Source organism: Kitasatospora sp. NPDC127035, from assembly GCF_042726075.1.
GTDB lineage: Bacteria > Actinomycetota > Actinomycetes > Streptomycetales > Streptomycetaceae > Kitasatospora.
The window spans coordinates 1-55,063 of record NZ_JBHXDN010000010.1 but is presented as its reverse complement, the minus strand read 5'-3'; the positions used below and the strand labels follow the sequence as shown (position 1 = coordinate 55,063).

Genomic DNA, 55,063 nt, shown 5'->3' with positions numbered 1-55,063 from the left:
GGCCGATCGGCCTTCGGGTTATAGTGCCCACGTCAATCTCAGGGTGGGTCGGCGTCGAGCCATCCTGACGGTGGATCCCATCGGCCGCCCCGATCCCGACGTAGGAACCGACCACGGTGCCCAGAGCGCGAGTTGCCCGCCCGGCCACGGCCGAGGGACTGGATCCCCGTCGTCCGGGCACGGTGCGCGGAGCCGCGGGACACCGCCCCCGGCCCGCACCGGCGGGCCGGGCGCGCCGCCTCTCCCCTGCCGACCGGGCTCCCCTTCCTCCCCCGGACCCCGGCCCCGGTCGCCGCAGAACCACGCGCGGTCTCCCGCCCGCCTGAAAGCCCCGGCGGGATCCTCACCGGCCGAACGCCGCCGACCGCCCCGGCCGGAATGCTCACCGCCGAGCCGCTGTCGAGCCACCGCCGAGCCGCCGCCGTTCGAGCCCCCGTCACCCACGTCACCGTCACCCACGTCACCGTCACCCGAGCCGACGTCACCCGGCCCCCGTCACCCGAGCCCTGCCGCCCCGGCGCTCCCCGTGCACCCGCTTCCCGAGAGGACCGCCCCCGCCATGGTCGATCCCCGCTTCAGCATCCTGTCCGAGGAGTTCGCCGCCGCGCCCCACCGGCACTTCGCACGGCTGAGGGACCGGTCACCGGTGCACTACGAGCCGGCGGTCGACAGCTACTTCCTCTCCCGCCACCGGGACGTGAAGCGGGTGCTGACCGACCATGAGGCGTTCACCACCGAGACGCTGCAGGTCCGCGCCGAGCCGGTGATGCGCGGTCCGGTGCTCGCCCAGATGACCGGGGCGGAACACACCGCCAAACGAAAGATCGTCGTCCGGGGCTTCACCGGACAGGCCCTGCAGGACCAGGTGCGCACCATCCGCGCCAACGCCGCCGAGCTCGTCGCGCCCTTCCTCCGCCGGGGGCGGATGGACCTCGTCAACGACTTCGGCAAGCCCTTCGCCGTCCAGGTGACGCTGGAGATCCTCGGCCTGGACCGGAAGGACTGGCGAAAGGTCGCCGCCTGGCTCGGCGGGATAGGGGAGTTCGTCACCGCCGTCACCCTCACCGACGAACGCCGCCGGCACTGCCTGGACCGCGCCCTGGAGCTGGAGGCCTACCTCGTCCCGGTCATCGAGCAGCGCCGCCGTCACCCCGGCGAGGACCTGATATCGACGCTCTGCACGGCCGAGTTCGACGGCATCACCATGAGCACCCGCGACGTCACCGCGTTGATCATCAACGTTCTGGTGGCCGCCGTCGAGCCCGCCGACAAGACCCTCGGCTACCTCTTCAAGCACCTGATCGACCACCCCGAGCAGATGGCGCAGGTCCGCCGGGACCCGGCCCTGCTGCCCGCCGCGATCGCCGAGACCCTGCGCTACACCCCGCCCGTCCAGCTCGTCCCCCGCCAGGCGGAGCGGGACGCCGTGTTCGCCGGCACCGTCGTCCCGGCGGGCGCCACCGTCTTCTGCCTGATCGGCGCGGCCAACCGCGACCCCGAGGCGTTCGACGCCCCGGACACCTTCGACCTCCACCGCCCGGACCTGGGCACCGCCCGCTCCTTCACCGCCGCCGCCCAGCACCTGGCCTTCGGCACCGGGCTCCACCAGTGCGTCGGCGCGGCCTTCGCCCGCGCCGAGATCGAGACCGTGGCCGCGCTGCTGCTCCCGCTGCTCGACCGGGTCCGCCACAGCCCCGGTTCCCGCTACCGGGAGACCGGCCTGTACACCCGCGGCCCCGCCGCCCTGTCCCTGGACTTCACCCCCGTACACGAAGGCGCCGCCGTCCCCGGCCGAACGCCCCTCCCGCTCCCGGCTCCCCACCGGCCGGGGCCTTCCCGGACGACGACCACGAGGCCGTCCCGAACCACGACCACCACCCGCGGAGAGGAGCCGTCATGGCGTCCGTCGGAGAGCGACTGAGCAACGCACGCGTCCGGGCCTTCATCGGCCGGGACGAGGAACTCGGCCGCTTCGCCCAGGCCCTGGCCGGCGATCCGCCGGCGCCGTTCGCGTTCTACGTGTCCGGGCCGGGCGGCATCGGCAAGTCGACACTGCTGCGGTGCATGGCCGACCGCGCCCGTGCGGCGGCGCGGCCGGTGCTGGAACTCGACGGCCGTTTCGTGAGCCGGGACCCGGACCACTTCCGGCGCGCCGCCGCTCCCCTCCTGGAGGTCCCCGGCACGGTCCTCGTCGTCGACTCCTTCGAGCACTGCCAGTGGCTGGAGAGCTGGCTCTGGCAGCGGTTCCTGCCCGGGGCCGCCGACGACACCCTGGTGGTCCTGGCGGGCCGCCTCGCACCGCAGCCCCAGTGGACCGCCGATCCCGCCTGGGCCGGACTCCTGCACGTCTGCGAACTGGAGCCGTTCACCGAGGAGCAGGCCCTCGGCCTGCTGACCGCGGCGCAGGTCCTGCCCCAACTGCGGGAGCGGGTCCTCCGCTTCGCCGGAGGCAACCCACTGGCCCTGTCCCTCGCGGCTGCCGCGAGGGCCGCCGACTGGAGCCGGGAGGACGTCTGGGCGCCGTCGGCCGACGTCCTGCGCACCCTGCTGTCGGGCCTGATCGGCGAGGTGCCGACCGCGGCCCACCGCCGCGCGCTGGAGGTGGCGGCCCAGGCCTACTCGACCTCCGAGGAACTGCTCGCCGCCGTGCTGCCCGACGAGGACGCCCACCCGCTCTTCACCTGGCTCAGGGACCTGCCCTTCATGGAGTCCACCCACCGGGGGCTCCACCCGCACGACGCCGCGCGCGAGACCCTCGCCGCCGACCTGCGCTGGCGCGCCCCCAACGCCTTCGTGGCGATGCGCCGGCGACTGGCCGAGGAGTACCTGCGCCTGCTGCGCGAGGCGCCCGAGGAACGGGTCTGGACCGTCACCGACGAACTCTTCCACCTCTTCCGGGAGGGGGAGATCGTGGCACGGCTGCGCACCTGGTCCCGCGAGGACGAGGTGCACGACCGGCCCCTGCACCCGGACGACCTCGACGTCGTCCTGCGGATGGCCGAGCAGACCGAGGGCCCGGCCTCCGCCGAGCTGGTCCGCTACTGGGCGGAACGCCAGCCGCAGTCCTTCAGCGTCTACCGCCTGGTGAGCACGGGCCGCGTCGTGGCGTTCACCGCCCGCCTCGCCCTGCCCGCCCCCGCCGACCCCGAGGACCTGGCCACCGACCCCGTCGTGGCGGCGGCCTGGGAGTACACCGACGCCACCGCGCCGGTGCGGCCCGGCGAGCACATCGGCATCAGCCGCTTCTCGGTCTACCCGGAGCGGTACCAGGTCCCCTCGCGCGTCATCGACCTGAGCAGCTCCCGCGCCCAGGCGGAGTCGGCCCGTGCCCGCGGCCGCGCCTACGGCTTCGCCGTCTGGCGGGACGCCGAGACCTGGGCCGCGCGCGTCAAGGGCAGCCTCGCCGACACCGGCGCCCGGCCGCGGGTCGGCGAGCACACCTACGGCCTGTTCGGCGTCGACTGGCGCCAGGTGCCCGTCGAGATCTGGCTCCGCCACCTCATATCGGCCACGGCCGTGCCCACCCGGGCCGGGCCGTCGGGCGTCTCGCGCGGCGTGTTCGACCAGGACGTGCGCGAGGCCCTGGCGCACTGGCGCGACACCGACGCCTTCGCCGCCTGCGCCCTGCTGCGCGCCCGCCTGGCGGCCGACTCCGCCGACCCCGTCGGGGAGCTGCGCGCCCTGCTGCGCCGGACGGTGGACGACCTCGCCCGTGACCCGCGCGGCGTGCGCGCCCGCGAGGCCCTGACGGCGGGGTACTTCTCCGGCGCCCCCACCCAGGAGGCGGCCGCCCGGCGCCTGAGCCTCCCGTACGGCACCTACCGGCGCCACCTGCGCCAGGGCCTGGACCTGCTCTGCGACGCCCTGTGGCAGCAGGAGCTGCACGGCCCCCGCTGAGGACGCCCGCACCCCGCCCGGATCCGGTGGACAGGTGCGGACAGGAGTGGACAGTCCCCGCGCCCGCCGGGCCTGGAAGGTGGACGGCGACCGGCCCGAGTCTGTGCGTCATGAACGTTGCACGCACGCAGACGGAGCCGGCGACAGGCCGGTCCCCCCGGCCGGGAGCGGCGCTCGCGGCGCTCGCCGCGGCCCAGTTCACCGTCATGCTCGCCACCTCGATCGTGAACGTGGCGCTGCCGCAGATCCGCGCCGGGGTCGGCCTCTCGGACGGCGCGGTCACCTGGGTGGTCAACGCCTACGGTCTGGCGTTCGGGGCACTGCTGCTGGCGGGCGGCCGGGCGGCCGACCTGCTCGGCCGCCGCCGGGTCCTGCTCGCCGGGCTCGCGCTGTTCGCCGCGGCCTCGCTGGCGGCGGGACTGGCCGCCACCTCGGACGTGCTGATCGGCGCCCGCGCCGCCCAGGGCCTCGCCGCGGCGGCGATCGCCCCGGCCGCGCTCGCCCTGGCGATGGAGCAGTTCCCCTCCGGCCCCGGGCGCGGCCGGGTCCTGGGGGTGTGGGGCGCGGTCTCCGGCGCAGGCGGAGCGGGCGGCGTCCTGCTCGGGGGTGTGCTCACCCAGGCACGGGGCTGGCCCTGGATCTTCCACGCGGTCGCGCTCGGGTCGGCGCTGGTCCTGGCCGCCGTGGCGGCCCTCGTACCGCCGGCGCCCCGGCAGGCGAGCGGGCAGGTGAGCGGACAGGTGAGCGGGTCGGGGCGGAAGGACGGGCGGGAGGAGGCGCGGTTCGACCTGCTGGGCACCGCCACCGTCACCCTCGCCCTGACCTGCCTGGTCTGGGGCCTGACCACCGCACGCGGCGCCGGCTGGAGCGACGGCCGGGTCGTCGGCGCCCTGGGCGCCGCCGCCGTCCTGCTCCCGGTCTTCGCCGTGATCGAGCTCCGCCGGCCGAACGCACTGCTACCGCCCCGGCTGCTCGGCACCGGCCGGGTGGCCACCGGCAACCTGCTGATGGCGCTGCTGGGCTCCGTGTGGATCGCCCTGTTCTTCTTCCTTCCGCTCTACCAGCAACAGGTCCTCGGATCGGGTCCGCTGGCCACCGGAGCCGGCCAACTACCGCTCGCGGCAGCCAACATGCTCGGCGCCGCCCTGGCGCCGCGCATCTCCCGGCGCCTCGGCGCGGCCACCACCGTGATCGCCGCCCTGCTCACCGAAGCCGCCGGCCTGCTGTGGCTGTCGCGGATCGACGCCGACGGCAGCTACCTCACCGACGTCCTCGGGCCGAGCATCCTGATCGGCCTGGGCCTGAGCACCGCCTTCGTCCAGCTCACCGCTCTCGCCGTGGACGGCGTCCCGCCCCGGGACGCCGGACTGGCCGGCGGACTGGTCAACACCACCCGCCAGGTCGGCGGCGCGATCGGCCTCGCCGTCCTGACCACGCTGGCCGGATCCGTGACCGCCCACGCGGCCACCCACCGGCCCCACCTGGAGGCCCTCACCGCCGGGTACCGGACCGCCTTCGCCGTCTCCGCCTCCGTCGCGGCGGCCACCGCACTCCTCACGCTGCTCCTCACCCGGGCCGTCGGCCGGAGGGCCGTGACCGCCGCTCCCCTCCCGGCGCCCGACCCGCGAACCGCCTGATTCCCCCGGGGCCCGCGCCCGCCCAGCTCAGCCTCTCTCCCACCCAACTCCTCTCACAACTCCCCTCACACGCAACGCACTTCACCGGAAGGACTCCTGCCATGACCACAGCGAAGCCGTACCTGACCGGCCACTTCACCCCCGTCACCGACGAGGTCGCCGTCACCGGCCTCACCGTCGAGGGCACCCTGCCCACCGAGCTCACCGGCCGGCTCCTGCGCAACGGCCACAACCCCAAGCCCGGCGTCACCCCCACCCACTGGTTCAAGGGCAGCGGCATGGTCCACGGCATCAGGCTGCGCGAGGGCCGCGCCGAGTGGTACCGCAACCGCTGGGTCCGGACCCCCGCCCTGGACGGCGCGCCCTACATGACCGAACGCGGGCCCGACCTCACCGCCAGCGCCGCCGGCACCCACGTGATCGAGCACGCCGGACGGCTGCTCGCCCTCTGCGAGGCGAACCTGCCCTTCGAACTCACCCGGGAGCTCGACACCGTCGGCGCCTACGACTTCCGCGGCAAGCTGCGCACCGCGATGACCGCGCACCCCAAGGAGGACCCGGCGACGGGCGAGCTCCACTTCTTCGGGTCCTCGCCCCTCCCGCCGTTCCTGACGTACTACGTCGCCGACGCCAAGGGCGAGATCGTCCACAGCGCCGAGGTCCCCGGCGCGACCGGCGCGCTGAAGCACGACTTCGCCATCACCCGCCGGCACGTGGTCTTCGTCGAGGGCAACGTCACCTTCGACCCCACCGACCACTCCGGCATCCCCTACGGCTGGGACGACCAGCAGCCCGCCCGGATCGGCGTCATGCCGCGCGGAAACGACGGCGCCCGGCAGGTCCGCTGGTTCTCGGTCGAACCGGGCAACATGCTGCACGTCGCCAACGCCTACGAGGACGGCCGGGGCCGCATCGTCCTGGAGGGCCCCACCGTGGACCGGGACGGATTCCGGCTCTCCTGGAACTGGTGGATCGGCGCTCCCGGACGCGGCAGCGAGCCCGTCTCCCGTTCCTACACCCGCCGTTGGGTGATCGACCTGGCGGCCGGCAGCGTCGACGAGCGCATCGTCGACGACCTGCCCGTGGAGTTCCCGACCCTCAACGAGGCGTACCTGGGCGCCGAGAACCGCTACCAGTACGCCGTCGCCTTCCCCGACGAGAAGGGCTTCGGCGGCTACGGGGTGGTCAAGTACGACCGCGTCACCGGTGCCCGCCGCATCCGGCAGGTCGGCGACGCCCGGATGCCCGGCGAAGCCGTCTTCGTCCCCGCCGCCGGGGCGACCGGTGAGGACGACGGCTACCTGCTCACCGTGGTCTCCGATCTCAAGCAGGACGCCTCGCAGCTGCTGGTCCTCGACGCCGCCGGCCTCGAACGCATCGCCACCGTCCACCTGCCCCACCGGGTGAGCGCCGGACTCCACGGTTCCTGGATCCCCGACAGCGGCCCGGACGCCGACCGGGACTGACCCACGCGCCCCGGGCACCGCCGTGAACCGGCCTCGCCCGGCCCCTCACCCAGACCTCACCCGGCCCCCTCCGAAGAAGGACCCACCACGATGTCCCGTCTGCCCCGCGCCATGACCACCCTGATCGCCGCCGCGGCCCTGTCCGCCGCGCCCGCCACCACCGCCTTCGCCGCCCAGGACGCCCACGACGCCGGACGGCGACCGCCGAGGATCGTCGCCGACTGGGCCTGTGCCTGGAACGGCACCGACCCCCGGGCGCTCGGCGCCCTGTTCACCGCCGACGGCGTCTACACCGACCTCGGCGTGGGCGTCACCTTCCACGGCCGCCGGGAGATCGCCGGGTGGAAGGCCCGCGCGGACAGCCTCATCGACAACGTCCACGTCACCGTGCGCGCCGCCCACCGCGACGGCGGGCGCATCACCGTCGAGACCGTCTACGCCGGCCGTCTCAAGGGCGCGCCCAAGGCCTTCGCCGTGCCGATGACCACCCTGCTCGACGTCGACCGCCGCGGCCGGATCACCTCCGACCAGGACCACTACAGCCTCGCCGACGTCCTGACCCAGTCCGGCCTGCCCGCCGACTGGACCCCGCCGGGCCACTGACCGGCCGGCCACCGGCCGACCACCGGCCGACGGGCCGAAACGCCGACCGGCCCCGCTCCCTCGTTCGAAGGAGCGGGGCCGGTGTCACGGCTACCGGGGGCCGGTCGCGCGGGCGGTGTGGACGGTGACGGCGGTGAGGTAGAAGGCGTCCGGGCGGGTCAGGATGCCGGTGGGGGCCTCGGGGTCGAGCAGGGCGTCGAGGACCGCGCGGTCGTCGGCGTCCAGCTGCTCGGCCAGCTGGTCCCGGCGGCGGGCGAGACTGACGTGCAGGTACTCGCGGGCCGGCCCGTCCAGCGGGGCCGGACGGTCGGCCAGGAACGTCCGCGTCCCGCTCGGGACGAGGCCCGCCGCGGCCAGCATGGCCGGCCAGTCCTCCACCGTGGCGACCGAGCCGGGCAGTTCGGCCCGCATGCCGCTGAAGGTGTCCTCGTGGGCGGCGTCCAGCCGGGCCTGAGGTCCCGGGCGGCCGAGCCCGAGGTCGCGGGGGAGGAAGCGCGCGGGCAGACCGCGCCCTACCGGTCAGTGCTGTGTGTCGCTGGACAGCGGTGTCGTGTCTGTACTGAAGGGCAGTGTCGCAGCCTGGCGAGGTTCCGAACCGTCTTGACCGCCACGGGCCTGCCGACCCGGGAGTCGTAGGCCTCCCACACGACACCGAATCCGCCCCGGCCGAGCTCGCGGACCAACCGGTACCGCCCGTCGAGCACACCCCCCGCTCGCACCCAACCCCCCGCCGGTCCACCCTGGCCCAGGGCCCGCAGCATACGGGCCGGCGGCGCCCCTCCGGGAGGGATTCGGGCGACCCGCGGCCGCCCACCTGTGTGAGACGGGCGGAGAGCTCGCTTCGCCGGGCACGAGTGGACTACCGCACGGCAGAACGACGACTTCCGACCGGGCGAGGGGCGGTGGAGTTCCAGGACATGGTGCCGGTTCGGTTCAGGCCGGGGGAGTCGGGGCGCTGGTTGCCACCTGGCGCAGAAGTTCGGTGTTGGTGGTGGTCTGCTTGAGGCGGTTCAGGAGCAGTTCCGCGGCCGGCTGGAGGTCGAGGTTTCCCAGGACACGGCGCAGGGTCCGGGCGGCGGGGGTGCGGGTGTGGCCGAGGAGGAGTTCCTCGCGGCGGGTGCCGGAGGCCCGGACGTCGACGGCGGGGAAGAGGCGCTTGTCGGCGAGGCGGCGGTCGAGGCGCAGCTCCATGTTGCCGGTGCTCTTGAACTCCTCGAAGATCAGGTCGTCCATGCGGGAGCCGGTGTCGACGAGGGCGGTGGCCAGGATGGTCAGCGAGCCGCCGTTCTCGACGTTGCGGGCCGCGCCGAAGAGTTTCTTCGGGCGCTGGATGGCGGTGGCGTCCAGGCCGCCGCTGAGGGTTCGTCCGTGGGCGGGTGCGGCGGCGTTGTGGGCGCGGGTGATGCGGGTGACGGAGTCGAGCAGGACCACCACGTCGTGGCCGAGTTCGACGAGTCGCTTGGCGCGCTCGACGGCGAGTTCGGCGACGGCGATGTGCTCGCGGGCGGGCCGGTCGAAGGTGGAGGCGATGACTTCGCCCTTGACCGAGCGCCTCATGTCGGTGACCTCCTCCGGACGCTCGTCGACCAGGACGACCATCAGGTGCGTCTCGGGGTGGTTGTGGGCGATCGCCGCCGCGATCCTCTGCACGACCATCGTCTTGCCGGCCTTGGGCGGTGCCACGATCAGACCGCGCTGGCCCTTTCCGATCGGGGCCACCAGGTCGAGGACCCGGCCGATCAGTTCGCGCGGGCCGGTCTCCAGACGCAGGTGCTGCTGCGGGTACAGCGGCGTCAGGTCGTTGAACGCGGGCCGGGGCGGGAGGTCGTCGGCGGGGCGGCCGTTGACCGTGTCGATGCGCTCCAGGAGCGGGCGGCGGTCGCCGCTGTGCGGGCGTGCGGCGCCGGTCAGGACGTCGCCGGAGCGCAGGCCGAGAGCGCGCAGCTGGCGGGCGGGCACGTGCAGGTCGGTGGGGCCGGGGAGGTAGCCGGAGGTCCGCAGGACGGCGTTCCCGTCGTGGATGTCCAGCACTCCGGAGGCCGGGACGAGGCCGCTCCCCGCTGTGGTGGCGGGCTGCGCCGGCCGGCCGGCGCGGTCGCGGGTTCGCTGAGGCGGCAGTGCGGGGCGGGCCCCCGGGCTTTCGGTGTCGGCGGGCCTGGGACCGGGACCGGCCGTGGGCGGGGTCGGCCGGCCGGCGAGGCGCTTGGCGGTGATTGCCTCGACGAGTTCGCCCTTGCGCAGGCGGGAGGCGCCCGGGACGCTCAGGGCGGAGGCGAGTCGATGGAGGTCGGCCTTCAGCAGGCTGTCCAGCGGTGTGGTGGTCGAGGGTTCGGTGGTGGTCGTCACGAGATTGGTACTCCTGTTGAGTCAGAGGGTGTCTGGCGGCACTGGGCGGGCCGGACGTGGCGTGGAGCGGCGCGGTTGGTGGCGCTGCCGGCTGGGTGCGGAGCTCGGGAACGAGTTCGGCCGGAGCGTCCGGACCCTGGCGGTTGTGTCCGCGGGTGGCGGTCCGGCGCTCCAGCGCCCCGGTGTGGGCGAGGGAGGTGAGCACGCGGGGTTCACCGTCTGCCAGGAGCGCGGATCTTTCCCGGGAAGCGGCCACTGCGGGGCGGCGCTCATGTACTGCCGATGTGCCTGGCCGGGAGGGCGGGGAGCGTCGGTCTGCCTGCTATCCGGAGCGGCCGGCCGCGGACCGTGTCCGCTGTGCCATGGGGCCAGGTTCCCGCACCGTGAGGTGGGCGTCCAGTGGCTCCTGTGTGGATTGTAGCGTCTCGGGGCGCTGTGGGGCGAGGGGATATCGGCTTGGCCGCGCTCGGATCGATCCGAGCGGCGCTTCCGAACGGTGCCCCGGCCACGTGATCATGGACAGTCTCTCGACCCGCAACGACAGGAGGACCCGTCACTGGGCTCCGAACCACCCGGTTCAGGCCCGCGCGCTGCACGCCCACCGACGCTGGCACGACGCCGACGCCCGCCACCCCGACGTTCCGGCCGCCCAACGCCGCGAACGTGCGCGTATCCGTTTCCTTGATCACCCCACCCCCGCCTGAGAGCCTGAGCCGGCCCAGGCCGCCCCGCACCGCACCGCAGGGCCGAGGAGTCGGCCCACCGAGAACCGGAAGCCTCTCGGCGGCCCGCCGGTCAACCGGACTGGTGGTCCGGACCTGTCACCAAGGCCGGACGACTCCCCGATGGTGATCGCTGAGCCACCTCCGACAGGCCCACAGCAACTCGTGAACCCTTGTGGGTCGGTTCGTGGTCAGCGTCGGACGACCCCATCGCCGTCTACAACGAAACCGGGCCGGCGCCTGAGCCGCCGTTGTCGGAGCTGGAGAAGTCCCGGCTCAACCGACGCGCCAGGCCGTAGCTGCCGGCCGGAGGACGGTCACGTACGAAGCCGGATGACCAAGGCCGCTGCGGCCACGGCCCGGGGCGGGGATGGCCTGTTTCCGCGAGGGGGGGCGGCCGGGGCCGGGCCGGCCGGCGGCGGGTGTTTCGAGTGCCGGGTGGCGGTGGGGCGGTTCTCGGTCCCGGTGGTGATCGATCGGCGAGGTGACCACCCGTGACCGTCACCCAGATTCTCGCCGGGGCCGACTGTCGTCATTGGGGCGGGAGTTGGCCGAGTGACGGGGACGGTTCCCGGATGACCGAAACCGTCTGCCCAGGCGGGTCATCTGGCGCGTCTACGCGTTGACCGCGTCGCTCCGGCGCTTTTTGATGGTCGGTGGTTCTCCGAACGGGGAGCCGAAGCGGAAGCTGCGTGGGGGGATACATGCGAGGACGTACGAACCGGGTCACAACAGTCAGACGTGGACGGGTCGCCCTGAGCGCGGCGGCCGTGGTCTGTGCGATCGCGGCGGCCCTGCCCGGAGCGGCCTGGGCCGGGCCTGCCGGGGGCGTGGGCGGTGCCGGCGTCCGCTCGGCCGGTATCGAGAGGGTCAGCGTCGCGGCCGACGGCACCCAGGCCAACGATGATTCCGCCCGGGTGTCGATCACACCGGCCGGCGACCGCGCCGTGTTCACCTCGTACGCGAACAACCTCACCCCCGGCAATACGGGGAGGAACGACCGGGTGTTCGTCCGCGATCTGGCGACGGGGCAGAACCGGCAGTTCGACGGGTACGCGTCGGCGCCGCCCATGCTCAGTGGCGACGGGCAGGTCCTCGCCTATCTGGCACCCAGGTTCGCCAACACGGCCCTCTACCAGGAGCATCTGAGCCGGGGATGGACGTCCGCCTACACCTGCTCGCTCTTCACCTGCGAGGCGTCCATGGGCGCGAACGAAAACCACCAGGCCTTCAGTATCAGGTTCAGGCCGCCGGAGCCCAATCAGCGCGTCGAGGTCCGCAGGCCCGACACCGGGGCCCTGCAGACCGTCGACATCATCCACAACACCGCGGCGGTCCGGCCGTCCATCAGCGGCGACGGGACCCGTCTCGCCTACCAGGACGGCGGTGAGCACGACGTCTTCCTGTGGGACTGGGCCGGCAACACCGCCGCCGGTCCGATCGAGGGTCCCGGCAGGGCGGCCGAGCTCGTCCAGCTCAGTGACGACGGCAACAAGGTCGTCTACCTCTCGGGCCCCGACACGTACGTCCACGACGTCGCGTCCGGCACCGCTCTGGTGGTACCCGGCGTGAAGGGAGTCGCCGTCGACCCCACCGGCCGCTACCTCCTGCACACCCCGTCGGGTACGACCGGGCCGGCGCCGCTCACGCTGCGCGACCTGGAGACGGGCACCGACGAGACCGTGACCGACCGCCCCGCCACGGCCGGGATCGACACGGTCAGCGCCGGCGGGCGCCACGTGGTCTTCCAGTCCACGGCCGAGGACCTCGTCCCCGGCGACACCAACGGCAAGGCGGACATCTTCCTGCGCACCCTGCGCTGACCCGCTCACAGACCGGGTGCCGGCCCGGGATCCGCGCCGAAGGTGATCCCCGGCGCCGGGAGGACCGCTGCGTTCCGAAGCCCTCCGCCATGATCACTGCCCATGGCGGAGGGCTTCGGAACGCTGCGGCAGGACGGTGCCGTACCGAGGAACCCGCCCGAGTCCGCGCGGCACCACCTGCGTCGGCGGCCGAACGCCTCGGGTACGGGCGGTTTTCGGGTCCCGGTTGTGCCGGTGGACGCAGGGCACTGGACACCGATGTCGACGCCTGGCGCGCCGTCGTCCACCTACCACAGGCCGCAGGCGAACTACTTCCCTGGCTGCCCCGGCTCCTGGCCGACGCGGACCTCTCCCAGGGCTGGTCCTGGCCGGAAACCTGCGCGCTGGTTGCCGTCCTTCGCCAGCTCGGCGACCCGGCGGCCGTGCCCGCACTCGCCGAGGCCCTCACCACCTGCGTGCGCCAGGACCAGCAACGCGGCGCAACCGCGGCCCTCCACGCGTAGGCCGGTTTCTGAACCGATGCCGCCTGAGTCCTGGAGAGCGTCCGTCCGCTCGCCGACGCCCCCGCCCTGCCCCAGATCCACGCGGAACTCGCCCGGGCCCCGCCGCAGCGGCGGCATCTTCACCGGCATCTACGAGGACGAGGCACGGCAGGACACTGCTCGGACCCTCATCGACCGGCCGGCCTGAGCCGGGATCGGAGGTACGCCGGCCTGCGGCGCGCGCGGGAGTACGGGCCGGCCACTGTCGGGAGTGCCGCCTGTCCTGGTGACCGCTCCCCGGACACGGCGTCGATCGTCTTCCTCGCGCCGGACCCCGGGCGGGTTCTCATCCCCGGGAGGGCAGGCCGGTGTCGTTGTGGTGTCGGCCCCGCGGAGCGGACGCCCCGGTCGGGACAGCGGTCACCCGGCCGGTGGCAGCAGTGACACGCGCGGTCCGGCGCCGTCGTTCGGTCGGCTCGGGGACAGTGGTGAAGCGACCCCATGCCGAGGTATCAGTCGCCGATTCCCGTTCGCGCCCGCGCTTGTGTCGACCGTGGGGCATCCGGCGAGGCTGTCGAAATTACGTTCGGGAATGTCGGTGGTTCGTGAGAATCTTTCCCCTGTTCACCTCACCTGATGGAGAAATTGTGACGAGCCGTCGTTCCGCCCTGATCACCGTTGCCACGGTGCTCGCCCTGTCCGCCGTGGCCGCCTGCAACGACGGCGACGCGCAGTCCGCCCCGACGGCTGCCGGCGCCCCGGCCACGCCGAGCGGGACCACCAGCAGCGCGCCGACCGGGACAGCGAGCAGTGCTGCGACCGCGGACACGCCCACCGTCGCACCGACTCCGGCAGCGACCGCGATGCCGAGCCCCGCCGGTGCGCCGGTCGACGCCGCCGGCGCGTTCGACCCTGCGGTGGCCCTGGCGAATGCCGACCGGGCGCCCTACGCCGCCACCGAGACCATGAAGACCACCGCGACGGCGGGCGGCCAGGTGGGGTCCGTTCTCACGGGGACCGGTCGGGTCAACTACAACACGCCGACCCGTGAGGGCCGGACCGAGTCGAAGATGACGCTCGGGGGCGACGACGAGCCGATGCTGTGGATGGACACGGTCAGCACCGGCACGATGATCTTCACGCGTGACAGGACCAAGCCGGGAAGCACGTGGAGCGCCGAGGACGTCGTCAACGAGGCCCGGGGCGACGACTTCAACGCCTACGTCAAGGCGCTCGTCGATGCCGGCCCCGCCGCCCGCAAGGGCATGGAACAGAAGAACGGGGTCCCCGCCTACCATCTCGGTGCTGGTCTGACGGCCGCCCAGATCAAGGCCATCGACCCCAAGGAGTACCAGAAGATGCTCGACAAGGGCGTCGACGGCAAGCAGTTCGACGTCTGGATCGACCGGGCCGGCCGCGTCCTGGCCCAGACGCAGTCCATGAAGATGACCACCGGTGGTAAGACCGTCACCAGCACCATCACCTTGACCTACACCGACTTCGGGCCGCGAGAGACCTTCACCGCGCCGACCGCCACCGCCAGCTGACCCGCCACTGTCGTCGACTCCTCGCACGGAGCCAATAGCACCCGGCGAATACCGTGGCGTGGACCTGCGCGGGGAAGGGTGCAGCGGTTCCTGGTGGCGCCGGTCCTGACCCGGCCCCCCTCTCCGGTGCAGGCCGCTGACCTGCACCGAAGAGTTTCGCCCCCTGGGTGCGGTGAGTCTCCCCTCGGACCCGGCGAGCTTCGGGCGTCGTCGCAGGTCAGCGGCCGGTTGGAACGGACTGCGGTTCGCCGTCCGGGTGGTGGCGGGGCTCGGCGGGATGGCGGGGTGGGCAGAGCCTGCGCATGACGACACCCATGACCAGGCGCCGCCGTCCGGCCGCGCCCATCGCGCCCGCCCTTCCGGTCTGCGCCGGATGGCGCCGGCCCTGGCCCGGCCGGGCCAGGGCCGCGTGCTGCCGGGCCTGGTCGAGCGAGCACCTGACTCCGGGCGGAGTAGTCGTCCGCACCATCTGGCACGAGCCCGCCTGCCCGGTGACCATCGGCACGGGTGGCCGGTCCGGGCCGGGTGCGGGTGTGTGCGGTGCTGGTCCGTGCTTGGCCAGGTCCTCGAGGCGGGCGGCGCCTGCCGGAACGGCGGCCAGCAGGTCGGCGACGGCCGGGTTCTCCTCGGCCACCAGCAGCACGTCCTCCACCGCCGCGCCGGCGGCGGTGCCCGGGGTACCGACCAGGACGACCATCACGCTCGGGAACGCCCGTCAGCGCCGCTACCACTCCCGCCCCGTGCCGTCGGGGCCGGGCTGCTCCCAGAGCCGGGCGCAGCCCGCCAGCTGCGCCGCGGTGTGTTCGGTACCGGTGCCGGGGCGGTGGAGTTCGATGAAGGCACGCAGCCGTCGGCGGCGGCCGCCGGTGGGGGCGGTGTAGGCGAGTTCGCCGCCACGCCCGCTGAGAGGTGACCGTAGGGGCGCCGCCACCGGCGGCCGGCGTTCCGATCGCCGCCCGCGCGGCCGCCGACGGTGCCGATGGACGGCATCACCGCGAGTGCGTACACCGTCTGGAGCACGACCGGCACCAACGCCATCTCGTACCCGAGCAGGGCGAAGAACGACGGGACCATGTTGGGAAGCACCGCCACGAGCCCGCCCACATGACGGCCCTGCTGTGCCCGGGGTGACTGGACGAGTAGCAGAACGAGCGTTGGTACCGTCATCCAGATGACCAGGAAGCCGAGTTGGTCCAGATAATGCTCGGGCTTCGGCAGCGGGTAGCCGTACTCGTCCTCGCCGCCGGGTGCCCGCAGCGCCGCGACGACGTACAGCAGGAGGACGGGCGTCAGGCAGCAGAGCAGGTAGCGGCCCGCGGCGCGGCCGAGCCACCGCATCTCGGCCCGCCACCGGGCCATCGTCCTGCGGACCACCAGCCGGCTCGCCAGGAAGAGGACAACCACGGCCCCGGACCCCCACAGCGGCGCCAGAAACAGGGGGTCTGTCCGCTCCATCTGCCCCAGACACCAGACCACCACCGCGACCGGCTGCGCCGCCAGCAGCACAGCCATCGTCCAGGTGAACACCAGCCTGACCATCCCGCACCCTCCTGTGCTTGAAGGTGTTCAGTGCTTGAACGCGTTCAAAACTAGCACGGGGGATCTGCGGCACCGCCGCGGCCTGCTTCGCCTGACCGCCGAGAACCAAGGAGCCCCTTCGACCGAGAACTCCTCCTGGTCGTCCGGCCGCCGTTCGCTCTTCGCCGACCTGGTTCTCACCGTCCGGCACGGACGTCCCGGTCCCTCTTGGTGGAGATCGACCGGGAAGACGAGGCCGCCGAGCGCGAGCGGACCGGCCGTCGAAGCCGCGGCCGCCGAGGCGAGGCGCACCAGCTCCTGGTGGCGCCGGTACCGACCTGGTCCTGCCCTCGCTCACAGGCCGCCACAGGCCGCTGACCTGCACTGGGGAGCTTCGGCACCCCTGCTGGCCTGCGGTGGGGAGTTTCGCCTCGGACCCGGTGATTTTCGGGTGTCGTCGCAGGTCAGCGGCCAGTGAGAACGGACTGCGGTCCGCCGTCCGGGTGGCGGCGGGGTTCGGCGGGACGGCGTGGTGGGCACAGCCCGCGACATGACGACACCCATCACCAGGCGCCGCCGTCGCAGTCGCCCGGTCGCTCCCACCGCCTCCGCGCCCGCCTCCCCGGACCGTGCCGGATAGCCCCCGGCCCCGGTGAGGCCGAGCAGCGCCGGGTGCTGCCGGACCTGGTTCAGCGAGCACCTGACCCTGGGCGGGGTGGTCGTCCGCACCACTTGCACGAGCCCGCCTGCCCGCCTGCCCGCCTGCCCGGCCTGGGCCCGGCCGTGACCGCCGGCACGGCGGCCGGGCCGGTCCGGGGCCGGGTGTGCGCGGTGCTGGTCCGTGACGGCCGGGTGTGTCTGATCCGCCGCCAGCGCCCGGCCGGAGACCAGTTCTCCTTCCCCGGCGGCGTGGCCGAGGACGGCGAGGATTTCACCGAGGCGCTGCGACGGGACCTGCTTGAGGAACTCGGCCTCGATCTGGAGGTGCTGCCCAACCCGCCGGTGCTGTGCTTCGTCCAGGACCATGAGACCGAGCGTCCGGGGGAGAGTGCGCCGTTCCGGTGTCGGCACCTGGTTTCACCGCCCACCTGCCCCACAAGGACCGGGCCGAGAAGCTCGTCGAGGAGGAGATCGAGAAGGCGTACTTCGCCGACCTGCAGAACCGGTTGTCCGGGATCCAGCAGGTCGCTTCCCTCTACGTCGACCTCGCGAAGGAGGGCACCGACCTCGAACACATCAGGACGAACTGGACCGTCGCCCACGACGACATCCTCGCCGCCGACCCCTCCTTCCGCGACAGCCGGTACTCGGTCGCGTTGATCCCCATGTCCGCCCAGCTGACGAACATGCGGATGCTCCTGCTCGCCGACGTGGTCAAGCACGGCGAGAAGTGGGGCTTCGCGAGCTCGACCGTGCAGAGGTACAAGGACGAGCTGCTCAAGGAGATAGAACCCGACTCCAAGGACTCCTGCGCCTGGTGGATTCTGGACAGGTACAAGGCGGGCCAGGACCAGGTCATCAAGGAGTACGGCCGGGTGATGCGCGAGCGCCTGGAATACCAGCGGGAGATGACGGTCTCCGCCGTCGAGTACGTCAAGGAGATCTGGCCCTACCTCGACCCCGACAAGTACTCCCAGGGGCACAAGGTCTACCGCTCCATCCACGTCTACGGGGGTCGGTGGGGAAGCGTCCTGGACGGCGATGACTGGAACTTTCCTGCAGAAGTACGTCGCCTTCCCGAAGTCCCTCCTGCCCGAGCACATGGACCGGATCCCGGTCTGGTGCCACGACAAGTTCGACGCCTTCCAGTGCACCTTCGACGGCGTCGTAGCCGAGAAGTGCGGAGGCGGCGGTGGCAGCGCGGCCGGGCCCTGGGACTTCGACGACAAGACCTGGATCGAGCGGGTCTGGGCGACGAATACAGCGTCAACAACCGGACCGAATTCGGGGTCTACGGATTCTCCTTCCGCACCAACCCGGTGCGCCCGCGCCGCTCGTGTGCACTGTGCAGCGCGACCTGATCGGTGCGAGCCGCCCGCGCGCCGGGGGTGTCCCTTCCGCCTGTGCGGAAGGGACACCCGCGGCGCAGTGCGCCGAGGCATGACCCTCTCCGGGGCCGATGCGCCAAGGCCGGGAGTGCCGAGACCACGCCCGCCAGCCGTCGAACCCGACCGGGCCCGGCCATCGACCTCCTCGCGGTCGACCGCGTGGACGCCGAGCGATGCCTCGACGAAGATGCCGCCGAGGGCCGGGACAGTGCGGAGCGGCTGGAGGGCTGGAGGCGCGCGTCTGCCCGCCGCCCGCCCAGACCGGCCCGGCCACCGCCGGGGCCGGTGGCGTTCAGGGTGTCGGGCTCTGATCCTCCGGGCCGGGCGCGGCGGCCTGGCCGGCCTCGACGGCGGCGTCCGTGGTCTTGGCCAGCACGGTCAGCTCGCGCTCCGGATCGCCGAACACCGTGCGGGGCATTGCCGCGGCCAGCGCTCGGGCAGCCTGTCTGCGGGTCGGCTGCCGGTGACGACCCCGGCCGCCAGGTCGTACGTCGGCTCCTCAGTTTTCCGGTCTGTCGGTCTGACAGCCTGTTGGCACTGGTCGGGCCGGTGACGGGGTGGGGTAGTCCCCACCCCCGGTCCGGGGGATGGCCCTTGATCGTTTGGGGGGTGTGCCTCGTGTCGGTGGGCGGGCGGCGTGCCTAGCGTGGTGGGTACGAGATCGAGGCCGCGCGCCGCACCCTCCGTACTTTGGCTGGGTGGCGCCGTCGGGGCGGAGCCGCAAGGGTGCTCCGTGCCGGGTGCCTCGGCAACAGGGTGGGAGACAACCATGCGTTCGTTCGTCAGGACTCCGCTGCGCTGCGCGGCGGTCGCGGCTGTGTCGATGGCTCTGCTGGCGCCGGTGGCGGCGCAGGCCGACGCCGGGCCTGCTGGGGCCGCGGACCGGATCGCGGGGGTGGATCTGGACCGGGTGACGATTGCGGGTCTGCAGCAGGCGATGGAGCGCCACCGGCTGACCTCCGAGCAGCTGACCGGGCTCTACCTCGACCGGATCCGTCGGCTGAACCCGCGTCTGGGGGCGGTGGTGGCCGTCAACCCCGACGCGGCGGCCATCGCGCGTGCGAGCGACCGCGCGCGGCGCGTCCACGGTGCGCGCGGACCGCTGGAGGGCATCCCGGTCCTGCTCAAGGAGAACATGGACACCGCTGACCGGCAGCCGACCACGGCCGGTTCGACGGCGCTGTCGGGGGCGAAGCCCGCCAAGGACGCGGAACTGGTCCGGCGGCTGCGCGAGGCCGGGGCCGTCGTCCTGGGTAAGGCGAACATGACGGAGTGGGCCAACTTCCGCTCCCCGATGGCCGTCGCGGGCTGGAGCGCGGTCGGCGGGCAGACCCACAACCCGTACGTGCTCGACCGCAGTGCGAGCGGTTCGTCCAGCGGGTCGGCGGCGGCCGCGGCGGCGAGTCTGGCGGCGGTGACGATCGGCACCGACACGGGCGGCTCGATCGTGGACCCGGCGGCCACCACGTCGACGGTGGGCGTGCGCCCCACGCTGGGGCTGGTGAGCCGCAGCGGCATTGTGCCGATCACCAGCCGCCAGGACACCGCCGGTCCCATCGCCCGCAACGTCACCGACGCCGCGCTGACCCTGTGGGCGATCCAGGGGCCGGATCCCGCGGACCCGGACACCGCACCCGCCGCGGGCACGCTCCCGGCCGACTACCGCGCGGTGTTGGACCGGGGGGCGCTGCGCGGCAAGCGGATCGGCGTCTGGCGCGAGGGGCACACGGGCATCAGCCCCGACGCGGACCGGGTCTTCGACGCCACCGTCCGGCGGCTTAAGCAGCTGGGCGCCACCGTGGTCGAGGGCGCGGACGTGCCGCAGCCCGAGAAGCTCCACGAGCACCTGCTCCCGGCCCTGATGACCGAGTTCAAGCACGACGTCAACGCCTACCTCGCGGCCACGCCGGGTTCCCACCCGGCCGACCTGGCGGGCCTCATCGCGTACAACGAAGAGCACGCCGACATCGAGGACATGGCGAGGTTCGGACAGGAGTACTTCGAACTGGCGGAGCAGACCGACGGGAACGTGGACGATCCGCAGTACCGGGCCCACCGCGCCGCCGCGGTCGACCTGGCCCGGCGCGCCATCGACGACACCCTCGCGGTCCACAAGCTCGACGCGATCGTCACCCCCACCACGCTCCCCGCCACGCCGGTGGACTTCCAGCCCGACGCCCCCAGCCCGTTCGCCAGCACGACCGACAACTCGGTGGTGGCCGGCTACCCCCAGATCACCGTGCCGGCCGGCTACACCGACCAGGGACTGCCGCTCGGGGTCTCCTTCCTCGGGACGCGCTTCAGTGACGCCCGTCTGCTCGGCTATGCCTACGCCTTCGAGCAGGCCACCCACGCCCGCCACGCCCCGAACTACCTCCCCACCCTCCCGTAGCCCGCCCGCGGTCGAGGCCCACGGCCTTTCGGGGCGCCGGGCGCCGAGCCCCCGGACGGCCGCGTGGGTGGTGCGCCGGGCCTCGACGGCGGCATCCATCGTGGCGGCCAGGCCAGGCCAGGCCAGGCCAGGCGGCTCGCGCTCCGGCTTACCGAGCACCGCCGAAGTCATACCGCCCCCGCGACTTGCTCTCATGTCACCGGGCGGACGGATGCCAGGCGGTTGCGCCGGCGCGCACACGCCGGTGTTCGGCGTTGTTCTCCTCCTGGGCCCGGGCCGTGCAGAACGCGGCGGTGTGTCCGGCCGGGCCGGAGCCGATGATGATCACGCTATGGGCGTCTGTACAGGCGGCGGTGTCGGTCATGGGTCATCTCTCGTGGCCTGCGGTGGACTTGGCGTCGATCTCGGCGATCAGGTTCTCGATGAGGGTGCGGATGGCGTCACGGACGGGGCGGACGGCGTCGACACCCTGTCCGGCCGGGTCGTCGAGCTTCCAGTCGAGGTAGGTCTTTCCGGGGAGGTAGGGGCAGGCGTCGCCGCAGCCCATGGTGATGACGTAGTCGGAAGCCTGGAGGGCCTCGGCGGTGAGGACCTTCGGGGCCCGGTCGGAGAGGTCGATGCCGACCTCGGCCATGGCGGCGACAGCGGCCGGGTTGATCTCGTTGCCGGGCGCGGAGCCGGCGGAGCGGACCTCGATGCGGTCCCCGGCGAGGTGGGCGAGGAATCCGGCCGCCATCTGGGAGCGGCCGGCGTTGTGGACGCAGACGAACAGCACGGACGCGGCGGGCGCGGTAGCGGTCATCGGAGGTGTGTCCTTCATGGTCGGGCGCAGCGGCCGGCGGGGGCGGACGCGAAGCGCCGGCCGGTACGGGCTGGTATCAGTCGCGGATGATGTGACAATATCAGTCCATGATGATGTCAGTCGACGCTGATCTGATCCGGGTGCTGTCCGACCCGCTCAGGCTCCGGATCGTGACCCTGTTGGCTCGCGAGACCCTGTGCACCACCCATCTGGTGGAGGAGACCGGCGCCCGCCAGACCAACCTCTCCAACCACCTCAAGGTGTTGCGTGAGGCGGGCGTGGTGGACACCGAGCCCTGCGGCAGGTTCACGTACTACCGGCTGCGGCCGGAGGTGCTGGAGGCCTTGTCGGGGCAGTTCGCCGACCTCGCGGCCACTGCTCGCGCCAACGCCGACACCAAGAGGTCCTGCTGATGGCCCGCACCGGGCCTGCCCCGGCGCCCGGGTCGACCGACCGCCTGTCGGTCGCGGCCGAGCTGTCGTTCCTCGACCGCTACCTCGCGGTGTGGATCCTGGCCGCGATGGCGGCCGGCATCGGGCTCGGCCGGCTGGTCCCCGGACTGAACGGCGCGCTGGCGAAGGTCGAGATCGGCGGGATCTCCCTGCCGATCGCGGCCGGCCTGCTGGTCATGATGTACCCGGTGCTGGCGAAGGTGCGCTACGACCGGCTCGACGCCGTGACCGGTGACCGCAGGCTGATGACCTCGTCGCTGGTGATCAACTGGATCGTCGGCCCGGCGGTGATGTTCGCTCTCGCCTGGGTGTTCCTGCCGGACCTGCCGGAGTACCGCACCGGCCTGATCATCGTGGGCCTGGCGCGTTGCATCGCCATGGTGATCATCTGGAACGACCTCGCCTGTGGCGACCGGGAGGCCGCGGCCGTCCTGGTCGCCCTCAACTCGATGTTCCAGGTGATCGCGTTCGGGGTGCTCGGCTGGTTCTACCTCGACCTGCTGCCCGGCTGGCTGGGCCTGGGGGAGGGGCAGCGCCTGGACATCTCCATGTGGAAGATCGCTCTCAACGTCGTCGTCTTCCTCGGCGTTCCCCTCCTCGCAGGCTTCCTGACGCGCCGCCTCGGCGAGAAAAGGCTCGGTCGCGCACGCTACGAGGCGAACGTCCTGCCCCGGATCGGCCCCTGGGCGTTGTACGGGCTGCTGTTCACGATCGTCGTCCTGTTCGCTCTGCAGGGGAAGACCATCACCTCCCAGCCGCTGGACGTCGCCCGCATCGCACTGCCGCTGCTCGTCTACTTCGCGATCATGTGGTTCGGCACGTTCGCCCTCGGCAAGGCCATCGGTCTCGCCTACGATCGCACCGCCACCCTGGCCTTCACCGCCGCCGGCAACAACTTCGAGCTCGCCATCGCCGTCGCCATCGCCACCTTCGGCGTCACCTCCGGCCAAGCGCTCTCCGGCGTCGTCGGCCCCCTCATCGAGGTCCCCGTCCTGATCGCCCTGGTCTACGTCTCCCTCGCCTGGCGCAAGAAGTACACCGCCGCCGCCTGACCGCTGCGACCATGACGCCGTGACCCGGCGAGCCCGCCGGTGAATCCCGCGGGCTTGCCGGGCCGAGCGGCGAATCAGGCCTCCGACGTCGCTGGGCCACTCACCGGGCCGGCACGCTGAGAGCGCCGTTGCTCCAAGGCTTCGCGCTCGGGCAGCTCGGGCAGCTCGGGCAGGTTGGCCTCGTGGCTGCCGGGGTTGCGGATGGCGGCGAAGCAACTCTTCGCGAAGGCCGCGGCACTGCGGTGGCCACTGCGGTAGGTGTCGCCGCCGAGCTTCTCCCTCGCCTCCGCGTCCCGTCGCAGTACACGTCTCCGCGCGCCGGACCGCCGCCCGGTGCTGTCGCCGACGCCCGGCGCTGCCGGCCTGCACCTCGGTGCGCCACCCTCTTGACGTGGCAGTCACTGGCGGGCGCGGGGTGTCAGTCGATGGCCGGGCTGCGGCGCTCGATCAGCAGGACGTCGCGCCAGACGCCGTGGTGGCGGGCGACGCGCTCGCGGGTGCCGATCACGCGGAACCCTGCTCTGGAGTGGAGGGCGAGGCTGGCGGTGTTCTCCGGGAACACCCCGGACTGGATGGTCCAGATCCCGGCCGCCTCGGTGGAGGCGATCAGCGCCTCCAGGAGGGCGCCGGCAATGCCGAGGCCGCGGCAGCCGGGGTGTACGTAGACGGAGTGCTCGACGACCCCGGCGTAGGCAGGCCTGGCGGAGACCGCGCTGACCACGGCCCAGCCCAGCACCTCGTCGGACGGGCCGAGGGCGACGTGGCGGTGCTCCGTCAGGCGGGTGGCGTCGAAGGCGTCCCAAGCGGGGACGACGGTCTCGAAGGTGGCGTTGCCCTCCTCGATGCCCGCCCGGTAGATCGCCAGGACCTGCTCGGCGTGCTCGGGCCCCATCGGCCCGAGGGTGACGACGGCGTGCGGCAACGGGGCTCCTTCGGGCGGCGGGTCAGCGGTTGAGGTCGAGCAGGGCGGCCATACCCGCCACCACGGACGGCGCGACCCGGTAGTACACCCAAGTGCCCCTGCGCTCGCTGGTCAGCAGTCCGGCCTCGCGCAGCTTCTTCAGGTGGTGGGAGACGGTCGGCTGGGACACCCCGACGTCCTGGATGTCGCACACGCACGCCTCCCCGCCCGGGTGCGAGGCGATCTTCGAGAACAGCCGCAGCCTCACCGGGTCGGACAGCGCCTTGAACATCGCGGCCATCAGTACCGCGTCCTCGGCCGACAGCTCCGCCGCGGTGATCGGCGGGCAGCAGGGCACGGCCTTGGGCTCCAGGACCGCCAACTCGGAATTCGACATACGTCTATGTTGACATCTGTCGAACCCGAGTGGCAAGGTCGAGATCGCCAGAACATCGATATTCATCGAATCAGAGACGCGGTTCATCTCCACCGACCGCTCACCTCGAAGGAGACCATCGCCATGCCCGAAGGCCACGACCTGCCAGTCCTCGTCATCGGCGCCGGCCCGATCGGCCTGGCCGCCGCCGCCCACATCACCGCACGCGGTCTGACCCCGCTGGTGCTCGAAGCGGGACCCTGGGCCGGCGCCGCGGTGCGCGAGTGGGGCCACGTGCGGCTGTTCTCCACCTGGGCCGAGCTCGTTGACCCCGCTGCTGAGAAGATCCTCGCCCCCACCGGCTGGACCCGCCCGGACGGTGCGACCTACCCGACCGGCGCCGACTGGGCCGAGCTGTACCTGCAGCCGCTCGCCGACGCCCTCGCTGACAAGGTCCGCTACGACAGCCAGGTGACCGGCGTCGCCCGCAGCGGCCGCGACCGCGTGGTCGACTCCGGCCGTGAGGACCAGCCCTTCACCGTCCACGTCACCACCGCCGACGGCCGTGAGGAGCGGATCACCGCTGCCGCGGTCATCGACGCCTCCGGCACCTGGTCCACCCCCAGCCCCCTCGGCGCCGACGGCCTCCCGGCGATCGGCGAGAAGACGCACGCCGCCCGCATCTCCTATCGCGTCCCCGACCTGGGGGACCCCGCCGTGCGCACCCGGTACGCGGGCAGGCGGACCGCCGTCGTCGGCTCCGGCGCCTCCGCCTTCACGGCCCTCGCCGTGCTCGCCGACCTCGCCGAGGAGGAGACCGGCACTCACGCGGTGTGGATCCTGCGTCGCGGCATCACCGGCTCGACCTTCGGCGGCGGCAGCGCCGACCAGCTCCCGGCGCGCGGTGCACTGGGACAGGCAGCCAAGGCCGCCGTCCAGAACGGGCACGCCAGTGCACTCACAGGCTTTCGGGCCGCCGGCGTCGAACAGGCCGGCGACAGACTCGCCCTCGTCTCCGAGGACGGCCACCGCGCCGAGGATCTGGACGAGGTCATCGTCCTGACGGGCCTGCGCCCGGACCTGTCCTTTCTGGGCGAGCTGCGGCTCCACCTGGACGACCGCCTCCAGGCCCCCGCGGCGCTCGCCCCGCTGATCGACCCCAACCAGCACTCCTGCGGCACCGTCTACCCGCACGGCGTGAACGAGCTCTCCCACCCCGAGAAGGGCGTTCACCTGGTCGGTATGAAGTCCTACGGCAGGGCTCCGACGTTCCTCGCCATGACCGGCTACGAGCAGGTCCGTTCCGTCGCCGCCCACCTCGCCGGCGACCACGAGGCCGCTCGGCGGGTCGAGCTCACCCTCCCGGAGACCGGGGTGTGTGGCGGCGCAGGCCTGTTCGACGAGCCTGCCGCCGAACAGGGCGCCGACGGTGGCTGCTGCGCGGCCCCGGTCGCCGTGCCCGCCCCGGTCGCCGTCAGCATCGGTACCCCGCCCGAGCAGGCCCCGGCCGACGGTGGCTGCTGCGTAGCCCCCCGCCGCCGCACCGTCCAGGCCGTCCCCGACCAGGAATAGGCGAAGGCGGGCCCCGCCGGCCTCCAACTGGTCCGCAGGTTCGCCGGTACAGCCCCACGGCCGGGACCTGGACGGCTAGCGTCGACACCACAGGCCCGGCCCGGCGCCGGGGAGTGACGATCAGAGGTGAGGCTGTGGGGGTGAGCCCCCGGCCCGCCGGGCGGAACGGGGGCCACGGCCGCATCGGCCGGCCGCCGGTGGCGACCCTCCCCGAGCTGCGCGCCGCACTGTCCTCCGGCTGCGGCTACCCCGGCGACGCCGATCGCCTGGACGCCGAACCCGCCGAGCAACTGCTGCGCCGTGTGCCCCCGCGCCGCGTGGTAGAACCCGGGTCGCCGGTGCTCCGTCCGCTGAGCTGCTGCCGGTGCTCCCGGATCCATCGCACAATCCGGGCCATCGCCTGCGGGCGCTGAGCGGCCGCAGGGCTGGGACAAGGGTTGTCCTGGCCGGGTGCGGACGTCATGATCGCGGGATGGCTGAGGAGACGGTTGTCGAGAAGACCTGGCGGGGGATGGTGGAGAGACATCCCACGGCGCGACGGGGGGAGCCTGCGGTCATAGCGGCCGCTTACGCCGAACCGCGATTGACGATGGATTGCCTGCCAGGAATCTCGTGGACGGTCTGCCTGGTCGGGGTGGATGATCCGGTCATGCCGACGGAAGAAGAGCTCGTCTCCTGAGCCCGTTGGCCGCCGAGGCATGGTGGCGCGGACGCGTGCTGGAGGCATGGTGGCGTACGTAGCCGTCTGCTGGTGCTCTGAGCAAAACCTTCACCGGGCGAGGGCCCAGGGCGAGGTGATGCGGGCGCACGGAGGCCAGTTCGTGCCGGACCCGGTGGTCTGTCTGACCGGTGCCCTGGATCGGCCCGGCGACATCGCCTGTGGTGCCGACCACCCGAAGCGGGTGACCGGCACCGGTCGGACGGAGAGGCTGTGTCAAGCCCCTGGTGCAGGTTGCTGGATGTGAGCGGGGTCGCGCCCGCACGTTCCGGCGGGGTTCAGGCTCAGGAGCCGGTCGCGGGCTCAGTCGTTGGTGGGCGCGGTGACGGTCACGGGGTCGCCGAACTCGGTGAAGGTGATCTTGTTCACGTTAGCCTGGCCCCGGAGGGTCGTCCGCTGTTCGAAGCGGAGCGTGCGGCCCTGACTGTCGATCCACTGGTCGCACCCGGCTGAGCTGTGTCCTCCACCGGTGGTCGAGGGCTGGGACGGGGGAACGCACAGGGCCGAGCAGGCGGAAGTCCTGATCGTTGCACGCTCCGCTGCCGGCCGGATCGGGGGAAGGCTCCGCGACGATCACCGACGGCCTCCTGGACGATATGGCCACGGCCTGGCCGCACCGCAGCTGACCCGCCACAAGGCGGTCCCCCCTGACTCCTCTCCTCGCCGACCAGGAAGGCAGCACCCGTGATGACTGACAGCACCCGTCCTGACCTCGCCGCCGCGCCCATCCCGCTGCAACTGTCCGCCAACCGCAGCCGGTTGCTGCCCGCGCACCGGGACCTGGGCCGGGTGGTCCTCTACTCGGCGTTGGTGCGCGGTGCGATCCGGCTCCGAGGTCCCGTGCCGAGCCGGTCTTGGGGGCTGGCCTTGGGAGCGGGCTGGTCGGCATGAAAGCGGTCGGGGGGCCGGTGTTCGATGTTGCCGATGATCTCCCCGGAGTCGTTGATGCCGGTCGCGAAGCTGCGGATGGACCCGGGCGGCCGCTCCAGGAAGGTCGGCTTGCCGTCGCGGTCCCAGCCGACGGCCCAGCTGTCGCCGGCGCGGTCGGCCGCCGTCCCGGTCGCCACGTGCTGGTTGTTGACGTCCTCGCGCGGCTCTCCGGGTAGCCGTCGGGCTCCTGGAGGCGCCTGGGCGTGCCGGAGGCGTCCCTTGTCACCGCGTGCGTCCTGCCGTGCCCTTCAACCGGTTGGCTCCGCTGGGCCCGGGTGCTGCGCCGGCCTGTGCCCAGCCGTGAGGAGTTCGGTGCGGCGAACCCGGCCGGGTTGCGCTGCCGGGTTCTCGGGTGGCGACGGCCCGGCGGTGTCGGCGGCCGTCGCGGGGTTTCAGGACTTGGGTGCGGCGAAGCGTTTGAAGGCCTCCCGGGTGCTCGGTCCGGCGATGCCGTCGATCGGACCGTGGTAGCTCTCGTGCTCTTTCAGCCGGCGCTGCAGGGCCTGGACGGTCTCGGTGCCGGTGATGCCGTCGATCGCGCCGAGGTAGCCCCACTTCGCTCGGAGGAAGCGCTGGAGGGCTTTCCAGCTCTCGGTGTCCAGCAGGCCGTTGATCTCGCCGGGGTAGCCCCAGTAGAGCGCCAGCCAGTTCTGGAGGTACTCGGCCTCGGAGGTGTTCAGGCCGAGGTTCTCGACGGTTGTGAGCCCTGCGCCGGCCGGGGCGCCTGCCGCCTGCGGGGCGGCAGGCGCGGGCGTCGCGAAGGCCGCGCCTGCGGACCCGCCGACGGCTAGGGCGGTGGCGATGGTGAGCCTGACGAGGGGCCTCGTCATCGAGCTGGACCGCATGTGCTCCCCCTTCAAGATCGTGGGCGACGTCCGGGGACCCTGAAGGGCCGATCACCCACGTACCAGTGTCGCCTTCGCCGGTCGTGTCGAGAAGCCACCAATCGGGCTCTGCCCCACCGGATCACGCCAGCTCGGCACGGGCCGGAACACGTCCGCTGACGGTTCGTCAGCTCCAGAAGCCCTGTCTCGACCACAACGACAACAGGGCCTCCGTGTGAACCACTCGGAACGGGATCGCACCCCCGAGCTGCCTGGAGGCCCTGCTCTCGCGCGCGGAAACCGCCGCAGTCACCCGATCGAGACTCCCGTTCGATCGACCGCCTTCGAGGTCGGTACGGGCGTCAACCACTTACATGCCGGGATGCTCCGGCAGGGCGAGCCAGTCCGACCAGGAGATCTCGCGGCCGAGGAAGCGCGGCTGCTCGAACGGCCAGTCGGCGGCGATCCACTGCGGCACCAGCGCGTCGAGGGCCTGTTCGACCTTGCTGCCCACCAGCTCGTCCACTACCCACCAGGAGATGTCGCCGTCCGCGCCGGCCCTCTCCGGTGGGTCGATGTAGACACAGCCGAGCAGAGCTGTCTCGGTCGTGTCGAACAGCGCGTAGTTGAAGGACTGGTGTGCGGCGATCTCCTTCTCGTGCCGCAACAGGTCGGCCTGGTCGGCCTCGTAGGTCATGGTGGCCGCGGGCCAGCCCCAGGCCGGGCCGAAGATGGTCCACAGCCGCTCGCGCGAACTCATCACCGCCGGATAGTCGAGCGGGGTGTCCGCCTCCCGGATCGGTCGCAGGTGATGGCCACCGCCCGGCAGCGGTACCAGGACGGGGTGGACGAAGTCATCGGGAAGCCAGCTCATGGCGTCCGACCGTAGCAGCGCGCGGCCGCCCGCTCTCGGTCCCGGCGGTGCTCGATTGGTGAGGTGACCACCCGTGACCGCCACCCAGATTCTCGCCGGGGCCGATTGTCTTTATTGGGACGGGAGATGGCCGAGTGGCGGACACCGGGGCCCTGCAGACCGTCGACATCATCCACAACACCGCGGCGGTCCGGCCGTCCATCAGCGGCGACGGGACCCGTCTCGCCTACCAGGGCGGTGGTGAGCACGACGTCTTCCTGTGGGACTGGGCCGGCAACACCGCCGCCGGTCCGATCGAGGGTCCCGGCAGGGCGGCCGAGCTCGTCCAGCTCAGTGACGACGGCAACAAGGTCGTCTAAACGAGGATGCCCTGGTGTGGCTGCGGGTGCGGCTGCGGGTGCGCAGCAGGGTTCCGTCCAGTAGGACGACAACACCACCCTTTTGAGTTATGTTCTTCGGGGCGAAATCCAGGCGCGGTGAGCAGTTCGATCGCCTCCAGCAGCCATCGGCGGACGGTGGAGGCGGAGATGTCGTTGCCGCCCGCCATGTCGCAGAGCCGCTGGTCGTGGCACAGGACCGCGAGGACGATCAGGGCGATCTTCCCGGGCGCGGCCTGCGCCAGCGTGAGCCGATGTTCTTCTGATGGCGGCGGACCAGGTCGCAGACCGTGGTCGTGGTGGCGGTGGACTGCTCCGGGCGGCACTGGTAGACAGAGCTGTCGGGCCCTCGCCGGGACTGGTCTTCTTTCACACGGAATCCCCAACTTCCGTCGGGGGACAATTCGTTACGCCGAACTCCAGTCGGGACCGGTCATGCCGGTCGGCTCCAGCTGGTCACGAGAGAGGCCCCATCGTGCGAATGCTCCGCCGTATCGCCGGCTCCGCCGCCCTGGCCGGTGCCCTGGCGCTGGCGCTGGTCACGCCCGCCAACGCCGCCCCCGCGAACGCTCCCGCCCCCGCTCCCTCCGCCTTCGCCGAGCGATCCGTCGGCGCGGTGGGCCCGGTGCAGCTCTACTTTGGCGGAGTCGGGGGAGGCCCCTACAACATCGCGGAGGCGGCCGCCCACCGGACCGCGCTGGACCAGGCTGCCGCCAAGGGCTTCACCGCCGGACAGTGCCGGCTCACGGCCGGCCCCGCCGTCGTCACCTCGCTGCCCAACGGCTACGTGCAGGTCGCGGTCGAATACCTGTGCACCGGGGAGCCGATCGTCACCTCCCCGACCTTCGTCCTCTACCGGTACCACAAGAAGTCCGACACCCTGAGCACCACCTGGAACGCCCCGGTCTCCTACCAGCTGCAAGGGCCGCTCGGCACACTCCACACCTCCGAGGCCCCCGGAACCCAGCCGTTGTACCTGTGCCAGGTCCGCGGCGACCACTTCTCCACCACGGACGTCAACTGTGAGGGGCAGACCTACGTGACCCGCCTGGGCTGGCTCTACAGCTCCCCGCCGGCCGGCGTGGGCTCGCTGCCGCTGCTGCGTTGCCTGAGGAACGAGGACCGTCAGATCTTCGAGTCCCACCAGACCAACTGCGAGGGCCAGATCATCGGCGGCACCCTGGGTTACGTCCTGGCCTGAGGTCCCGTCCCGTCAGCCCTGACGCCCCCGAACGCGGGGGCACCGCTCCGGTCCCAGCCGCGGCCGGGGCGAGGGCCCGGCCACCCCCTGCCACTGCGCCTGCGCGCCGGCGTGGTCGAGGAACTGCGCCTGCCGGCGAACCTGCCCTTCGGCGTTCACGGCCAGGGCGCCTACCACGTCCGGGAACTCGACCTGCGCCCCGGCGACCGCCTCCTCCTGCACACCGACGGCATGCAGGAGCGCCAAGCGGAACAGGTAGACCTGTCCCAACTCCTCCTCGACACCTCCACCGACCACCCCCGCGAGGTCGTCGGCGCCCTGGTCGCCGCCGTCACCATCGCCTGTGCGGGCGACGTGAGGGACGACGCCACCGTCCTGTGCCTGGACTGGTACGGCCCCCGAACCGGCACCCACCCGGGACCTGACGTCACATGACGTCCCCGTTCGCGGGACGACCCGGCCGCCGGGCGACCAGAGGCGCCACGTTCCCTGGCACGGGCTGCCGGTGATGTCCGCCGGGCTACTGGCGGTGGTGCTGTCGGGCCGCGCCGTGGAGCGGCACTTGATCATGATGCTGGGCGGTGCTTCAGCCGGGAACGGGGTCCGCTCCCGCTGTGCGCGCCGGCGGGGACGGGCGACAGAGAACGGCGGCGGCAGTGTCGTTCGCCCTGCCCCGAAAGGCACCGGGCGCCGTGCCGGCCTCGGCCTCCCGTGTCGCGGCGATGATCCGGCCGGGCCCGGATTCGGACAGCTCGGCCATGAAACGCGGCCAGCTCCAGCCGTAGCGCTCGGGAAGGTGGGCAGCACCCTCGGACAGCACGGCGACCTGCTGAATCCGCGACAGTGGGATGCTCGCTGTCAGTGCGTGGTCTGCGGCCTCGGGTTTCGCACCGGCTACCCAGAAGCCTCCGGCGGCGTTGTTGCGGAAGCCGCTTACGGCCTTCTCCGTATACGAGTCGAGGTAGGCCGCCCGGTCGTCGACGATCACCTCGATCGCTCCGTTGCTCCGCTGCAGCGCCACGGGTGAGTGGCCGAGCACTAGGACGTCCAGGACGCCGTCCCGCTCGCGGACCACCGCGACGGTCGAGGACGGGCTGTCCGCGTTCGCCATGTCACAGCTTTGGCCATGCTCCTCGACCAATGAGGTCAGGGCGGTACGCAGGATCTCCCGCAGGCAGGGCGAGCCAGGTGAGAGCAGCCGCGCGCGTAGCAGGCCGGCCAATTGCCGCACGTACCAGGCGACGTCGTGGGCGCAGCCCGTCGCGGCTCCCGTGGCGGTGGCGCCGTCCAGGACCAGAACGAACGTCGGCCCCGTGACGACGACGGCCTCGGTGACACCGCCCGGCGCCGGGACGGTCGCGTGCGTGATCTCGAACGGCATCAGGAAGTTCCCTGCTCGGGTCGGTCGTACGGGGCGCGGGCATGAGCGGCTGCGGTTGTCAGGCGTGCCGCGCCGGGGGCTCAGCAGGTGAGGCACCGGCGGGTCGGCATCTGTCGGTCGTGGGCGATCGGCAGGCGTCTCTGGGGCGGGGAAGGGAAGCGCCGGATCCGGAGGTCAGAGCGCCGACAGAGCAATTGCCGGCGCCGACACCAGCGGCGTGGTGTTCTCCCGGCTCAGCGCGTGGACCCGGTGGCCGGTCGACATGCCGATCACCACCCGGACGAGACGAACCCGGAACGCGTAGGCGTGATGGGTGAGAACCCCGGCCGATCGACGCGCCAACAGGCTTCGCGCAGCAGGTGGTTGAGTGGTCGTCGGAGACCAGGAGAAGTTGGCGCGATCGCCGCGAAATCGGCGCGGGACGCTAGCGAGGACCAGCCCTGAGGCGGCGCGGCGGAGCGAGGAGAAGCGGGCAGGAACGGGAATGCGAAGAACCCTTCTCGGGCGGCACGTCCTCGGAACGTTCCACGCCACAGACGGCGCAGGGTTCAGGGGACGGGCCGGGAGGATCAAGCGGAGGCGACGGCAGGACGCCGGTCGTGTGCGGCGCAGGTGATCGGTGTCGCACGACGCCTCATGTGGGCGGAGGTGTGCGAACCGCGGCACGATTCAGATCGCTGTGACGCGCGCTGTGCGTCAGGCCGGCGGCAGGGGGACTCAAAGGCCAGGGGTGTGTCATGGCGTCATGTGGAGTCCCGCACCGCACGTGCATGCGGTGCGGGCCCCTCGCTGCCGGGCGGGTGCCGTGGCAGAAACTACAGCGGACGAATGTTCTCGGCCTGCGGGCCCTTCTGGCCCTGCGTGACGTCGAACTCGACCTTCTGGCCCTCGAGCAGCTCACGGAAGCCGTTGGCGTTGATGTTCGAGTAGTGGGCGAACACGTCAGGACCGCCGCCCTCCTGCTCGATGAAGCCGAAGCCCTTTTCCGCGTTGAACCACTTCACAGTGCCATTAGCCATAGAGAAATCTCCTTCAAGGGGCCGTCCGGAACCCGCACAGTGCGGACTCCGAGTCGCCGGGATGAGCACCCACCCGGGAAAGAGCCGGGAAACAAAAGGTGCGCCTGCGACACATCAGCAGGCGCACACAAAGTCCATGGGACCACAACTGCAACTCGAAAGAGACTAGCAGGCTCCGCAGCGCGATGAAAGCGGCCACAGCCGTCCGCGACCCTGACGCGCCCACCCGCCGCGGTGCACCGTCCATGACCTGCGCCACCTCGCCGTCACCATCGTCCACAACGCAGGCCGACCCGCGAGGTGCGCGCAGACCGGTGGCCGGTGGACCATCAGGTCCGTTAAGGAAACGTGGCGTGAACCCTCGCTGTGTGAAGGCCCGGGATGCGATCGGCCGAGGACCGCGTTGTCGGTCAGGTTGTGCGGCGAAGCAGGGGGAGTGGAGGCCGCAGGGACTCCGGAGCCTGAAGGCGTGTCATGCGGTGGTCAGCGCCGGCGGCCCTCGGTACTCGAACTGGGAGCCCGAACTTCGACCCGTACTTGCGAGCTGGGGAGCCACTGGGACACGGCGATCGCGGTACGCAGCGCAGGCTCTGCGCGGTTCGGGACGGGACCGCTCTGCCTGTTCAGCCCCCGAGACGAAGCCCCGGGAACCGGCCGCAGCCAGGCAGGCCCAGTGACGACTTCGGGCCGGCGTGGCCGTAGGGCGTCAGGTCCCGGCCCGCTCGCTCCGGTGCAACTGGGTGCGAACGGCCGCGCACCGCTGCCGCACCTCGGCGCTCAACACCTTGACGGGGTGGTCGTCGGTGAACGGGAGGTCGTTGAGGCTCCCCGCGCCGCCGTATGCGTTCAGGACGATATCCAGTCCTTGAGCGTCCCCCGCCGCGATCTTCGATCGTCCGCGCTCCATCCTGCGGGCCCAGCCTGGGTAGCCGCTTTCGTTGAGTGTTCGCGCGAAGGCGTCGAGTGCGGTTATCAGTTCCCCGGGGACGTCGATCATGGGGCAAGTATGTACCCCTGCGCGGTGGTGGGGAGATAGCGGTCGACCACAGCCCGACGCCATGCCGCACCGCCGATCCCGGCGCCCGAGGCCTCGGCGACCCCGACCTGGCCCGCTCGACGACGGCCTGGCCCACCTCACCCGGTCCGCCGACCCGGGACCAGGAGCTCCAGCGAGCCGGCCGCCCGGTCGGCTGGATCGAGGAGTACGACGTTCAGCGCGGCACCTGGACCGCCCTGATCGACAGCAGCATCGTCTCCGACGCTGCCGGCGGCGAACCCCTGCGCTGCCCCGGCGCCGACGCGGCCCTCGCCCTGTTGCGCCGGGCGCTGGGGGAGCACCTGGCCCGCTGGTAGACCGGGCCGGTCACGGGGCGGCCGCGCGCACCGCACCGCACCGCGCGGCCCGTGCCTGCACCGCGCGCCGTCACGCCTATCACGACCAAATACGCGCTAGGCGGCGGGGGTGGGGTAGTCGTCGTAGAAGCCGCGGCCGGTCTTCAGCCCGAGGTGCCCTGCGTCGACGTAGCTGCGGAGCAGCTTGCGCGGGCCCTCGGGCAGGTGCGGGTTCTCGGCGGCGTAGTGGTTCTCGATGTCGAGTACCACGTCGAGGCCGACCTGGTCCATCATCCGGAACGGGCCGGCCTTCAGGCCCATGTTGATCTGCCACATCCGGTCGACGTCCTGGGGGGTGGAGACGCCCTCGGCGACCACGGCCAGGGCCTCGCGCTTGATGGCGGCCCAGACGCGGTTGAAGATGAAGCCCGTGCTCTCCCTGTGGGCCTCGAACGGGAAGACCCCGTACTTCGGCAGTTCCTGCTTGAGGAAGGACAGCACGTCCGGGTCGGTCCGGCCGTCAGACATCAGGTCGACGGCGTTCTGCTGGGGCGGCATGTAGAAGTGCATGTTGACGACGCGTTCGACGTGGGTGACGCCGTCGATGAACTGGCTGGTCGGGTAGGACGAGGAGTTGCTGGCCAGGATCGCGTCGGAGGCGGCCTGCCGGTCGAGGTCGGCGAAGACCCGCTTCTTCAGGTCGAGGTGCTCGGGCACGGCCTCCACGACCAGCCAGGCGTCCGCCACGGCGTCGGCCTGGTCGTCGTGGGCCACGGCGGTGCCCGGCCGGCCGGCCCCGACGGTGGCGGCGACCTCGCCGACGTGCTCGGCGACGTAGGCGACGGCCTGTTCGGCGACGGCACGGTTGGGGTCGAAGATCCGGACCTCTCCGCCGCGGGTGGCGAACATCAGGGCGATGCGGCGGCCGAGGGTGCCCGCGCCGATCACGGTGACGGGGCGGGACTCGATGCGGTCGGGGAGGACGAAGGCCATGGCTCTGTGCTTCTTTCCGGAAACGGTGGGGGGCGGGGGCATGCGGCCGCGGTTACGGCAGGCACAGTCCGGTCAGCGGGGTGCCGAGGGCGGCCACCTCGCGCGGGGCGCGGCCCGCGGCGGGGCCGTCCGGGAGCGGGACCTCGCGGATGTGCCCGCCGAGGTCGGCTACGTAGGCGAGGCCGGCGGCGGTGTCGACGGCAAGGCCGATCGCCTCGGCGAAGCCGGACGCCAGGATCTGCGGTCGTTGCCCGGACCCGTCGGGGCCGGGCAGCGGGGCCCGGTTGAGGGTGTTGCCGTCGGGGGCTGCGCCGCGGTCGGTCCAGTACAGGGTGTCGCCGTCGAGGTGCAGATCGATCGGCTCGGGCAGGTGGTCCCAGAGCACCTCGATGTCGGTGCGGTGCTCGGCGCTCTGTCCGGCCGGGATATCCAGGCCGGCCCGCAGGATGCGGCCCCGGCCGCCCTTCGCGGGCCCCTTCTGGGTCCAGTACAGGTGGCCGCGGACGGAGTCGACGGCGATGCCGACGCACTCGCCCATGATCCCTTCGGCGGCGGGCGTCACCACGAGGTCGATCAGGCCGCTGCCGTCGGTGCGCACCCGGCTGATCCGGTGGCCCTCGCGGTCGCACCAGTACAGGGCGCCCGCGCCGTCGGAGGTGAGCTGCTTGCCGGTGGTCATCGCCCCGGCCTGGACCAGGTCGCGCCGCGGGCCGCCCGGGCTCCAGGCGTGGACGCCGCCGTTGCGGGGGGAGAAGTCGTAGCCGCCCTCGCCCGGCGTGCCGGGGTCGACGTCGGGCGCGCCCATCGTGGTCCAGTACACGGTGCCGTCCGCCGCGACAACGCCGTCCGGGGAGTTGCCGGCGTCCTCGACCAGGGTGCGCACCCGGCCGTCGGCGGTGTCCACCTCCAGCACCCGGCCCGGGACGAGCTGCAGCGCCAGCAGGCGCTTCGAGGCCGCTCCGGCCGCGGTCACTTCCGGCCTCCATCGGTGGCGCCGGTCGGGGGCTCGGGCCAGTCCAGCGGGGCGAGGGCTGCCCTGGTGCGCCGGTCGCGGAGTTCGGCGAGGCGCCGGTAGGCCTGCTCACCGGTGCCGTAGGCCGCTTCGACCGCGTCGAGGACCTCGCCCATGCCGGCCGGGTCGGGGCTGCCGATCTCGAAGGTCAGCTGGGACCCGACGTGCTCCACCAGGTGCCGCATGCCAGCCGGTCCGCCGCCGAGGGTGCCGCTCTCGAACGGCCCGATGGTGGCCCAGCGCAGTCCGAGGGAGGCGCGGACCAGGTCGTCGAGGTCCGACACGTCGATGACGCCCTGCTGCACCAGGTAGATGGCCTGGTCGTTGAAGACCTTCTGCAGGCGGTTGCCGACGAAGCCCGGGATCTCCTTCTTCAGCCGGATCGGCAGCTTGCCGAGCCCGCGGTACACCTCCACGGCCCGGTCCACCGTCGAGGCGGAGGTCTCCGGCCCGGGCACCACCTCCACCAGCGGCATCAGCTCGGGCGGGTTGAACGGGTGGCCGATCACGATCCGGTCCGCCGCCGGGTTGCCCCTCACGATCACGGAGGGCAGCAGCGAGGACGAGGACGAGGCCAGCACCACGCCGTCGGCCGTGCGCGCGGCCAGCGTGCCGAACATCTGCTCCTTGACGTCGGTGCGCTCGGGCCCCGCCTCCTGGACGAAGTCGGCGCCGGCCGCCGCGGCGGCCAGGTCGTCGGTCGCCGTCACCTCGAAGCCCGCCAGGTCGCGGGCCACCACCTCGGCCAGGTCGGGCCGCGGGTCGCTGATCCGGACCTCCCAGCCCGCCTTGCCGAACAGCCGTGCCCACGAGACGCCGATGACACCGGCCCCGACGATCGTCACGACCGCCATGAAGATCACCCCAGAGGAATCAGAAGGACAGGAGAGCCCGGCCCCGGTCCGTCCCCGGAACACATTCCAAGGGACGGGCCGCCCGATGGGGCGGCAAGCCGACAGGACCGAACAGGGTCGGACTGCGGCGGTGTCCCACGGGCCGTGCACGATCCACTCCACACCCGCCCGGCTAGGTCTGTCCAATATATGATTGCGGCATGAACGATAGGGCTGACGATATTGCACTGTCCCGGCGGCTGATGGAGCAGTTCCTCACCGTGGCCCGGGAAGGGCACTTCGGACGGGCCGCCGAGCTCCTCGGCATGAGCCAGCCACCGCTCAGCCAGTCGATCCAGCGCCTGGAGCGGATGCTCGGCGTCCGCCTGCTGGACCGCGGCCCCGGCGGGGCCCGGCCGACCGCCGCCGGGCGGGTGTTCGCCGCCGACGCGCAGCGGCTGCTCGACCTACAGGGCGCCGCGGTCGCCCGCGCCCGCCGGGTCGCCGACGGCGTCGAGGGCGACCTCCTGGTCGGCTACGTCAGCCTGCTCAGCCACCTCTACCTCCCGGCGGTGCTGCGCGCCGCCGCCGAGGAGCTCCCGGGGCTGCGCATCCACCTGCGGCACGGCTCCTCGGCGGCGGTGGCCGACCAGGTGCGGACGGGTGCGCTCGACCTCGGCTTCCTGCGCGACCCGGCCCGGCTCTCCGCCGACCTGGTCAGCGCCGTCGTGGCCACCGAGCGGATCGAGGCTGCCGTCCCCCGCGGCCACCGCCTCGCCGACACCGGCGGGATCTCACTGGACCGGCTCCGCGACGAGGACTTCGCACTGCCCGACCCCACCGCCCTGCCGGTGCTGGCCGAGCAGGTCCACCTGGCCTGCCACCGGGCCGGCTTCACCCCCCGGGGCACCGTCCTGGCCGACGACCTCAGCGGCCTGCTCAGCCACGTCGCCGCCGGGTGGTGCGTCAGCCTGCTGCCCGCGGGGGCCCGGCAGCTCACCGACGAGGTGGCGCTCCTTCCCTTGCTGGGCGACACCGGCGATCTGCGGACCACCGTCCGGGCCGTGCACCGCACCGACGCCGACGCGACCGTGAGCCGCCTGCTCCAGGTGATCGCGGGCCTGCGCCCCGGGCACGCCCAGGGTCCGGTGTAGTGACCACGGACGTCGGTGACAGGGTTCACGGGTCGGTGGTCTTGAAATGAGTGAGGGCCTTCTGGCCAGGTGTGGATTGCGACATCTACCCCGGTGCCAGAAAGGCCCTCATGCCACACCGTGACGCACCGCTGACCGAACCGCGGAGCCCGGCACCCCGACCCCCACCTCGAACTCCTGCACTTTGGCGTGCGGTACACCGAGGCTGACGTCACGGTGACCCTGTTCGTCCCCGACGCGATCGTGACCGGCACGGTCATCACCCTCGACACGTGGGAGCAACTGCTGCTCAGGCCGCCTGCGCAACGTTCGTCGGCGAGCAGGGTGAGCTCGCGCGGCAGGTCGCCGCGCACACGATCGCGAACCGGCTGCCGGAGTGGGGACTGCGCGGGGTCGCGGTGGACTGCACGACGGCTTCCAGCTGGGCGGCCGCCGCCGCGTTCAGGAGCGGGATCACCTCGTCCCACCGTCCGGCCTCGGCGTCGCCGAGCCGACAGTCGGTCATCCCCACCACCGGGGTCGCCCGCTGGGGCGGGGTGAGTCCGAGAACGCGGGCGATGCGGACGAAGTGCTTGTTGTGCCAGCGGTAGCAGCTGCTCACCTCCTTCACACCGCGCTGGCGGGCGACGCCGTGCGCAGCGTGGTGCGGAAGCGCCTGCAGGTTGTCCCGGTCGTTGGTGCTCCCGGCCCCCGTTCGCCGGCTGCGCTTGCCCGTTCCCGGATCCGGCTGCCGCCCGTTTGCGGGAAGGCACAGGGGGTCCGTCCGTTCTCCGGTCGTGCCGGCTCCGTGTCCGGGCCCGCCCCGCGTCCGCCACGCTACTGGCCGGACGGTCGTGCCGTCCGGCGCCACGAGGGGTGTCGGGCGGGCCGGTTCAGCGCAGTACCTCCAGCTCCGGCCAGTGGTCGCCGGGCCGGTCGAGGAAGCCGGTGGGCCGCCCTGTCAGGTACCGCGCGAAGAAGGCGGCGACGGCGGTGCGCTGGGCGGCCAGGGAGCGCCGGGGGTCGACGGTGCCGATGAGTCCGGCTGTGTCGGGGACCGGCAGGCGGCGGACGAGCTGGGGCAGGAGGACCTGGAGGTCGGTGTACGAGCCGTGGGCGGCGTTTCGCAGCCGCAGAGCGTGCCGGGGGCCGGTGGACGCCGCCCAGCAGGAGGCCCAGCTCGGTTCGGTGCGCAGGGTCTTCGTACCGGAGGCCATCAGCAGGAAGGGCTTGGCGAGGCCGCTGTCGGCGACGGGTCCGAGGAGGGCGCCGTCGAGGTCGGCCGCCGCGCGGACGCGGGGCTCGTCGTGGGCGAGCTGGGCGGCGACGGAGCCGCCGAGGGACTGCCCGAGCACGCCGGTCCTGGCCGGGTCGGCAGCTTTGGCGAGCCCGTCCGGGAGCGGGTCGGTGCCGGTGTCGGGGCGGTCCCCGCAGGCGAGTCGGTCGAGTGCGCCGAGGACGAAGCGGGCGTCGGCGAGGCGGGCCCGGGAGTGCCCGGCGAGAAGGGCGGCGATGACCTCCGGGGTGAGGTCGTCGGGGAGCGGGAGGGCGCGTTCGACCCGGCCGCCGGGGAACTCGACCTGTTCGGCCTCGTACGTGGAGTCGAGGGCGACGACGAGGTGGCCGCGGCTCGCCAGCTCCTCGACCAGGGTGGTGCCGAGGGCGCGCGAGCCGCCGTCGCCGGAGGAGACCAGCACCACGGGCAGCCGGCCGGCACGGCGGGCGACGGGCGCGCCGGTGCGGGCGTGGGTCCTGATCCCCCGCCAGTCGGCGGCGCCGGCGGGGACACCGAGGGCCGGTGCGGAGTGCGCGTCCCAGTCGGCCGCCGCGGCCGGGGGCAGCCAGGGGGCTGTCGGGTGGCTTGCCCCGGGTTCCGCCGGGTACCAGAGGCCGGCCATGAGCTCCCGGTAGGGCTTGGCGGGGAGGAAGGGATCGGGGCGGCTGTCGTCGACCAGGTGCAGCGCGACGGTGCCGACGGGCCAGGGCCCGGTGGGCGCGGGCAGCCGCAGCGGGACGGGGGTGCCGGGGGCGTGCGCGGGGCCGTGTCCCCCGGCCGGGGCGGCGGGGCGGTTTCCCGGGGCGGGGGCGGCGGCCACGGTGGCGAGCACGGCGGCGCCGAGCGTGCCGAGCAGGGCGCGGCGGGTCGGGGGCATGGGCAGGCTCCTCGGGCGGGTACGGCTGCGGGGTCGCCACCATGGTTTCGCCGCCGAGGGTGCGGGGCGCCCTGCCGGGGGACGATCCCGTTGGTGGGCGCGGGTCGCCCCAGGGCGCGACCGCTCCTCCGCGCGGAGGAGACCCCGGTGGCCCGGGGTCTCCCCGGTCTCCGCCGGTGGGCGGACGCCTTCGCGGGCGCGGGGGCCCTACCGTGGGGCTCCGGCGAGGACGCCGGACGACGCGGACGCGAGGACGGACACGATGACCGGGACCGGCGCGGTACGGACGGGCCCGCCGGGCGCCCTCGCCCGGCTGCCGGGGCGGGTGCCGCCCCTGGTGGCGGACGCCGCGCTCGCGGCGGCCCTGTTCCTGGTGACGCTCGGGCCGGGGCGGGTGGCGGACGGTACGGGCTTCGCGCTGCAGACCGCTCTGGTGCTGCCGTTGGTGTGGCGGCGGCGGGCGCCCCGGTCCGCGTTCGGCGTGATCGCCGCCGCGGCGCTCGTGCAGTGGCTGCTGGGTGTTCAGCTGCCGGCCGACGCGGCGTTGCTGGTCGCCCTCGGGACGGTGACCGCGCGGGCGCCGCACCGGTCGGCCTGGGCGGCGGGTCTGGTGGCGGTGGCCGGGGCGGTGCTGGCGGCGGCGCGCTGGGCGCCCGAGGGCCGGTTCCTCGCCTCGGCCGCCGCGATGACGGCGGCGGTCGCCGCGAGCGCGCTGCTCGGGGCGAACGCCCGGATCCGGCGGGCCGCGCGGGCGGAGCGGCTGGCTCGGCTGGAACGGGACCGCGACGAGCGGGAGCGTCGGGCGGTGGAGGAGGAACGCGCCCGGATCGCGCGGGAGTTGCACGACAGCGTGACGCACGGCCTGTCGGTGGTGGTGGCGCTGGCGGACGCGCTCGGGCACGCGCGGCCGGCCGACTCCTCCGCCGTGACGGCCCGGATCGCGGAGACCGGGCGGCAGGCGCTGACCGACATGCGGCGGGCGCTGGGCCTGCTCCAGGACGCCGGTACCGACGCGGGGGCCAGGGACGACCGGCGGTCGCCACCGGGGATCGCGCAGCTCGGGGCGCTGTGCGAGCGGATGGAGGCGGCGGGCCTCGTGACCCGGCTGCGGGTGGACGGCGAGGCCGCCGGGGTGCCGGCCGCGGCGCAGCTGACAGTGCACCGGCTCGTCCAGGAGTCGCTGACCAACACGCTGCGCCACGCGCCGGAGGGGGCGCGCGCCGAGGTGCGGGTGTCCTGCGCGCCGGGGACGGTCACGGTCGAGGTGACCGACGACGGGCGGGCCGGAGGGACCGGGCGGCCGGGATCCGCCGGGTCCGGGCGGGGTCTCACGGGGATGCGGGAGCGCGCCGCGGCCTTCGGCGGGGTGCTGGAGGCGGGCCCGCGGCCGGGCGACGGCTGGCGGGTCTTCGTACGGCTTGATCCCGGGGACGCGCCGTGAGCGTGCGGGTGCTGCTGGTGGACGACGAGGAACTGCTGCGGCTGGCGTTCGGCATGATCCTGCGCGCCGAGCCGGACATGGAGCCGGTCGGGGAGGCGGCCGATGGGGCGGCGGCGGTGGAGCTGGCGCGGCGGCTGCGGCCGGACGTGGTGCTGATGGACGTGCGGATGCCGGGCACCGACGGCATCGAGGCGACCCGGCGGCTGCTGCGCGAGGTGCCCGGGACGCGGGTGTTGGTGCTCACGACCTTCGACCTGGACGCCTACGCCTTCGAGGCGCTGCGTGCCGGGGCCTCCGGCTTCCTGCTGAAGAACATCCGGCCGGAGGAGCTGCTGGGGGCGATCCGCGACGTGGCCCGGGGGGACGCCGTGGTCTCCCCCCAGGTGACCCGGCGGCTGCTGGACCGCTTCGCGCACCGCCTCCCCGCCGCCGGGGACGACGGCGGCGGGGGCGACGCGAAGCGGCTGCGCGTGCTGACCGCGCGCGAGCGGGAGGTCCTGCTGGGGGTCGCCCGCGGCCTGACCAACACGGAACTCGCCGCCGCCCTCGGCCTCGCGGAGCCCACGGTGAAGAAGCATCTCGGCCGGGTCATGGCCAAGCTGGGTCTGCGGGACCGGGTGCAGGCGGTGATCTTCGCGTACGAGTGCGGGCTGGTCGGGCCGGGGTAGGCGCGGCCGGTCCGTGGGCGGGGGCTGCGTCCGGGTGTCCGCCCGTGTTCCGCGGTGCCTCGGGGGTCCGCCCGCGGACGCCTGCGGTTCCGGTGGTGCTGTTCCCGGTGGCCGGTGTCGCGTTCCTGGTGCGGATGCCGTGGGGCAGGTCCGGTGGGCATCCTCTTCGCCGCGGCGGGTGGGGGTGCTGCGCAGCGCCCGGGGGTCCCGGCTGGCGGCCCGGCTTCCCGCGCCCCGCCGCCGCGCTGCCCCGCTCCACCGGTGCCGCCGCAGGCGACACCCCCAGCCCCCTCGCTGAGGTGCCGCCAGGCCCCGGCCGCTCCCGTGCTTGGAGCCGGAGGTCGAGGACGGCGGTCTCGCAGGACTCCTCCCGTCCGACCTGACCGGCTTCCACGACGGGGCGAGCGCTCTGGCCCGGTTCTACAGCGCGGTCCAGCCGCACGCCCGCCCGTTCCGGCCGACCCCGCAGGCCAGGTCGATCCTGATCTCGTCCGGGCGGAACGGCATCCAGTCGATGCCGAGGTCGCGCAGTCAATCCGCCGTCAGCCGCGCCGGCTTCGGGCAGCGGGGGAGGCTCTCGTAGGAGAAGAGGGTGGCCCACTCGTCCGTCTGATCGGTCATGCCGCCCATCATGCCGCGAACCCGCTTCGGGGTGCCCGGCCAAGAAGCCGACGTGGTCTTTTCGGTCAGATCCTGTGCTCAGGACGGGGGATTCAGGACACCGTTCGTGCTCGCCCCTCCCCGTCGGGCGGGGTTTCGCATGCTGGACGGGTGCCCCGGTCCCGATCGGGCGGGGGTCTTTCCGCAGCTGTACACACGGAGGTGGACGGATGAGGTCGGGGATTCGTACGTGGGCGCGCGGGGCGGGCGTCGCCCTGCTGGCGGTCGCGGCGGCGGCGCCGGTGGCGGGCGCGACGCCCGCCGACACGTCGGCGCAGCCGGGGATGATCGACATCGCTGACCTGCCGCCGGACTCGCTGCCCTGGATGGGCGGGGCGTACGACGAGCCCGGGTGGAACATCACGGGCCCCTGTTTCTGGCAGTACAACACCAACGACATCCCGGTGGAGAGCGTCTGGAGCGCCGGGTTCAACACCTCGGAGACGGCCTCGGTCTACGAGCACGCCGTCGTCCTGCCGACCGAGGCCGAGGCGGTCGCCCTGGCCTGGTCGGTCCGGCAGCACTACGAGGGCTGTGTCGACCGTACGCGCGCCGGAAACACGGGTGACATCGTGACCGGGTACGACCACGGGTCGATCGCGGTCGAGGAGGGGGCGACCGCGGGCGGCGTGCACATCGCCTATGTCCCCTACTGGCAGGGCTACCGCAACTACCTCTACGGCGTGGGCCGGGACGGCAATACCGTGGTCCTCGTCGAGTGGGAGAGCAACTGGACCCAGCCCGACGTCCCCGCCTTCAAGGAGACGGTGAAGGCGGCGGTGAACAAGCTGTACTGATCGGGCCGTCGCCTGCCGGCCCGCGTCGGCCGGACCTGCGCCGGGCTGTCTCCTGGCCGGGGCTGCGCCGTGGTTCGGCTGGCCGGGCCGTCGTTGAGGTTGCTGTGCCGCCGTCTGGGCCGGGTTGCGGCCTCGCTGCGTCGCCGGCCTGACCGGCTCGTGGAGGCCCGGCTGCTGTGCTCCGGCGGCCCGGCTCGGCCCGCTCGGCGTCCGTCCTGCTTCGGTCTGGGTGTGCGCGGCAATCACCCGGGCCGCCCGGTCCTGGCCGCCGCCGGGCCGGCCGTCCCTGGTGGCCGTGCCCGCCGTGCTGCGCCCCCGTCCCGGGCTGTCGGGCGCCGCTGTCCTGGCTGGGTGGCTGTCAGGCCGCCCTGGAGGACGTCCAGGCGCCGCCCTGGACGGCCGGTGGGGCTTGGGCGGCGGGGTCGGCCAGTTCGCCGTGCAGCTCGCTGTGGCCGAAGGCGCACGGATCACCGTCGTCGCTTCCGAGGACGAGCCCTGGCAGCACCTGCCCGCCCTCGGGGCCGAGGTCGTCCACGACATCGACAGCCTGGACAACGGGATGTTCGACGTCGTCCTCGAATCCGTCGGAGGGCGGCTCGGCTCCGCCGCACTGCGGAAGCTGGCACCCGGCGGCCTCTTCCTCTGGTTCGGTCAGGCGTCCTCCCAGCCCCTGACCCTCGACTTCTTCGCCCTGTTCGACGGAGGGCGGCAACTCACCCTCCACCACTTCGTCTATCTCGCTGCCGACGACCACCAGGACGCCCGGGACCTGGCCGCCCTGCTCGACCCCGGCTGGCACCCGGCCCGGGGCTACCGCACGGTCGGCCCGGCCTGCGGCCATCCCGGGCGCCCATGCCAACGGTGTCGATCCTCGGCCGGCGCCGCACGCAGGGTCATCGCCTCGGCAACACCGGTATCCGCTCGGGCCGCGATCGCGGTGATCAGCTCGCCGATCCGCCGATCCGCCCGTCGTCGCCCGTGTGGACCACTTCGACGTCGGCCTTGCCGATCAGCCGCTGCACGGGCACGGGCGTGCGCGATGCCGTCCGCGCTATCCATCACCCGAACGGGAAGGACAGTGAGGCGGACGCATGACGTCGGGCCGCGACCGCGCTCACGTCAGACCGGACCGGGATCACCGGCGCCGAGATGCCGACGTGCCACCGCCACCGTCGCTATGCGGCCTGCGGCGGCGTCCGGGCGATGGACGGCCGGCAGAACCGAGGCCCGCCGGGGTGGCTTGACTGATAGACCCGCATGTTCATGTGTCGCCTCTTCGCCGCGAAGCCGGTGTGGGGTTCGCGCAGAGAGCTCAGCGCGAACCCGGCGGATCACTGGCTGGCACGGACATCGCGCGAAGACGCTCGACTCTGCCCGAAGGTACCAAGGCGGCTCCTGCTGTCAGGGGAGTTCGGGCACTCCTCGGCGAAGCCCTGCGAGACGGGCTGCCACACGCCGTGGTCCGTCTGGGCCGGCTCAGCCCGGAAGAGTACGAGGAGGAGTACTGCACCGGCCAGGCGATGGCCGAACCAGTGACCGTCGAACCGCCCGCACCCGCCCTGACCAGCTCATCAACCCCTCCCGCGCAGCGGGGGAGGCTCAGCTACCGTTCTGTTCGACCGGGCGCCGAAGCAGACCCGTCGGGCTGCGCTGCGTGAGCAGGGCCTGGTGCCACGCCCGCTGCCGCAGGTCCGCATCGTGCGCCGCCTGCACGTGCCCCGAGTACCACGTCTACAAGATGACGGGCGCTCTCGCCCGCCGAGCCGTCCGGAACGTCGGAACCGTCCCCTGTCGAGTGGGGGGCTGCGGACACTGATTTGGCGGTGCCCGACGGCCACCCCCGGGCGGGCGCGGAGGAGCGGCCGGGCGGCATCAGCCGCCCGGCCGCTTTGGGTGTGCTGTCGGGTACGGCCTACCGGTGCGGGTTGGCCGTAGGTGCGGGGTGGGTCGACCGGCTGGTCTTGGCCGTGTCGATGTGTAGCCCGTGGTTCAGCGCCGCGCGGCAGCCCGCCGGGATGGTGACGGTCTGCGAGGCGGTGTCCTGGTGGGTGGACCCGTAGCCGTTCGGCCAGGCCTTCCAGGAGCCGCCGTGGCTGGCCTGGTTCGGGTCGGCGTCGAGTACAGCGGGTGTTGCCGTCCAGGGCAGGGCTGCGCCGCTCTCGAAGCCGGCGTTGCCGATCAGCTTTGCCGAGGGGCAGGGGGCAGTACCGCGCCGACGTTGACGGCGCTCCAGGCGGCGGCGACGGCGGTGTACTCGCCGGAGTCGGCGCCGTACAGGTCCTCGGCCGCGTGCAGGGTCGCGGTCCGGGCGGCGGCGTAGTCGGTGGTGGAGGTCATGTAGGCGGTCAGTGCCAGGTACCAGATGGCGGTGGCCTTGTCCCGGCCGATTCCGGTGAGCGTGGAGTGGTCGAAGGTGGGGCTGTCGTACGCGACGCCGTTGACGGTCTTGGGGCCGCTGCCCTCGGAGAGCAGGTAGAAGAAGTGGTTGGCGACGCCGGAGGAGAAGTGGACGTTGATGCCGCCGATGCCCCGGCGCCAGTAGTCGGCGGAGCGGCCGTCCTTGGACGGCTTGTCCATGTAGCGCAGCGGGGTGCCGTTCCCGCGGAGGTCGAGCTCCTCGCCGATCAGGTAGTCGGGGGTGTCGGCGGGCAGGTTGGCGTAGAACTCCACCATGGTTGCGAGGATGTCGCTGGTTGCCTCGTTCAGGCCGCCGGACTCGCCCGAGTAGTTGAGGTTGGCGGTCGCGGCGGTGACGCCGTGGGTCATCTCGTGGCCTGCGACGTCGAGGGAGGTCAGCGGGTGGGTGTTGCCGTCGCCGTCGCCGAAGGTCATGCAGAAGCAGTCGTCGTCCCAGAACGCGTTGGCGTACCCGTTGCCGTGGTGGACCCGGCTGGACGCGCCGACCCCGTCGCCGCGGATGCCCTCCCTGCCGAAGGTGTTCTTGTAGAAGTCCCAGGTCGCCGCGACGCCGAAGTGGGCGTCCACGGCGGCGGACTCGCGGTTGGACGGCAGGCCGTCGCCCCAGGTGTCGGTCGCCCTGGCGAAGGGGGACCCGTCGCTGGGGGCGCCGTTGTGCATGTCGGTGGTGTAGGTCCCGCCGCGCGTTCCGTCCTTGAGCTGGTATCCGGAGTCGGTCGGTGTGGTGCCGATCGGGACTTCGCCGACGTGGACGCCGTGGCCCGTGCCGGTCTGCAGACCCTCGAAGGTCCGGATCACCTCGCCCTCGGCGGCGTCGGTGATCACGTGGAGCTTGCTCGGGCCGCCGTCGTCGCCCGTCCGTTCGATCACGGTCTCCCATGCCACGCGCGGGGCGCCGTCGGCCGCCCAGACGACGAGCCGGGGCGGCCGGGTGACCGCTGCCCCGGGCTGGGTGTCGAGCGAGGTGGCCTGGGCCCGTGCGGCGCTCAGTGCGGGGGAGGGGTCGAGGCCCGCCAGGGGTGCGTCGGACGCGCGGTCGACACCGCGCAGGGTTCCGTCCGGGGCCTGGTGCGCCACCAGATCGCCGCCCAGGACGGGGAGCCCGGAGTAGGTCCGTTCGTAGCGCAGGTGCCGGCCGCCGTCCGGGGAGAGAACGGCGTCCTTGGCGACGAGCTTCTCCTGGGGAGCGAGCCCGAGGTATCGGGCGATGGTTGCGCCCTGTCGGTCGGCCGCGGCCAGCGCGGAGCTTCGGCCGGAGACGAGCGCCGGCGTCGGGGAGGGGGGCGCCGCCTGCGCGGTGACTGCCGGGGCGCCGGTCACCAGCAGGGCGGTGGTGACGGCGAGTGCGGCGAGACTGTGGATGGAGGTCTTGCGCTTCACGAGCGCTCCTTTGCCTGCCGACCGCGTGTGCGGTCGGGCGTGGGTCCGCGTCGCAGGGTGCGGCGTGGCGGGCATCCGGCCGGTGATGCGTCAGGTGGGACGCGGGGCACGGCTGCTGCGGCTCTGGACGGTGCAGGGGGCGGCATGCAGAGCAGAACAGTCATGAGTCATGGACATGACATAAATGACGCGACAGGTCACCTTGGCGGCGGTGGCAAGGGTCCGATGTCGAAGCTGCACGCAGCACCGGCGCCCCCGGAGCGGGTACCGGGGGGCGGTGTTGGAATAGTAGCCATCAAGTTCGGGAATTTGTTGGAACGTGAGCTCTTGTTGAGCGGGATGGGTGGAATCCAGCCATCTGTCAGCCGCGTCCGAGGGCCTGACCGGCGTACGTCCCACGGGCCGGCGAAGCGGGCCGGACGGGTGTGCCGCGGACCGAGGCCGATCACATCATCCCGAGGAGCTCTGCTTCCGCTGCCGTGAGGTGGCGATCTACGCCGTCGAAACAGGCCGCTACGACCCCAGCCTTCCGCTCGAAGTGGGAGGTGACGATCGGGATGCCGTCCCGTGGCGTTGCGCATTCGTTGCCGCGAGGGTGTCTCCCCTGTCCTTCCGTCGCCCTGATCCGGCCGGGCCCGCGCGGCGCCGCTGCGCCGTCTCCGTCGGGACGGTGGTGAAGCCTCCGCGTGCGACTCGTGGTGTTGACGGGACAGGTATGACATAGCGAATTGATGACGGGTCTAGTCCCTTTATGGATGTCACCTTCCGTTCACAGGACCGAACTGAGCGTGTAACACGTGCGGGACACCGTTCCGGGCATGCGAGTCATAGTCATCGGTGCAGGCGTTCTGGGAACCATGCACGCCTGGCACGCGATCAAGCGCGGTCATCGGGTGGTCCACATCGAGCGCGAGGCCGAGGCCCGGGGTGCCTCGGTCCGCAACTTCGGCCTCATCTGGGTCAGCGGCAGGGCCGAGGGTGAGGAACTGGCGGTCGCCCAGCGCGCCAGGCAGCTCTGGGGGGAGATCGGCGCGGAGGTCCCGGAGCTGGGCTTCCGGGCGAACGGTTCGCTCACCCTGGTGCGGACCGAGGCGGAGCTGGCGGTCGCCGAGGAGGCGATCTGGGGTGTCGGGGCCGCGGCCCGCGGGTTCACCCTGCTGGATCCCGCCGGGGCACGGGCATTGAACCCGGCCCTGCGCGGGGAGTTCCTCGCGGCCCTGCACTGCGCGCGGGACGGCGCGGTGGAACCGCGCACCGCCCAGCTCGCGCTTCGCGCGGTCCTGCGGGCCAGCGGCCGGTACAGCTTCCTGCCGGGACGGGAGGTGCGCGAGCTGGTCGGCGCGAGAGCGGTGCGCGACGACCACGGCGAGGTGCACTACGGCGACGCGGTCGTCCTGTGCACCGGAGCCCACCTCGGCGGCCTGGTGCGCGAACTCGTCCCCGACCTGCCGGTCCGCCGGGTCAGGCTGCAGATGATGCAGACGGACCCGCTGGGGGAGCAGCTCACCACCTCGGTCGCGGACGGGGACAGCTTTCGCTACTACCCGGGCTACGGCGGCCCGGCGCTGGACGCCCTCGACCTCGGGCAGCCCCAGCACCCGACCGCCGCCCGGCACCGGATGCAACTGCTGATGGTCCAGCGACGCGACGGCGGGCTGACCATCGGTGACACGCACGCCTACGACCAGCCGTTCGACTTCGACGTCGTCGAGGACTCCTACGCCTACCTCACCGGCCTCGTCGAGTCCGTCCTGGGCCGCGCACTGCCGCCGATCCGGCGGCGCTGGGCAGGCGTGTACGCGCAGTGCGCGGACACCGCCCGGGTCGTCCACCGCCAGCAGGTGCGCGACGGCGTCTGGCTGGTGACCGGACCCGGCGGCCGCGGCATGACCTGCTCACCGGCCATCGCCGAGACCACCGCCGACCTGCTCGGCCTCTGACGCAGGCCCTGCCCCGCCCGCCGATCCCGCCCGCGGCTCCCGAAAGACGCCGCCATGGACAGGAATAATTGTCATGCGCGACTCATGCCGGCCCGTCCGCCCCTCCGCCCTCACCACAACTCCCTCGCGCACCACCCGGGACCGCATCCCGGCAGCCCCCGACCGGCGGTACATCACCGACCCGCCCGACATCCGGCCCGGCTGGAATCCCTACACACGGATTGGAAACACCGCACTCGTGGCCACTCGAACACCCCCGCGGTCGCCGGACCGGTCCGCCGCACCCCCTCCCGACCCCCGGCCGCACAGCCGGTCCGGCATCGACTTCCAGGAGATCACGGTCGCCTACCACGGCGCCGTGGTCCTGGACCGCTTCACGCTCTCCGTCGCCCCCGGCGAGGTGGTGGCACTGCTCGGCCCCAGCGGCTCCGGCAAGACCACCGCTCTGCGGACCGTCGCCGGCTTCACCACGCCAGCGGCCGGCCGGGTGTACATCGGCGGACGCGACGTCACGGCCCTGCCGCCGTACGAGCGCGGCATCGGCATGGTGGTGCAGCAGTACGCGCTCTTCCCGCACATGCGGGTCGACCAGAACGTCGCCTTCGGCCTGAAGGCCCGCAAGGTCACCCGGCGGGACATCCCGGGCCGCGTGTCCGAGGCGCTGGAACTGACCGGCATGGCCTCCCTCGCCGCGCGCTACCCGCGCGAGCTGTCCGGTGGCCAGCAGCAGCGGGTGGCCATCGCCCGGGCGCTCGCGATCCGCCCGGACGTGCTCCTGCTCGACGAACCGCTGTCCGCGCTCGACGCCCGGCTCCGCTCCGACATGCTGACCGAACTCGCGCGCCTGCACCGTGAACTGCCCGACCTCAGCGTGCTGTACGTGACGCACGACCAGATCGAGGCACTGACCCTGGCGGACCGCATCGCGGTCATGAAGGACGCCAGACTGGTGGACTGCGGCACCCCGCAGCAGCTCTACCGCCGCCCCGGCGACACCTTCACCGCCTCGTTCGTCGGCGACGCCAACCTGCTGCCGGTGACCGTCGAGGCGGGCGGCGGCCCGCACGACACGCCGGTCCGCCTGGACGGCACGCCGCTGCGCGCCACCGCACCGACCCCGCTGCCGACCGGCAGCACGGCCACCCTGTGCATCCGTCCGCACCTGCTGCGGATCGTCCGCGCGACCGACGCCGCCAATCTGCTCCGCGGAACCGTCGCCCACGTGCAGTGGCGCGGGGCGACCCACCGGCTGCTGGTCGACCTCCCGGTCGGCCGGCGGATCACCGCCGACCTCACCGAACCTCAGGTCCCCGTCGGCCCCGGCGACCCCGTCACGCTCGGCTTCGACACCGAGGACGCGATTCTGCTGCGCGCGCTGCCGGACGGTGCCGACCGCGTCCCAGCCCCGGGGGGCGCCGATGGCTAGCGCGGCGCTCGGCGCGATGCCCACCCGACCGCGCCGCACCCGGGTTCTTCGCCCAGGGGTGTGGATCCTCCCGCCCCTGGCCGCTCTGGGCTTCGCCTTCCTCTACCCGCTGGCGCTCGTCGCCCTGCAGTCCTTCTCACCGGACGACGGCGGTCACTCGGTGGAACCCTGGCGGGAGGTCCTGGCCTCGGCCGCCTTCCGCAACGCGCTGTGGAACACGGTCTGGATCGCCTCGGGCGCGACCGCGGGCTGCGTCGTACTCGGGTTCTTCCTGGCCCTGGTGATCGCCTTCGTTCCGTTCCCCGGGGCGCGCGCGCTCGGCCGCTTCATCGACACCTTCCTCGCGTTCCCGTCGTTCCTGATCGCGCTGGCCCTGGTGTTCATCTACGGCTCCACAGGAATGGCCAACAGCCTCCTGACGGGCCTGACGGGCAGTCACGGCACCCCGATAGCCTTCCTCGCGACCCCGTGGGGTGTCCTGCTCGCCGAGGTCACCTACTTCACGCCCTTCGTGATGCGACCGCTGCTCGCGGCGTTCTCCCAGGTGGAGACCGCCCAGATCGAGACCGCGTCCTCGTTGGGTGCCCGTCCGTGGCGGATCGTGCACCAGGTGATCCTGCCCGAGGCCCTGCCCTCGCTCGCGGCGGGCGGGAGCCTGGCCCTGGTGATGTGCCTCAACGAGTTCGGGATCGTCCTGTTCACCGGTGCCAAGGGCGTCACGACACTGCCGACACTCGTCTACAGCCGGGCCATCCTGCAGTCCGACTACCCGGCGGCCTGTGTCATCGCGATGGTCAACGTCCTGCTGTCGGTGGCGCTCTACGGCGTCTACCGGCTCTGCCTACGGGGCCGGCACAGGAGGGGCGGCAGCCGTGCTGGTGCATAGCCGGGCCGCCCGCGCCCTGGCCTGCGGCGCCTTCCTCCTCCTGGCCGTGCCGCTGTTCGCCCTGCCCTTCCTCACGGTCCTGACCGCCTCCTTCGCCCAGGGATGGAGCGGGGTCCTGCCGTCCGCCTTCACCACCGCGCACTACGCGGCCGCGGCGCACGGGGAATCCCGGGACGCGCTGTTCACCAGCCTCGCCACCGCCACGATCGCCAGTGCGGCGGCGCTGACGGTCGGCAGCTGGGCGGCACTGGCGGCCCGCAACGCGGGCCCGCGCCTGCGCCGGCTGACGGACGGCCTGTTCATGCTGCCGCTCGCGGTGCCCTCCGTGGTGGTGGGCCTCGGCCTGCTGGTCGCTTTCAGCCGCCCGCCGGTGCTGCTCAACGGCACCAGCACCATCGTCATCCTGGCCCACACCGTCCAGGTCACCGCCTTCGCCTACCAGTCCGTCGCGGCCGCCGCGACGCGGCTGCACCCGGCCCTCGAACAGGCCGCCACCGGGCTCGGCGCCCGGCCCGCCCGGGTGCTGTGGCGGATCACCGTCCCGCTCCTGCTGCCCTCGCTGAACGCCGCGCTCGGCCTCTGCTTCGCCCTCTCGATGGGCGAGCTCAGCGTCACGATGATGCTGTACCCGCCGGGCTGGCTCCCACTGCCGGTACGGATCTTCGCCGCCACCGACCGGGGCGCGGTCTTCACGGGCGCCGCCCTCGCCGTGGTCCTCCTCGCCAGCACGCTCGTGGTGCTGATCGGCTGCTCCCGGCTCCGGACGAGGGCCCTGTACCGCTGACGTCCTGTCCAGCTCGCCGCCCGGCCCCCTTCCCCGCTCCACCCGGCCCCTCTCCCCGCTCCGCCCGGCCCCCTTCCCCGCTCCGCCCTGCTCCCTCTTCCCCTGCTCCGACCCGTCGCGGCCCCGCGCCGCCGCATACCCCAAGGAGTCACGACCCATGAAGGAACTGCGCAGAACAACCCTCGCAGCCACGGTGGTGATGGCCCTCGCCGGATCACTGGCCGCGTGCGCCGGCAGCGGCCCGTCCGCCGGTCAGGGCTCCACGGTGGTCACGCTCTACAGCGCGGACGGCCTCAAGTCCGAAGACGGAAACGGCTTCTACGACAAGGTCTTCAAGGACTTCACCGCGAAGACCGGTGTCAGGGTCGAGTACGTCGAGGGCGGCTCGGGCGAGATCGTCCAGCGACTGCTGCGGGAGAAGTCCAACACCAAGGCGGACGTGATCGTCACGGTACCGCCGTTCATCCAGCAGGCCGTCGGCAAGGGCCTGATCACCCCCTACCGTCCGGCTGGGGCGGACGCCGTCCCCACGGCCGACAAGGACGCCGACGGCGCCTGGACCACCGTGGTCAACAACTACCTCTGCTTCATCCACAACACCAGGCGACTGCCCGAGCCCCCCGCGAGCTGGAACGACCTGCTGGACGCCGGGTTCCGCGGCAAGCTCCAGTACTCGACACCCGGCGTGGCGGGCGACGGAACCGCCGTGCTGATCAAGGCCATGCACGACTTCGGAGGCATCCAAGGAGCCGCCGACTTCCTGCGGAAGCTTCAGAAGAACAACGTGGGCCCCTCCAAGTCGACCGGCGCACTGGCCGCCAAGGTCGACAAGGGGGAACTGCTGGTCGCGAACGGCGACGTACAGATGAACTACGCCGGCATGAAGTCGATGCCGAACCAGGGAATCTTCTTCCTCGCAGGTCCCGGCGGGAAGCCCTCGACCTTCGCGCTGCCCTACGCGGGCGGCCTGGTGGAGTCGGCCCCGCACCCCGTCGCCGGCCGGATGCTACTCGACTTCCTGCTGACCGAGTCGGTGCAGGGGCAGGTGAGCGCGGTCGCCGGCGGCTTCCCGGCCCGCAGCGACGTTCCGGCGACCGGGGACGACGCCGCCAGGCTCGCCGCGCTGCTGAAGGGCGTCGACGTATTCGCGCCCGACTGGAAGGACATCGACGCCAACCTCAAGAGCTACACGGACGCCTGGAACCGGGCCACCGGGAGCTGATGCCCCCCGGGCGGTGGAACAGCGCTCGAAAGGGGCGGGGCCACACGGCCCCCCCTTCGCCCCCGTCCGAGCGGAGCCGGTACGCGGATCCGGCCGCTGACGGCGGCTGCGGCACGCCCTACTGCTGAATTTCTCAAGTTGCTCGTATAGAGCCTCTGTTGGGGTGAATCTGGTGCGGTAGGGGGTGGGGTGTGCGGGGGTTGTTGCGGGCCCGTGCCGCTGTGGGGGCGGACGAGGAGAGGGTGATCGCCAGGCTCGCCGGGGCACGGAAGGCGCCGGCGGATCTGGTGATGCGGGCGCGGATCGTCGCACTGAGCTGGTCCGGTCTGCGGGTGGCGGGGATCGCGGCGGAGCCGGGCTGTCATCCGAAGACGGTGCGGTGGTGGCTGCACCGCTTCAACGAGCTCGGCCCGGAGGGTCTGGAGGACCGCCCGATCACCGGTCGGCCGCGCCGGCTCACCGAGTTCGAGCGGTCGCGGATCATCGCGCTGGTCAAGCAGGCACCGCCCGGACGTCCGGTCCGGCAGGAGGACGGGGAACTCGCCCCTGCCGACGGGACGGGCCCGCCCGAATGGACGCTGGACGCGCTGGCGGCCGAGGCCGCGCGGCTGGGGATCGCGGTCGGGCGCTCCCAGGTGCGGCGAATCCTGCTCGCCGAGGGGGTGCGCTGGCGCCGCACCCGCTCGTGGACGCGCTCGAAGGATGTGGACTTCGAGGGAAAAGGACGCGGATCATCGGCCTGTACACCAGCCCGCCCGACGGCGCGACGGTCGTGTGCGCCGACGAGCTCGGACCGGTGATCCCGCGCACCTTCCCACCGGCACCGGGCTGGTCGCCGGACGGACACCGCATCAAGACGGAACTGGACTACTCCCGCGGACCGGAGAAGACCTGGGTCTACGGCGGACTGCGGATCGCGGACGGATAGGAGGTCACCATGACCGCCCGATCCCGCAACAGCGCCTTCTACCAGCAGTTCCTCCACATGCTCGAGGACACGAATCCCACGGGCGACATCTACGTGG

50 protein-coding genes and 3 pseudogenes are annotated in these 55,063 nt (G+C 72.7%); 32 read left to right on the top strand and 21 right to left on the bottom strand.

Annotation, left to right across the window (positions count from 1 at the left end; translation table 11 throughout):
- The first annotated feature begins 559 nt into the window (after positions 1-559).
- The 5 genes from ACFWIC_RS08965 (at position 560) to ACFWIC_RS08945 (ending at position 7,603) form a co-directional block, all read left to right on the top strand.
- Positions 560-1,921: a cytochrome P450 gene (locus ACFWIC_RS08965; protein ID WP_380517178.1), complete on the top strand. Its 1,362-nt coding sequence runs from the start codon at positions 560-562 to the stop codon at positions 1,919-1,921.
- Entirely contained in the window at positions 1,897-3,897 is a 2,001-nt protein-coding gene (locus ACFWIC_RS08960; protein ID WP_380517175.1) for an ATP-binding protein, read from the top strand. The genes ACFWIC_RS08965 and ACFWIC_RS08960 overlap by 25 nt, the downstream gene beginning before the upstream one ends.
- A 110-nt stretch (positions 3,898-4,007) precedes the next feature.
- The gene (locus ACFWIC_RS08955; protein ID WP_380517172.1) at positions 4,008-5,534 is read left to right on the top strand and encodes an MFS transporter; all 1,527 of its coding nucleotides are present in this window, start codon (positions 4,008-4,010) and stop codon (positions 5,532-5,534) included.
- Between the two features lie 101 nt (positions 5,535-5,635).
- Positions 5,636-7,000 carry a carotenoid oxygenase family protein gene (locus ACFWIC_RS08950; protein WP_380517169.1) on the top strand — a complete coding sequence of 455 codons (1,365 nt, stop codon included), beginning with the start codon at positions 5,636-5,638 and terminating at the stop codon, positions 6,998-7,000.
- Between the two features lie 90 nt (positions 7,001-7,090).
- Positions 7,091-7,603, top strand: a complete 513-nt coding sequence (locus ACFWIC_RS08945) for a nuclear transport factor 2 family protein (RefSeq protein ID WP_380517166.1) — start codon at positions 7,091-7,093, stop codon at positions 7,601-7,603.
- A gap of 90 nt (positions 7,604-7,693) precedes the next feature.
- On the opposite strand, the gene ACFWIC_RS08940 is transcribed toward ACFWIC_RS08945, so the two are convergent.
- Together ACFWIC_RS08940 and rho are read right to left on the bottom strand one after the other, a co-directional pair.
- Complete coding sequence (locus tag ACFWIC_RS08940) at positions 7,694-8,014, bottom strand: hypothetical protein (RefSeq protein WP_380517164.1); 321 nt, start codon at positions 8,012-8,014, stop codon at positions 7,694-7,696.
- Between the two features lie 522 nt (positions 8,015-8,536).
- Positions 8,537-9,949 carry a transcription termination factor Rho gene (rho, locus tag ACFWIC_RS08935; RefSeq protein ID WP_380517161.1) on the bottom strand — a complete coding sequence of 471 codons (1,413 nt, stop codon included), beginning with the start codon at positions 9,947-9,949 and terminating at the stop codon, positions 8,537-8,539.
- A gap of 1,492 nt (positions 9,950-11,441) precedes the next feature.
- On the opposite strand from rho, the gene ACFWIC_RS08930 reads away from it, so the two are divergent.
- Entirely contained in the window at positions 11,442-12,494 is a 1,053-nt protein-coding gene (locus tag ACFWIC_RS08930) for a hypothetical protein (protein ID WP_380517158.1), read from the top strand.
- A 1,129-nt stretch (positions 12,495-13,623) separates the two neighbouring features.
- Complete coding sequence (locus ACFWIC_RS08925) at positions 13,624-14,523, top strand: hypothetical protein (RefSeq protein ID WP_380358386.1); 900 nt, start codon at positions 13,624-13,626, stop codon at positions 14,521-14,523.
- A gap of 217 nt (positions 14,524-14,740) precedes the next feature.
- Here ACFWIC_RS08925 and ACFWIC_RS08920 read toward each other — a convergent pair whose 3' ends face one another.
- Both ACFWIC_RS08920 and ACFWIC_RS08915 read right to left on the bottom strand, forming a co-directional pair.
- A complete protein-coding gene (locus tag ACFWIC_RS08920) occupies positions 14,741-15,223 on the bottom strand; it encodes a hypothetical protein (protein ID WP_380517155.1) in 483 nt (160 codons plus the stop codon).
- Positions 15,220-16,062: a hypothetical protein gene (locus ACFWIC_RS08915; protein ID WP_380517152.1), complete on the bottom strand. Its 843-nt coding sequence runs from the start codon at positions 16,060-16,062 to the stop codon at positions 15,220-15,222. The genes ACFWIC_RS08920 and ACFWIC_RS08915 overlap by 4 nt, the downstream gene beginning before the upstream one ends.
- Before the next feature lie 453 nt (positions 16,063-16,515).
- On the opposite strand from ACFWIC_RS08915, the pseudogene ACFWIC_RS08910 reads away from it, so the two are divergent.
- Positions 16,516-17,019, top strand: a pseudogene (locus ACFWIC_RS08910) (NUDIX domain-containing protein); the annotation flags it as partial.
- A gap of 83 nt (positions 17,020-17,102) precedes the next feature.
- Positions 17,103-18,062, top strand: coding sequence for an insecticidal delta-endotoxin Cry8Ea1 family protein (locus ACFWIC_RS08905; RefSeq protein WP_380358395.1), 960 nt, complete (start codon positions 17,103-17,105; stop codon positions 18,060-18,062).
- A gap of 319 nt (positions 18,063-18,381) precedes the next feature.
- Here the strand turns inward: ACFWIC_RS08905 and ACFWIC_RS08900 are convergent, their stop codons facing one another.
- Positions 18,382-18,507 (bottom strand): hypothetical protein, encoded by a 126-nt coding sequence (locus tag ACFWIC_RS08900; RefSeq protein WP_380358398.1) that lies wholly within the window; start codon positions 18,505-18,507, stop codon positions 18,382-18,384.
- A gap of 351 nt (positions 18,508-18,858) precedes the next feature.
- Here ACFWIC_RS08900 and ACFWIC_RS08895 point away from each other — a divergent pair, with 351 nt between their 5' ends.
- Complete coding sequence (locus ACFWIC_RS08895; protein WP_380358401.1) at positions 18,859-20,481, top strand: amidase; 1,623 nt, start codon at positions 18,859-18,861, stop codon at positions 20,479-20,481.
- A gap of 196 nt (positions 20,482-20,677) precedes the next feature.
- Here the strand turns inward: ACFWIC_RS08895 and ACFWIC_RS08890 are convergent, their stop codons facing one another.
- Positions 20,678-20,845 carry a hypothetical protein gene (locus ACFWIC_RS08890; protein WP_380517147.1) on the bottom strand — a complete coding sequence of 56 codons (168 nt, stop codon included), beginning with the start codon at positions 20,843-20,845 and terminating at the stop codon, positions 20,678-20,680.
- 3 nt (positions 20,846-20,848) lie between these two features.
- Positions 20,849-21,283, bottom strand: a complete 435-nt coding sequence (locus tag ACFWIC_RS08885) for an arsenate reductase ArsC (protein WP_329950440.1) — start codon at positions 21,281-21,283, stop codon at positions 20,849-20,851.
- Positions 21,284-21,390: 107 nt separating this feature from the next.
- On the opposite strand from ACFWIC_RS08885, the gene ACFWIC_RS08880 reads away from it, so the two are divergent.
- On the top strand, positions 21,391-21,696 hold the full coding sequence (locus tag ACFWIC_RS08880; RefSeq protein WP_329880157.1) for a metalloregulator ArsR/SmtB family transcription factor: 306 nt from the start codon (positions 21,391-21,393) through the stop codon (positions 21,694-21,696).
- Positions 21,696-22,787 carry an ACR3 family arsenite efflux transporter gene (gene arsB, locus ACFWIC_RS08875; RefSeq protein WP_380358408.1) on the top strand — a complete coding sequence of 364 codons (1,092 nt, stop codon included), beginning with the start codon at positions 21,696-21,698 and terminating at the stop codon, positions 22,785-22,787. Before ACFWIC_RS08880 ends, arsB begins: the two co-directional genes overlap by 1 nt.
- Positions 22,788-23,205: 418 nt before the next feature.
- Here arsB and ACFWIC_RS08870 read toward each other — a convergent pair whose 3' ends face one another.
- Entirely contained in the window at positions 23,206-23,679 is a 474-nt protein-coding gene (locus ACFWIC_RS08870) for an N-acetyltransferase family protein (protein WP_329880161.1), read from the bottom strand.
- Between the two features lie 52 nt (positions 23,680-23,731).
- Positions 23,732-24,085, bottom strand: a complete 354-nt coding sequence (locus ACFWIC_RS08865; protein WP_380358410.1) for an ArsR/SmtB family transcription factor — start codon at positions 24,083-24,085, stop codon at positions 23,732-23,734.
- A gap of 123 nt (positions 24,086-24,208) precedes the next feature.
- Here ACFWIC_RS08865 and ACFWIC_RS08860 point away from each other — a divergent pair, with 123 nt between their 5' ends.
- Positions 24,209-25,636 (top strand): NAD(P)-binding domain-containing protein, encoded by a 1,428-nt coding sequence (locus ACFWIC_RS08860; RefSeq protein WP_380358413.1) that lies wholly within the window; start codon positions 24,209-24,211, stop codon positions 25,634-25,636.
- 472 nt (positions 25,637-26,108) lie between these two features.
- Entirely contained in the window at positions 26,109-26,315 is a 207-nt protein-coding gene (locus tag ACFWIC_RS08855; RefSeq protein WP_380517142.1) for a hypothetical protein, read from the top strand.
- Between the two features lie 836 nt (positions 26,316-27,151).
- Here ACFWIC_RS08855 and ACFWIC_RS08850 read toward each other — a convergent pair.
- From ACFWIC_RS08850 to ACFWIC_RS08840, 3 genes are all read right to left on the bottom strand, one after another.
- Positions 27,152-27,421 (bottom strand): hypothetical protein, encoded by a 270-nt coding sequence (locus ACFWIC_RS08850; protein WP_380517139.1) that lies wholly within the window; start codon positions 27,419-27,421, stop codon positions 27,152-27,154.
- 255 nt (positions 27,422-27,676) lie between these two features.
- Positions 27,677-28,114, bottom strand: a complete 438-nt coding sequence (locus tag ACFWIC_RS08845) for a peptidoglycan-binding protein (RefSeq protein ID WP_380517136.1) — start codon at positions 28,112-28,114, stop codon at positions 27,677-27,679.
- Between the two features lie 364 nt (positions 28,115-28,478).
- Positions 28,479-28,982 (bottom strand): N-acetyltransferase, encoded by a 504-nt coding sequence (locus ACFWIC_RS08840; RefSeq protein WP_380517133.1) that lies wholly within the window; start codon positions 28,980-28,982, stop codon positions 28,479-28,481.
- A 134-nt stretch (positions 28,983-29,116) separates the two neighbouring features.
- Here ACFWIC_RS08840 and ACFWIC_RS08835 point away from each other — a divergent pair, with 134 nt between their 5' ends.
- The 4 genes and pseudogenes from ACFWIC_RS08835 to ACFWIC_RS08820 all read left to right on the top strand — a co-directional run.
- Positions 29,117-29,341 carry a hypothetical protein gene (locus ACFWIC_RS08835; protein WP_329950432.1) on the top strand — a complete coding sequence of 75 codons (225 nt, stop codon included), beginning with the start codon at positions 29,117-29,119 and terminating at the stop codon, positions 29,339-29,341.
- A gap of 89 nt (positions 29,342-29,430) precedes the next feature.
- Complete coding sequence (locus tag ACFWIC_RS08830; RefSeq protein ID WP_380358432.1) at positions 29,431-29,625, top strand: hypothetical protein; 195 nt, start codon at positions 29,431-29,433, stop codon at positions 29,623-29,625.
- A gap of 215 nt (positions 29,626-29,840) precedes the next feature.
- A complete protein-coding gene (locus ACFWIC_RS08825; protein WP_329950430.1) occupies positions 29,841-30,560 on the top strand; it encodes a hypothetical protein in 720 nt (239 codons plus the stop codon).
- Between the two features lie 78 nt (positions 30,561-30,638).
- Positions 30,639-30,995, top strand: a pseudogene (locus tag ACFWIC_RS08820) (PP2C family protein-serine/threonine phosphatase); the annotation flags it as partial.
- 151 nt (positions 30,996-31,146) lie between these two features.
- Here the strand turns inward: ACFWIC_RS08820 and ACFWIC_RS08815 are convergent.
- The 3 genes from ACFWIC_RS08815 to ACFWIC_RS08805 all read right to left on the bottom strand — a co-directional run bounded on the left by ACFWIC_RS08815 (position 31,147) and on the right by ACFWIC_RS08805 (position 33,957).
- The gene (locus ACFWIC_RS08815) at positions 31,147-31,941 is read right to left on the bottom strand and encodes a hypothetical protein (RefSeq protein ID WP_380358436.1); all 795 of its coding nucleotides are present in this window, start codon (positions 31,939-31,941) and stop codon (positions 31,147-31,149) included.
- 815 nt (positions 31,942-32,756) lie between these two features.
- Positions 32,757-32,960: a cold-shock protein gene (locus ACFWIC_RS08810; protein WP_030918248.1), complete on the bottom strand. Its 204-nt coding sequence runs from the start codon at positions 32,958-32,960 to the stop codon at positions 32,757-32,759.
- A 706-nt stretch (positions 32,961-33,666) separates the two neighbouring features.
- On the bottom strand, positions 33,667-33,957 hold the full coding sequence (locus ACFWIC_RS08805; protein WP_380358439.1) for a DUF6966 domain-containing protein: 291 nt from the start codon (positions 33,955-33,957) through the stop codon (positions 33,667-33,669).
- On the opposite strand from ACFWIC_RS08805, the gene ACFWIC_RS08800 reads away from it, so the two are divergent.
- On the top strand, positions 33,924-34,313 hold the full coding sequence (locus tag ACFWIC_RS08800) for a hypothetical protein (protein ID WP_380517128.1): 390 nt from the start codon (positions 33,924-33,926) through the stop codon (positions 34,311-34,313). The genes ACFWIC_RS08805 and ACFWIC_RS08800 overlap by 34 nt on opposite strands.
- Before the next feature lie 96 nt (positions 34,314-34,409).
- Here ACFWIC_RS08800 and ACFWIC_RS08795 read toward each other — a convergent pair whose 3' ends face one another.
- From ACFWIC_RS08795 to ACFWIC_RS08785, 3 genes are read right to left on the bottom strand one after another with little or no spacing between them, the layout of a single operon-like run.
- Positions 34,410-35,285: a 3-hydroxyacyl-CoA dehydrogenase family protein gene (locus ACFWIC_RS08795; RefSeq protein ID WP_380517125.1), complete on the bottom strand. Its 876-nt coding sequence runs from the start codon at positions 35,283-35,285 to the stop codon at positions 34,410-34,412.
- 52 nt (positions 35,286-35,337) lie between these two features.
- Positions 35,338-36,258: a hypothetical protein gene (locus tag ACFWIC_RS08790; RefSeq protein ID WP_380517122.1), complete on the bottom strand. Its 921-nt coding sequence runs from the start codon at positions 36,256-36,258 to the stop codon at positions 35,338-35,340.
- A complete protein-coding gene (locus ACFWIC_RS08785) occupies positions 36,255-37,151 on the bottom strand; it encodes a 3-hydroxyacyl-CoA dehydrogenase NAD-binding domain-containing protein (RefSeq protein WP_380517119.1) in 897 nt (298 codons plus the stop codon). The genes ACFWIC_RS08790 and ACFWIC_RS08785 overlap by 4 nt, the downstream gene beginning before the upstream one ends.
- Before the next feature lie 200 nt (positions 37,152-37,351).
- Here ACFWIC_RS08785 and ACFWIC_RS08780 point away from each other — a divergent pair, with 200 nt between their 5' ends.
- Positions 37,352-38,284, top strand: a complete 933-nt coding sequence (locus ACFWIC_RS08780; protein WP_380358451.1) for a LysR family transcriptional regulator — start codon at positions 37,352-37,354, stop codon at positions 38,282-38,284.
- A gap of 289 nt (positions 38,285-38,573) precedes the next feature.
- On the opposite strand, the gene ACFWIC_RS08775 is transcribed toward ACFWIC_RS08780, so the two are convergent.
- Positions 38,574-38,885, bottom strand: a complete 312-nt coding sequence (locus tag ACFWIC_RS08775) for a hypothetical protein (protein WP_380517116.1) — start codon at positions 38,883-38,885, stop codon at positions 38,574-38,576.
- Positions 38,886-39,156: 271 nt separating this feature from the next.
- Positions 39,157-40,416, bottom strand: coding sequence for an alpha/beta hydrolase family protein (locus ACFWIC_RS08770; RefSeq protein WP_380517113.1), 1,260 nt, complete (start codon positions 40,414-40,416; stop codon positions 39,157-39,159).
- Between the two features lie 262 nt (positions 40,417-40,678).
- Between ACFWIC_RS08770 and ACFWIC_RS08765 the strand changes: the two genes are divergently transcribed.
- From ACFWIC_RS08765 to ACFWIC_RS08745, 5 genes and pseudogenes are all read left to right on the top strand, one after another.
- The gene (locus tag ACFWIC_RS08765) at positions 40,679-41,857 is read left to right on the top strand and encodes a sensor histidine kinase (RefSeq protein ID WP_380517110.1); all 1,179 of its coding nucleotides are present in this window, start codon (positions 40,679-40,681) and stop codon (positions 41,855-41,857) included.
- Positions 41,854-42,525: a response regulator gene (locus ACFWIC_RS08760; protein WP_380358460.1), complete on the top strand. Its 672-nt coding sequence runs from the start codon at positions 41,854-41,856 to the stop codon at positions 42,523-42,525. Before ACFWIC_RS08765 ends, ACFWIC_RS08760 begins: the two co-directional genes overlap by 4 nt.
- Before the next feature lie 830 nt (positions 42,526-43,355).
- Positions 43,356-43,982 carry a hypothetical protein gene (locus ACFWIC_RS08755; RefSeq protein WP_380517107.1) on the top strand — a complete coding sequence of 209 codons (627 nt, stop codon included), beginning with the start codon at positions 43,356-43,358 and terminating at the stop codon, positions 43,980-43,982.
- 229 nt (positions 43,983-44,211) lie between these two features.
- Positions 44,212-44,649 (top strand): annotated as a pseudogene (locus tag ACFWIC_RS08750) (zinc-binding dehydrogenase); the annotation flags it as partial.
- A gap of 194 nt (positions 44,650-44,843) precedes the next feature.
- Positions 44,844-45,077: a hypothetical protein gene (locus tag ACFWIC_RS08745; RefSeq protein ID WP_380517104.1), complete on the top strand. Its 234-nt coding sequence runs from the start codon at positions 44,844-44,846 to the stop codon at positions 45,075-45,077.
- Between the two features lie 1,083 nt (positions 45,078-46,160).
- On the opposite strand, the gene ACFWIC_RS08740 is transcribed toward ACFWIC_RS08745, so the two are convergent.
- Positions 46,161-47,855: a M4 family metallopeptidase gene (locus ACFWIC_RS08740; RefSeq protein ID WP_380517101.1), complete on the bottom strand. Its 1,695-nt coding sequence runs from the start codon at positions 47,853-47,855 to the stop codon at positions 46,161-46,163.
- Between the two features lie 743 nt (positions 47,856-48,598).
- Here ACFWIC_RS08740 and ACFWIC_RS08735 point away from each other — a divergent pair.
- The 7 genes from ACFWIC_RS08735 (at position 48,599) to ACFWIC_RS08705 (ending at position 54,966) form a co-directional block, all read left to right on the top strand.
- Positions 48,599-49,720 carry a TIGR03364 family FAD-dependent oxidoreductase gene (locus ACFWIC_RS08735; RefSeq protein WP_380517098.1) on the top strand — a complete coding sequence of 374 codons (1,122 nt, stop codon included), beginning with the start codon at positions 48,599-48,601 and terminating at the stop codon, positions 49,718-49,720.
- 73 nt (positions 49,721-49,793) lie between these two features.
- The gene (locus tag ACFWIC_RS08730) at positions 49,794-51,146 is read left to right on the top strand and encodes an ABC transporter ATP-binding protein (RefSeq protein ID WP_380517095.1); all 1,353 of its coding nucleotides are present in this window, start codon (positions 49,794-49,796) and stop codon (positions 51,144-51,146) included.
- Complete coding sequence (locus tag ACFWIC_RS08725; RefSeq protein ID WP_380517092.1) at positions 51,139-52,032, top strand: 2-aminoethylphosphonate ABC transporter permease subunit; 894 nt, start codon at positions 51,139-51,141, stop codon at positions 52,030-52,032. Before ACFWIC_RS08730 ends, ACFWIC_RS08725 begins: the two co-directional genes overlap by 8 nt.
- Complete coding sequence (locus tag ACFWIC_RS08720) at positions 52,019-52,816, top strand: ABC transporter permease (protein WP_380363946.1); 798 nt, start codon at positions 52,019-52,021, stop codon at positions 52,814-52,816. Before ACFWIC_RS08725 ends, ACFWIC_RS08720 begins: the two co-directional genes overlap by 14 nt.
- Positions 52,817-52,973: 157 nt before the next feature.
- Positions 52,974-54,038 (top strand): 2-aminoethylphosphonate ABC transporter substrate-binding protein, encoded by a 1,065-nt coding sequence (locus ACFWIC_RS08715; RefSeq protein ID WP_380517089.1) that lies wholly within the window; start codon positions 52,974-52,976, stop codon positions 54,036-54,038.
- A 242-nt stretch (positions 54,039-54,280) separates the two neighbouring features.
- Positions 54,281-54,838 carry a helix-turn-helix domain-containing protein gene (locus ACFWIC_RS08710; RefSeq protein ID WP_380517086.1) on the top strand — a complete coding sequence of 186 codons (558 nt, stop codon included), beginning with the start codon at positions 54,281-54,283 and terminating at the stop codon, positions 54,836-54,838.
- On the top strand, positions 54,835-54,966 hold the full coding sequence (locus ACFWIC_RS08705) for a hypothetical protein (RefSeq protein ID WP_380517083.1): 132 nt from the start codon (positions 54,835-54,837) through the stop codon (positions 54,964-54,966). Before ACFWIC_RS08710 ends, ACFWIC_RS08705 begins: the two co-directional genes overlap by 4 nt.
- Positions 54,967-55,063 lie beyond the last annotated feature (97 nt).

Bases quoted from the DNA above. Each gene is read 5' to 3' on its own strand.
- ACFWIC_RS08755 (WP_380517107.1), top strand. From the start codon at position 43,356: ATGAGGTCGGGGATTCGTACGTGGGCGCGCGGGGCGGGCGTCGCCCTG.
- ACFWIC_RS08870 (WP_329880161.1), bottom strand. From the start codon at position 23,679: ATGGGGCCCGAGCACGCCGAGCAGGTCCTGGCGATCTACCGGGCGGGC.
- ACFWIC_RS08960 (WP_380517175.1), top strand. From the start codon at position 1,897: ATGGCGTCCGTCGGAGAGCGACTGAGCAACGCACGCGTCCGGGCCTTC.
- ACFWIC_RS08795 (WP_380517125.1), bottom strand. From the start codon at position 35,285: ATGGCCTTCGTCCTCCCCGACCGCATCGAGTCCCGCCCCGTCACCGTG.
- ACFWIC_RS08895 (WP_380358401.1), top strand. From the start codon at position 18,859: ATGCGTTCGTTCGTCAGGACTCCGCTGCGCTGCGCGGCGGTCGCGGCT.
- ACFWIC_RS08730 (WP_380517095.1), top strand. From the start codon at position 49,794: ATGCGCGACTCATGCCGGCCCGTCCGCCCCTCCGCCCTCACCACAACT.
- ACFWIC_RS08805 (WP_380358439.1), bottom strand. From the start codon at position 33,957: ATGATCGACGTCCCCGGGGAACTGATAACCGCACTCGACGCCTTCGCG.
- ACFWIC_RS08860 (WP_380358413.1), top strand. From the start codon at position 24,209: ATGCCCGAAGGCCACGACCTGCCAGTCCTCGTCATCGGCGCCGGCCCG.
- ACFWIC_RS08765 (WP_380517110.1), top strand. From the start codon at position 40,679: ATGACCGGGACCGGCGCGGTACGGACGGGCCCGCCGGGCGCCCTCGCC.
- ACFWIC_RS08950 (WP_380517169.1), top strand. From the start codon at position 5,636: ATGACCACAGCGAAGCCGTACCTGACCGGCCACTTCACCCCCGTCACC.
- ACFWIC_RS08770 (WP_380517113.1), bottom strand. From the start codon at position 40,416: ATGCCCCCGACCCGCCGCGCCCTGCTCGGCACGCTCGGCGCCGCCGTG.
- ACFWIC_RS08810 (WP_030918248.1), bottom strand. From the start codon at position 32,960: ATGGCTAATGGCACTGTGAAGTGGTTCAACGCGGAAAAGGGCTTCGGC.
- ACFWIC_RS08915 (WP_380517152.1), bottom strand. From the start codon at position 16,062: ATGGTCAGGCTGGTGTTCACCTGGACGATGGCTGTGCTGCTGGCGGCG.
- ACFWIC_RS08725 (WP_380517092.1), top strand. From the start codon at position 51,139: ATGGCTAGCGCGGCGCTCGGCGCGATGCCCACCCGACCGCGCCGCACC.
- ACFWIC_RS08715 (WP_380517089.1), top strand. From the start codon at position 52,974: ATGAAGGAACTGCGCAGAACAACCCTCGCAGCCACGGTGGTGATGGCC.
- ACFWIC_RS08885 (WP_329950440.1), bottom strand. From the start codon at position 21,283: ATGACCGCTACCGCGCCCGCCGCGTCCGTGCTGTTCGTCTGCGTCCAC.
- ACFWIC_RS08845 (WP_380517136.1), bottom strand. From the start codon at position 28,114: ATGACGAGGCCCCTCGTCAGGCTCACCATCGCCACCGCCCTAGCCGTC.
- ACFWIC_RS08840 (WP_380517133.1), bottom strand. From the start codon at position 28,982: ATGAGCTGGCTTCCCGATGACTTCGTCCACCCCGTCCTGGTACCGCTG.
- ACFWIC_RS08890 (WP_380517147.1), bottom strand. From the start codon at position 20,845: ATGACCGACACCGCCGCCTGTACAGACGCCCATAGCGTGATCATCATC.
- ACFWIC_RS08740 (WP_380517101.1), bottom strand. From the start codon at position 47,855: ATGCCCGCCACGCCGCACCCTGCGACGCGGACCCACGCCCGACCGCAC.
- arsB (WP_380358408.1), top strand. From the start codon at position 21,696: ATGGCCCGCACCGGGCCTGCCCCGGCGCCCGGGTCGACCGACCGCCTG.
- ACFWIC_RS08865 (WP_380358410.1), bottom strand. From the start codon at position 24,085: ATGTCGAATTCCGAGTTGGCGGTCCTGGAGCCCAAGGCCGTGCCCTGC.
- ACFWIC_RS08785 (WP_380517119.1), bottom strand. From the start codon at position 37,151: ATGGCGGTCGTGACGATCGTCGGGGCCGGTGTCATCGGCGTCTCGTGG.
- ACFWIC_RS08945 (WP_380517166.1), top strand. From the start codon at position 7,091: ATGTCCCGTCTGCCCCGCGCCATGACCACCCTGATCGCCGCCGCGGCC.
- ACFWIC_RS08955 (WP_380517172.1), top strand. From the start codon at position 4,008: ATGAACGTTGCACGCACGCAGACGGAGCCGGCGACAGGCCGGTCCCCC.
- ACFWIC_RS08830 (WP_380358432.1), top strand. From the start codon at position 29,431: ATGTTCTTCGGGGCGAAATCCAGGCGCGGTGAGCAGTTCGATCGCCTC.
- ACFWIC_RS08825 (WP_329950430.1), top strand. From the start codon at position 29,841: ATGCTCCGCCGTATCGCCGGCTCCGCCGCCCTGGCCGGTGCCCTGGCG.
- ACFWIC_RS08780 (WP_380358451.1), top strand. From the start codon at position 37,352: ATGAACGATAGGGCTGACGATATTGCACTGTCCCGGCGGCTGATGGAG.
- ACFWIC_RS08940 (WP_380517164.1), bottom strand. From the start codon at position 8,014: ATGCGGGCCGAACTGCCCGGCTCGGTCGCCACGGTGGAGGACTGGCCG.
- ACFWIC_RS08965 (WP_380517178.1), top strand. From the start codon at position 560: ATGGTCGATCCCCGCTTCAGCATCCTGTCCGAGGAGTTCGCCGCCGCG.
- ACFWIC_RS08855 (WP_380517142.1), top strand. From the start codon at position 26,109: ATGGCTGAGGAGACGGTTGTCGAGAAGACCTGGCGGGGGATGGTGGAG.
- ACFWIC_RS08735 (WP_380517098.1), top strand. From the start codon at position 48,599: ATGCGAGTCATAGTCATCGGTGCAGGCGTTCTGGGAACCATGCACGCC.
- ACFWIC_RS08900 (WP_380358398.1), bottom strand. From the start codon at position 18,507: ATGCCCCGCACGGTGTTCGGCGATCCGGAGCGCGAGCTGACCGTGCTG.
- ACFWIC_RS08880 (WP_329880157.1), top strand. From the start codon at position 21,391: ATGATGATGTCAGTCGACGCTGATCTGATCCGGGTGCTGTCCGACCCG.
- ACFWIC_RS08815 (WP_380358436.1), bottom strand. From the start codon at position 31,941: ATGCCGTTCGAGATCACGCACGCGACCGTCCCGGCGCCGGGCGGTGTC.